The sequence below is a fragment of the Arthrobacter sp. SLBN-112 genome, from assembly GCF_006715225.1.
Classification (GTDB): domain Bacteria; phylum Actinomycetota; class Actinomycetes; order Actinomycetales; family Micrococcaceae; genus Arthrobacter.
In genome coordinates, this window is record NZ_VFMU01000001.1 from 3,722,481 (window position 1) to 3,780,151 (window position 57,671).

At 67.0% G+C, this 57,671-nt stretch carries 47 protein-coding genes and 2 tRNA genes (2 of these 49 cut by a window edge); 20 read left to right on the top strand and 29 right to left on the bottom strand.

Features of this window, described 5'->3' with window-relative positions; translation table 11 throughout:
* On the bottom strand, nucleotides 1-778 hold the 5' portion of the coding sequence (locus FBY33_RS17140) for an MBL fold metallo-hydrolase (protein ID WP_235010604.1). Its footprint begins 50 nt before the window's first position; the window shows 778 of its 828 coding nt (coding positions 1-778); the start codon lies at nucleotides 776-778; the stop codon falls past the left edge of the window.
* A gap of 368 nt (nucleotides 779-1,146) precedes the next feature.
* On the opposite strand from FBY33_RS17140, the gene FBY33_RS20760 reads away from it, so the two are divergent.
* Nucleotides 1,147-1,515: a hypothetical protein gene (locus FBY33_RS20760; RefSeq protein WP_235010605.1), complete on the top strand. Its 369-nt coding sequence runs from the start codon at nucleotides 1,147-1,149 to the stop codon at nucleotides 1,513-1,515.
* Nucleotides 1,516-1,598: 83 nt separating this feature from the next.
* Here the strand turns inward: FBY33_RS20760 and FBY33_RS17150 are convergent, their stop codons facing one another.
* The 10 genes from FBY33_RS17150 to ilvD form a co-directional block, all read right to left on the bottom strand.
* Complete coding sequence (locus tag FBY33_RS17150; RefSeq protein WP_142031569.1) at nucleotides 1,599-2,711, bottom strand: branched-chain amino acid aminotransferase; 1,113 nt, start codon at nucleotides 2,709-2,711, stop codon at nucleotides 1,599-1,601.
* Nucleotides 2,712-2,814: 103 nt separating this feature from the next.
* Nucleotides 2,815-3,867 carry a 3-isopropylmalate dehydrogenase gene (locus FBY33_RS17155; RefSeq protein ID WP_142031570.1) on the bottom strand — a complete coding sequence of 351 codons (1,053 nt, stop codon included), beginning with the start codon at nucleotides 3,865-3,867 and terminating at the stop codon, nucleotides 2,815-2,817.
* A 90-nt stretch (nucleotides 3,868-3,957) separates the two neighbouring features.
* Entirely contained in the window at nucleotides 3,958-5,514 is a 1,557-nt protein-coding gene (gene metG, locus FBY33_RS17160; protein ID WP_142031571.1) for a methionine--tRNA ligase, read from the bottom strand.
* Between the two features lie 34 nt (nucleotides 5,515-5,548).
* Entirely contained in the window at nucleotides 5,549-6,304 is a 756-nt protein-coding gene (locus FBY33_RS17165; RefSeq protein ID WP_056335262.1) for an ABC transporter ATP-binding protein, read from the bottom strand.
* The gene (locus FBY33_RS17170) at nucleotides 6,301-9,099 is read right to left on the bottom strand and encodes an ABC transporter permease (RefSeq protein ID WP_142031572.1); all 2,799 of its coding nucleotides are present in this window, start codon (nucleotides 9,097-9,099) and stop codon (nucleotides 6,301-6,303) included. Before FBY33_RS17170 ends, FBY33_RS17165 begins: the two co-directional genes overlap by 4 nt.
* Nucleotides 9,100-9,314: 215 nt before the next feature.
* Nucleotides 9,315-10,904 (bottom strand): phosphoglycerate dehydrogenase, encoded by a 1,590-nt coding sequence (gene serA, locus FBY33_RS17175; RefSeq protein ID WP_056335256.1) that lies wholly within the window; start codon nucleotides 10,902-10,904, stop codon nucleotides 9,315-9,317.
* 124 nt (nucleotides 10,905-11,028) lie between these two features.
* The gene (ilvC, locus tag FBY33_RS17180; protein WP_110540980.1) at nucleotides 11,029-12,054 is read right to left on the bottom strand and encodes a ketol-acid reductoisomerase; all 1,026 of its coding nucleotides are present in this window, start codon (nucleotides 12,052-12,054) and stop codon (nucleotides 11,029-11,031) included.
* An 83-nt stretch (nucleotides 12,055-12,137) separates the two neighbouring features.
* Entirely contained in the window at nucleotides 12,138-12,650 is a 513-nt protein-coding gene (ilvN, locus tag FBY33_RS17185) for an acetolactate synthase small subunit (RefSeq protein ID WP_018768340.1), read from the bottom strand.
* Between the two features lie 2 nt (nucleotides 12,651-12,652).
* Entirely contained in the window at nucleotides 12,653-14,560 is a 1,908-nt protein-coding gene (locus FBY33_RS17190; RefSeq protein WP_142031573.1) for an acetolactate synthase large subunit, read from the bottom strand.
* Nucleotides 14,561-14,945: 385 nt separating this feature from the next.
* Nucleotides 14,946-16,664 (bottom strand): dihydroxy-acid dehydratase, encoded by a 1,719-nt coding sequence (gene ilvD / locus FBY33_RS17195; protein ID WP_142031574.1) that lies wholly within the window; start codon nucleotides 16,662-16,664, stop codon nucleotides 14,946-14,948.
* Between the two features lie 260 nt (nucleotides 16,665-16,924).
* Between ilvD and FBY33_RS17200 the strand changes: the two genes are divergently transcribed.
* From FBY33_RS17200 to FBY33_RS17210, 3 genes are all read left to right on the top strand, one after another.
* The gene (locus FBY33_RS17200; RefSeq protein WP_142031575.1) at nucleotides 16,925-18,016 is read left to right on the top strand and encodes a sunset domain-containing protein; all 1,092 of its coding nucleotides are present in this window, start codon (nucleotides 16,925-16,927) and stop codon (nucleotides 18,014-18,016) included.
* A gap of 46 nt (nucleotides 18,017-18,062) precedes the next feature.
* Nucleotides 18,063-19,178 (top strand): PQQ-dependent sugar dehydrogenase, encoded by a 1,116-nt coding sequence (locus tag FBY33_RS17205; RefSeq protein WP_442858338.1) that lies wholly within the window; start codon nucleotides 18,063-18,065, stop codon nucleotides 19,176-19,178.
* A gap of 114 nt (nucleotides 19,179-19,292) precedes the next feature.
* A tRNA-Lys gene (locus FBY33_RS17210) sits at nucleotides 19,293-19,368 on the top strand.
* Nucleotides 19,369-19,703: 335 nt separating this feature from the next.
* On the opposite strand, the gene FBY33_RS17215 is transcribed toward FBY33_RS17210, so the two are convergent.
* The gene (locus FBY33_RS17215) at nucleotides 19,704-20,162 is read right to left on the bottom strand and encodes a MarR family winged helix-turn-helix transcriptional regulator (protein WP_142033003.1); all 459 of its coding nucleotides are present in this window, start codon (nucleotides 20,160-20,162) and stop codon (nucleotides 19,704-19,706) included.
* Between the two features lie 96 nt (nucleotides 20,163-20,258).
* On the opposite strand from FBY33_RS17215, the gene bcp reads away from it, so the two are divergent.
* The 8 genes from bcp (at nucleotide 20,259) to FBY33_RS17255 (ending at nucleotide 30,264) form a co-directional block, all read left to right on the top strand.
* Nucleotides 20,259-20,732 carry a thioredoxin-dependent thiol peroxidase gene (gene bcp, locus FBY33_RS17220; RefSeq protein WP_142031577.1) on the top strand — a complete coding sequence of 158 codons (474 nt, stop codon included), beginning with the start codon at nucleotides 20,259-20,261 and terminating at the stop codon, nucleotides 20,730-20,732.
* A gap of 121 nt (nucleotides 20,733-20,853) precedes the next feature.
* Nucleotides 20,854-20,935, top strand: a tRNA-Leu gene (locus FBY33_RS17225).
* Between the two features lie 231 nt (nucleotides 20,936-21,166).
* Nucleotides 21,167-21,871, top strand: coding sequence for a fasciclin domain-containing protein (locus FBY33_RS17230; RefSeq protein WP_142031578.1), 705 nt, complete (start codon nucleotides 21,167-21,169; stop codon nucleotides 21,869-21,871).
* Nucleotides 21,872-22,032: 161 nt separating this feature from the next.
* The gene (locus FBY33_RS17235) at nucleotides 22,033-23,700 is read left to right on the top strand and encodes an ABC transporter substrate-binding protein (protein ID WP_200831417.1); all 1,668 of its coding nucleotides are present in this window, start codon (nucleotides 22,033-22,035) and stop codon (nucleotides 23,698-23,700) included.
* 79 nt (nucleotides 23,701-23,779) lie between these two features.
* Nucleotides 23,780-25,282: a malate:quinone oxidoreductase gene (locus FBY33_RS17240; protein ID WP_142031579.1), complete on the top strand. Its 1,503-nt coding sequence runs from the start codon at nucleotides 23,780-23,782 to the stop codon at nucleotides 25,280-25,282.
* 69 nt (nucleotides 25,283-25,351) lie between these two features.
* On the top strand, nucleotides 25,352-28,582 hold the full coding sequence (locus FBY33_RS17245; RefSeq protein WP_142031580.1) for an efflux RND transporter permease subunit: 3,231 nt from the start codon (nucleotides 25,352-25,354) through the stop codon (nucleotides 28,580-28,582).
* Between the two features lie 105 nt (nucleotides 28,583-28,687).
* Nucleotides 28,688-29,797, top strand: coding sequence for an LLM class flavin-dependent oxidoreductase (locus FBY33_RS17250; protein WP_142031581.1), 1,110 nt, complete (start codon nucleotides 28,688-28,690; stop codon nucleotides 29,795-29,797).
* Nucleotides 29,797-30,264, top strand: a complete 468-nt coding sequence (locus FBY33_RS17255; protein WP_142031582.1) for a MarR family winged helix-turn-helix transcriptional regulator — start codon at nucleotides 29,797-29,799, stop codon at nucleotides 30,262-30,264. Before FBY33_RS17250 ends, FBY33_RS17255 begins: the two co-directional genes overlap by 1 nt.
* 75 nt (nucleotides 30,265-30,339) lie before the next feature.
* Here the strand turns inward: FBY33_RS17255 and FBY33_RS17260 are convergent, their stop codons facing one another.
* Together FBY33_RS17260 and FBY33_RS17265 are read right to left on the bottom strand one after the other, a co-directional pair.
* A complete protein-coding gene (locus tag FBY33_RS17260; RefSeq protein ID WP_142031583.1) occupies nucleotides 30,340-31,146 on the bottom strand; it encodes a transglutaminase-like domain-containing protein in 807 nt (268 codons plus the stop codon).
* A gap of 69 nt (nucleotides 31,147-31,215) precedes the next feature.
* Nucleotides 31,216-32,043, bottom strand: a complete 828-nt coding sequence (locus tag FBY33_RS17265; protein ID WP_142031584.1) for a hypothetical protein — start codon at nucleotides 32,041-32,043, stop codon at nucleotides 31,216-31,218.
* A 194-nt stretch (nucleotides 32,044-32,237) separates the two neighbouring features.
* Here FBY33_RS17265 and FBY33_RS17270 point away from each other — a divergent pair, with 194 nt between their 5' ends.
* Together FBY33_RS17270 and FBY33_RS17275 are read left to right on the top strand one after the other, a co-directional pair.
* On the top strand, nucleotides 32,238-32,900 hold the full coding sequence (locus FBY33_RS17270; protein ID WP_142031585.1) for a DUF1684 domain-containing protein: 663 nt from the start codon (nucleotides 32,238-32,240) through the stop codon (nucleotides 32,898-32,900).
* Between the two features lie 86 nt (nucleotides 32,901-32,986).
* Nucleotides 32,987-33,475, top strand: a complete 489-nt coding sequence (locus tag FBY33_RS17275; RefSeq protein ID WP_142031586.1) for a GtrA family protein — start codon at nucleotides 32,987-32,989, stop codon at nucleotides 33,473-33,475.
* A 17-nt stretch (nucleotides 33,476-33,492) separates the two neighbouring features.
* On the opposite strand, the gene FBY33_RS17280 is transcribed toward FBY33_RS17275, so the two are convergent.
* From FBY33_RS17280 to FBY33_RS17300, 5 genes are read right to left on the bottom strand one after another with little or no spacing between them, the layout of a single operon-like run.
* Entirely contained in the window at nucleotides 33,493-34,659 is a 1,167-nt protein-coding gene (locus FBY33_RS17280; RefSeq protein ID WP_142031587.1) for a cysteine desulfurase family protein, read from the bottom strand.
* Between the two features lie 7 nt (nucleotides 34,660-34,666).
* A complete protein-coding gene (nadC, locus tag FBY33_RS17285; RefSeq protein WP_142031588.1) occupies nucleotides 34,667-35,584 on the bottom strand; it encodes a carboxylating nicotinate-nucleotide diphosphorylase in 918 nt (305 codons plus the stop codon).
* On the bottom strand, nucleotides 35,577-37,310 hold the full coding sequence (locus FBY33_RS17290; RefSeq protein WP_142031589.1) for an L-aspartate oxidase: 1,734 nt from the start codon (nucleotides 37,308-37,310) through the stop codon (nucleotides 35,577-35,579). Before FBY33_RS17290 ends, nadC begins: the two co-directional genes overlap by 8 nt.
* Nucleotides 37,310-38,614 (bottom strand): quinolinate synthase NadA, encoded by a 1,305-nt coding sequence (nadA, locus tag FBY33_RS17295; protein WP_142031590.1) that lies wholly within the window; start codon nucleotides 38,612-38,614, stop codon nucleotides 37,310-37,312. The genes FBY33_RS17290 and nadA overlap by 1 nt, the downstream gene beginning before the upstream one ends.
* A complete protein-coding gene (locus tag FBY33_RS17300; protein ID WP_142031591.1) occupies nucleotides 38,611-39,321 on the bottom strand; it encodes an NUDIX hydrolase in 711 nt (236 codons plus the stop codon). Before FBY33_RS17300 ends, nadA begins: the two co-directional genes overlap by 4 nt.
* Nucleotides 39,322-39,626: 305 nt before the next feature.
* On the opposite strand from FBY33_RS17300, the gene FBY33_RS17305 reads away from it, so the two are divergent.
* The 3 genes from FBY33_RS17305 (at nucleotide 39,627) to FBY33_RS17315 (ending at nucleotide 42,747) form a co-directional block, all read left to right on the top strand.
* Nucleotides 39,627-41,024 carry an amino acid permease gene (locus FBY33_RS17305; RefSeq protein ID WP_142031592.1) on the top strand — a complete coding sequence of 466 codons (1,398 nt, stop codon included), beginning with the start codon at nucleotides 39,627-39,629 and terminating at the stop codon, nucleotides 41,022-41,024.
* Nucleotides 41,025-41,105: 81 nt separating this feature from the next.
* On the top strand, nucleotides 41,106-41,933 hold the full coding sequence (locus FBY33_RS17310; RefSeq protein ID WP_142031593.1) for an alpha/beta fold hydrolase: 828 nt from the start codon (nucleotides 41,106-41,108) through the stop codon (nucleotides 41,931-41,933).
* A gap of 166 nt (nucleotides 41,934-42,099) precedes the next feature.
* Nucleotides 42,100-42,747: a phosphoribosyltransferase gene (locus FBY33_RS17315; protein ID WP_142031594.1), complete on the top strand. Its 648-nt coding sequence runs from the start codon at nucleotides 42,100-42,102 to the stop codon at nucleotides 42,745-42,747.
* Nucleotides 42,748-42,820: 73 nt separating this feature from the next.
* Here FBY33_RS17315 and FBY33_RS17320 read toward each other — a convergent pair whose 3' ends face one another.
* A complete protein-coding gene (locus tag FBY33_RS17320; protein WP_142031595.1) occupies nucleotides 42,821-44,155 on the bottom strand; it encodes an MFS transporter in 1,335 nt (444 codons plus the stop codon).
* A 253-nt stretch (nucleotides 44,156-44,408) separates the two neighbouring features.
* Between FBY33_RS17320 and FBY33_RS17325 the strand changes: the two genes are divergently transcribed.
* Nucleotides 44,409-45,140, top strand: coding sequence for an IclR family transcriptional regulator (locus tag FBY33_RS17325; RefSeq protein WP_142031596.1), 732 nt, complete (start codon nucleotides 44,409-44,411; stop codon nucleotides 45,138-45,140).
* A 36-nt stretch (nucleotides 45,141-45,176) separates the two neighbouring features.
* Here the strand turns inward: FBY33_RS17325 and FBY33_RS17330 are convergent, their stop codons facing one another.
* From FBY33_RS17330 to FBY33_RS17345, 4 genes are all read right to left on the bottom strand, one after another.
* Nucleotides 45,177-46,514 carry an MFS transporter gene (locus FBY33_RS17330; RefSeq protein ID WP_142031597.1) on the bottom strand — a complete coding sequence of 446 codons (1,338 nt, stop codon included), beginning with the start codon at nucleotides 46,512-46,514 and terminating at the stop codon, nucleotides 45,177-45,179.
* An 82-nt stretch (nucleotides 46,515-46,596) separates the two neighbouring features.
* A complete protein-coding gene (locus tag FBY33_RS17335; RefSeq protein WP_142031598.1) occupies nucleotides 46,597-49,710 on the bottom strand; it encodes an AAA family ATPase in 3,114 nt (1,037 codons plus the stop codon).
* Complete coding sequence (locus FBY33_RS17340; protein ID WP_142031599.1) at nucleotides 49,707-50,885, bottom strand: exonuclease SbcCD subunit D; 1,179 nt, start codon at nucleotides 50,883-50,885, stop codon at nucleotides 49,707-49,709. Before FBY33_RS17340 ends, FBY33_RS17335 begins: the two co-directional genes overlap by 4 nt.
* A 57-nt stretch (nucleotides 50,886-50,942) precedes the next feature.
* Nucleotides 50,943-51,875, bottom strand: coding sequence for an MIP/aquaporin family protein (locus FBY33_RS17345; RefSeq protein ID WP_142031600.1), 933 nt, complete (start codon nucleotides 51,873-51,875; stop codon nucleotides 50,943-50,945).
* Between the two features lie 229 nt (nucleotides 51,876-52,104).
* Here FBY33_RS17345 and FBY33_RS17350 point away from each other — a divergent pair, with 229 nt between their 5' ends.
* Nucleotides 52,105-53,190 carry an ADP-ribosylglycohydrolase family protein gene (locus FBY33_RS17350; protein ID WP_142031601.1) on the top strand — a complete coding sequence of 362 codons (1,086 nt, stop codon included), beginning with the start codon at nucleotides 52,105-52,107 and terminating at the stop codon, nucleotides 53,188-53,190.
* Here FBY33_RS17350 and FBY33_RS17355 read toward each other — a convergent pair.
* Together FBY33_RS17355 and FBY33_RS17360 are read right to left on the bottom strand one after the other, a co-directional pair.
* The gene (locus FBY33_RS17355) at nucleotides 53,171-53,650 is read right to left on the bottom strand and encodes a DUF4395 domain-containing protein (protein ID WP_142031602.1); all 480 of its coding nucleotides are present in this window, start codon (nucleotides 53,648-53,650) and stop codon (nucleotides 53,171-53,173) included. The genes FBY33_RS17350 and FBY33_RS17355 overlap by 20 nt on opposite strands.
* A gap of 81 nt (nucleotides 53,651-53,731) precedes the next feature.
* Nucleotides 53,732-54,790, bottom strand: coding sequence for an exonuclease domain-containing protein (locus tag FBY33_RS17360; protein WP_142031603.1), 1,059 nt, complete (start codon nucleotides 54,788-54,790; stop codon nucleotides 53,732-53,734).
* Nucleotides 54,791-54,872: 82 nt separating this feature from the next.
* On the opposite strand from FBY33_RS17360, the gene FBY33_RS17365 reads away from it, so the two are divergent.
* Nucleotides 54,873-55,667, top strand: a complete 795-nt coding sequence (locus FBY33_RS17365; protein ID WP_142033006.1) for a VTT domain-containing protein — start codon at nucleotides 54,873-54,875, stop codon at nucleotides 55,665-55,667.
* Nucleotides 55,668-55,756: 89 nt separating this feature from the next.
* On the opposite strand, the gene rdgB is transcribed toward FBY33_RS17365, so the two are convergent.
* The 3 genes in view from rdgB to FBY33_RS17380 are tightly spaced (at most 27 nt apart) and all read right to left on the bottom strand, a layout consistent with a single transcriptional unit that may run on beyond the window.
* Nucleotides 55,757-56,416 carry an RdgB/HAM1 family non-canonical purine NTP pyrophosphatase gene (gene rdgB, locus FBY33_RS17370; protein ID WP_142031604.1) on the bottom strand — a complete coding sequence of 220 codons (660 nt, stop codon included), beginning with the start codon at nucleotides 56,414-56,416 and terminating at the stop codon, nucleotides 55,757-55,759.
* Nucleotides 56,413-57,171, bottom strand: a complete 759-nt coding sequence (gene rph, locus FBY33_RS17375; RefSeq protein ID WP_056335156.1) for a ribonuclease PH — start codon at nucleotides 57,169-57,171, stop codon at nucleotides 56,413-56,415. Before rph ends, rdgB begins: the two co-directional genes overlap by 4 nt.
* Nucleotides 57,172-57,198: 27 nt before the next feature.
* Nucleotides 57,199-57,671 carry the 3' portion of an MBL fold metallo-hydrolase gene (locus tag FBY33_RS17380; RefSeq protein ID WP_142031605.1) on the bottom strand. 325 nt of this gene lie beyond the right edge of the window, so only the last 473 of its 798 coding nucleotides appear in the window; the start codon falls outside the window, past its right edge — the gene reads right to left on this strand; its stop codon occupies nucleotides 57,199-57,201.

Here is a 57,671-nt window from a genome sequence, read left to right on the forward strand (position 1 = left end):
GCAGGTAGTGCAGCTGGGCGGCCACGGACAGCTCGGCGGCGCGCCGGACGGAAGGACCGACGTCGGAATAGACGGCGTCAGCCACCTCCCCCACGGCTGCATCCTGGCCCAGCCGGTCCAGTGCGGCGCGGATCTGGGCCAGCCGTTCCTCCCGGTGCATCCGGTAGTCCCGGGCGATGGCTTCAAGGGAAGGCAGGACCGGGCCGTGGGCCGGGAGGACGGTTGCCGGTCCCAGAGCCTCGAGGCGGTCCAGCGATGCGAGGTAGTCGCCCAGCGTGCCGTCCGGATAGTCCAGGACAGTGGTGCCCAGGCCCAGGACAGTATCGCCGGTCAGCACCGATCCGTGGTCCCCATCCGCCGCCAGGTGGAAACAGACGGAGTCGGAAGTATGGCCCGGCGTGGCCAGGACACCGATCTCCAGCCCCGCGGCCCGGATGACCTCGCCATGGACCAGCGGTTCTCCCCCGCCGTGGCAGTGGTTGGGATCGGCGGCACGGACCGGCGCACCCGTCAGCTCGTGCAGCCGGGCAGCACCCGCCGTATGGTCCGCGTGCCGGTGGGTCACCAGGATCAGTTCGACGACGCCGGCACCGGCCAGTGCATAGAGGTGCGTATCGTCCCGGGGGCCCGGGTCCACAATCACCAGGGACGAATGGCCGGGGTTTTGCAGGAGGTAAGTGTTGGTGCCCTCCAGGCTCATGGGGCCGGGGTTGGGAGCCAGGATGAACTGCGTGAGGGGGGAGCTGCGCTGCGGGCGGGGGCCGGATTCGAAGGTCACTGCCCCATCCTTGCATCCGAGGCCCTTCCTGCCCCAGCCCCTGCAGGATGCGCTCCATGGAATGGAACCGCGGAATAGAACGCCGGCGGCCGCGGGTTGGCACCTGTGACAACCCATCGCCCCAGGAAGCCGGATACCACCAATGAGCAACCGCAACCCTTGCAGACCTTCTCGCCCAGGCGGACGCTGACGGCCACGACCACTCGGCAACCGAAAAAGCCACCGGCCTCCTGCACATCCACAACCACGCGACGGGCGCCATCACCTGGTTTTCCACGTGGAAGAAGTTCCGCGAAACCGCCGACTGGCGGGAGGAAGTCGACGCTTTCGCCGAGGACCTGACCTCCGGTTCACAGGCCGTGGAGAAAGTGGCAGCCCGGTCCGCGGCCAGGGAGCTGGATTCACTCCTGGAACGGGCGGCCGAAGCAAGTGATGCGAATGTTTTTGTGCAGAAAAACCTGACCAGGCACCTTACGCGGACCTGGGCTTTGGCCGATGCCGTCGCACACGTCACAGGGAAGGATCTGCCCACGGGCGGCACAACGCCGTCCATCTTCGCCGGCTACCCCTACGACGTCTATGCCCAGGACGGCGCAGTTTTCGCCACCACGCTCTGGAACGACATCATCGACGCCCGCCGAAACCGGGCTTTGGCTGAGGAAGCGGCCCGCAAGGCGCTCAAGCCGGTGTCGCGCAAAGCCATGAAGAACGCCGCCCGGAAGGCGGCCCGCCGCTGACCAATTCGCCGTCGACTGGAACGCAGACGGCGCCTGCCGGACCTAAATCCGGCAGGCGCCGTCGTACGTTGGAAAAAGCCGGGCTATGCCAGGCGGGTCAGCCAGCCGTGGGTGTCCGGCTCAGCGCCGGTCTGGATGCCCAGGAGCCTTTCGCGGATGGCCATGGTGGCCTCCCCCGCCTTGGCGTCCTCGGAACCGATGAACTCGGTGGCATCCTTGAGCACGCCGATGGGGGTGATGACGGCCGCGGTGCCGCACGCGAAGACTTCGGCGATGTCGCCGGAGGCAACCCCGTCCCGCCATTCGTCCAGGGTGATCTTGCGTTCGGACACCTTGCGGCCCATGTCCTTGGCCACCTGGATCACGGACATCCGGGTGACGCCTTCCAGGATGGTGCCGGTGAGCGCGGGCGTCACCAGCGAGCCGTCCTTCATGACGAAGAACACGTTCATGCCGCCGAGTTCTTCCACGGCGTTGTCGTTGGCCTGGTCCAGGAACAGGACCTGCTTGCACCCGTTGGCCTCGGCCTCCTGCTGTGCGATCAGCGAGGCCGCGTAGTTTCCGCCGCACTTGGCGTCCCCGGTGCCGCCGCGCCCGGCGCGGGCGTACTGCCGCGAGATCCAGATGGAGACAGGCTTCAGCTCGCCGCCGAAGTAGTTGCCGGCAGGCGAGGCGATCACGCGGAAGGACACCTCACGGGCGGCGCGGACGCCAAGGAATGCCTCCGTTGCGATCATGAAGGGCCGCAGGTACAGGGCTTCGCCGTCGCCGGAGGGGACCCATTCCCTGTCCACGGCCACGAGTTCGCGGATGGCGCCAAGGAAGTACTCCGCCGGCAGTTCCGGAAGTGCCAGCCGGCGGGCGGACTTGTTCAGGCGCGCCGCGTTGGCCTCCGGCCGGAAGGTCCAGATGGAGCCGTCGGCGTGACGGTAGGCCTTAAGCCCCTCGAAAATCTCCTGGCCGTAGTGGAACACGGCGGCGGAGGGGTCCAGGACGATCGGACCGTAGGGTTCGATCCTGGGATCGTGCCAGCCGCCGTTGCCGTCCGCATCCACGCTGTAGTCGACGATGGCGGTGTGGTCGGTGAAGTAGTTGCCGAATCCCGGGTTTGCCAGGATGGCTGCACGCTCTTCGGCAGACTTCGGGTTGGCCGAAGGCTGCCGGGTGAATTCGACGCCATGGGCGGTCTGGGTCATGGTTCCTCCACGATCGGCCGCCCCTGGTTCAGCGCTGAACGGCGGGGCGGCATTTGGTGATTCGAGACAAGCTTACGCCCGATGCCGGAGGCCCCGGCGCGGGCTAGAGGCGTGCGGCGATGGCGTCGCCGACGGCACTGGTGCTGCGTGCGGTTCCGTCGCGCTTTTCGACGTCGGCAACCACCGCGGCTTCGATCCTGCGGGCGGCGTCCATGTAGCCCAGGTGGTCCAGCAGGAGGACCGCGGAGAGGATCGCCGCGGTGGGGTCTGCCTTGCCCTGGCCGGCGATGTCCGGCGCGGAACCATGGACCGGTTCGAACATGGACGGTGCGGTGCGGTCCATGTTGATGTTGCCGGAGGCGGCCAGGCCGATGCCGCCGGTGATGGCCGCGGCGAGGTCGGTGATGATGTCGCCAAAGAGGTTGTCGGTCACGATGACATCGAATCGGGACGGATCCGTGACCATGAAGATTGTGGCGGCGTCCACGTGCAGGTAATCGTGGGTGACCTCTGGGAATTCCTGCGCCACGGCCTCGACGGTCCGCTTCCACAGGTGTCCGGCGAAGACCAGGACGTTGTGCTTGTGGACCAGGGTGACATGCTTGCGCTCCCGCGCGCTGGCACGGCGGAAGGCGTCGCGGACCACGCGCTCCACGCCATGGGCAGTGTTCAGCGAGACTTCGGTGGCAACCTCGTGCGGGGTTCCTGCGCGCAGGGTGCCGCCGTTGCCTACGTAGGGACCTTCGGTTCCTTCGCGCACCACGATGAAGTCGATGGTGCCGGGGTTGGCAAGCGGGCTGCCAACGGTGCCGTAGAGCCGCGAAGGCCGCAGGTTGACGTAGTGGTCCAGGCTGAACCGGAGCTTGAGAAGCAGTTCACGCTCGATGATTCCGGAGGGGATGCGGGTGTCCCCGGGCGCTGCCCCCACTGCACCGAAGAGGATGGCGTCGCGGGTCTTCAGGTCAGCCAGAACGTGGTCCGGGAGCGTTTCGCCAGTGCGAAGCCAGTGCTCGGCACCGAGTTCGTAATGCGTGGGCTTGAGCTCCACACCCTCCGCCGCGACGGCCTTTTCCAGGACTTTGAGGGCTTCGGCAATGACCTCGGGGCCGATGCCGTCGCCGGGAATTACTGCAAGATCGATGGAGGATGCGCTCATGCTTTCAGGGTAGCCAAGGCATCCATATGCTGGTCAAACCGTCTCAGCTTTTGGACAGGAGCGCACCCTCCGTCTGTTTCCGCGCTGGACCTACTCCGCAGGTTCCTCGAACTTGGGGAAAACGGGACTGGGAGCGGGCAGCGCGGTTCCCGGAACGACAGGAGTGCCGATTGCGCTGAACTGGCGGGCATCGCCTTCTGCCTGTCCCAGTGCGTCCAGGAGCCTGGCCGTGGCGTTGGGCATGACCGGCTGGGCCAGGATGGCCACGATCCGCAGCACCTCCAGGGTTACGTACAGCACGGTGTTCATGCGTTCGACGTCGGTCTTCCGCAGGACCCAGGGCGCCTGCTCGGCGAAGTAGGCGTTGGTGTGGTGCAGTACTGCCCAGATGGCTTCCAGGGCGCGGCTGAATTCCTGCTTGTCGAAGGCGGCGCGGGCGGCCTCGAGCAACCCGTTCGCCTGCGCCAGGATGGCGGTGTCCGCCGCAGTGAACTCCCCCGGGGCGGGCACGGCCGCGCCGCAGTTCTTGGCCACCATGGACAGGGAGCGCTGGGCCAGGTTGCCGAAGTTGTTGGCCAGGTCTGAGTTCATGCGGCCCACGATGGCCTCGTGGTTGTAGCTGCCGTCTGCCCCGAACGGCACCTCGCGCAGGAAGAAGAACCGCACCTGGTCCAGGCCGTAGCGGGCCACGAAGTCCGCCGGTGCCACCACGTTGCCCAGGGACTTGGACATCTTGACCCCGTTGTTGTGCAGGAACCCGTGGATCATGACCCGCTTGGGCAGCTCAAGGCCGGCGCTCATCAGGAAGGCGGGCCAGTAGATGGCGTGGAACCGGGAGATGTCCTTGCCGATGATGTGGACGTCCGCAGGCCAGTACTTCCGGAACTGCTCCGATTCGGTGTCAGGGTAGCCGACGCCGGTGAGGTAGTTGGTGAGCGCATCCACCCACACGTACATGACGTGCTTGTCGTTCCCGGGAACAGGGACGCCCCAGTCGAAGGTGGTCCGGCTGATGGACAGGTCCTCGAGGCCGCGCTTGACGAAGCTGATGACCTCGTTGAACCGGTACTGCGGGGCACCGAATTCGGGGTGGGACTCGTAGAGGGCCAGCAGCTTGTCCTGGTAGGCGGACAGCCGGAAGAAGTAGCTCTCCTCGGCCGTCCACGTCACCTCGGTGTCCGTCTCTTTCGAGTAGCGCACGCCGTCGTCCTTGACCACGGTGTCGTCCTCGCCGTAGAAGGCCTCGTCCCGTACGGAGTACCAGCCCTCGTACTTGGACAGGTAGATGTCGCCGTTGGCTTCCATCTTCTTCCAGATGGCCTGGGACGCCGCGTAGTGGTCCTCGTCCGTGGTGCGGATGAAGCGGTCGTAGCTGATGCCCAGGGCAGCATGCGCGGCCTTGTAGACCTCGGCATTCCGGTTCACCAGGTCCTTGGGGGTGATGCCTTCCTTTTCGGCGGTCTGGGCTATCTTCATGCCGTGTTCGTCCGTGCCGGTCAGGAACATCACGTCATAGCCGTCCAGGCGCTTGAAGCGCGCCATGGCGTCGGTGGCAATGTACTCGTAGGCGTGCCCGATGTGCGGCACGCCGTTGGGGTAGGTGATGGCCGTGGTGATGTAGAACGGCGTTTTCTCTGAAGCTGTCACGGTCGGACGGTTACCTTCGGTACGGAGGAGTGGGCTAGATCAGTTCTGTCAGGGTATCGCTGAGCCGGACCAGTTCGTGGTCGTGCGAGGCCACCAGCACGGCGATGCCGTCATTGGTGGTGTCCTTGAGGATGCTGATGATGCGGTTGGCGGAGGCGCGGTCCAGGCTGGCGGTGGGCTCATCCACCACCAGGACACGGGTGCCCAGGATCAGGGCGCGGGCGATCGCCACGCGCTGGCGTTCACCGCCGGACAGCTGCGCGGGACGGTGCCGCATGCGCCGGCCCAGGCCCACCAGGTCAAGGAGGTCTTTGGCCATGTCGCGCCGCTGGTCCACCTCGCCGTCGGGAACAGCGGGCAGGAGGACATTCTCGAGCGCGCTCATGCCGTCGATCAGGGCGCCGCCCTGGTCGACATAGCCGATCAGGGCACGACGGCGGTCGGCGATTTCGTCGTCGCCCATGCTTTCGAGGGAATCACCTTCCCAGAAGACACGGCCCGACGTCGGCAGGGTCAGTCCGGCGCCGACGGTCAGGATGCTGGTCTTGCCGGAGCCGCTTCGGCCGGCCACACAGTGCATCTCGCCGGCGTGCAGGGTCAGGTCGAAGCCTTCCACCACGCTCACGGCCTCGGCGCCGCCTTTTCCACCGCCATAGCGGATGGTGATGTCGCGCATCTCCAGCGGGGTGGCGTGGTCCGCCGACTTGACGATGGTGTTGGCCCGGGTCTGCAGGGGGACCTCATTGGAGCCGCTCCTGCGGCTGCGCTGGAGGTTCGTCGGGTTTGTCATTGGACCACTTTCGTTGCAATCGGTATCCAGCAAATAACAGCCACCAGGCCGGCCACGGCGGCCCAGATGGCCGCGTAGGGCGCCAGCAGCAGGCCGATGCCCAGGGCGCCCAGCACGCCCAGCGGCAGGGCCACGGTTCCCACCAGTGCGTTTTCAAACAAACGCACCTGGCGGAGCATGTCCGGGTTCCAGCCCATCGCCTGGAGGATGCCAAGGTACTGCCGCTTGGCATTGAGTTCGAAGCGGCCCGTCACCAGGGTCAGCACCAGTCCCACGGCCACGCCGGCAAGCGCCAGCAGGATGCTCGGCAGGGTCACGCTGGCCGCGGCCAGTCCGCTCAGGGCACTGGCACCTGCAGCCCGCGGGATGTCGATCAGCAGGGCGATCAGCCCGCCGACGGCGGCACCGAAGACGCCCACCGCCACCGCCAGGGACAGCGTGTTGAACTTGTTGGTGCTCAGCTGCCGGTTGGCGAAGGTAAGCGGCGAGTCCACCGGTATGAGCCGCTCGTCGTGCTGCGGCTCCTGGTCGATTTCGTCGCGGTGGCGCAGCTGCTGCGCCGCAAAGAGGGCCGCGCCGCAGTAAAGGACCAGGACGGCTACACACACCAGTGCGGTGGCAAGGCTCCAGCTCAGCAGGCTCAGCACGATGCCGGCGGCCGCGAGCAGCACCGCCCCGACGCCGAATTCCTCAAGCACCCAGCTGCGGATCCGCCGCTGGGTCCAGCCCATGGCCCGCAGGGTGCCGGCCTCGCTGCGGCGTTTCCGGATGTAGCTCACGGTGGAGGCACCGGTCAGCAGGGCCGCGCCGCACAACGTCAGGAACAGCAGCGTGACGTTGGTGCCGGACAGTGCTCCGGCCACCGCTTCCGCAGCGTTCTGCCGGACCCACGACTGCTGGACAGTGCCCAGCGCGGACTCTTTGCCGGCTCCATCCTTGGAGTAGCCGGGAACGAAAATGCTGGTGTCCTCGCGGGCCGAGCCGGCCACCACGGTGGCGTCCAGGCCCATGTCCCGGATCTGGGTGGCGAGCTTCTCCACCTCGGGCTGGGCGTCCTTCCAGCTGCCCGGCGCCTTGGCGCGGACGCGCACGGCGTCAATGACGGCAGCGTTCTGCTTGTAGCCGCGGGCTGCCGCCAGGCCGTAGTAGTCGGTGATGGCGCCGGCGGACTGGCTGGCCAGCCCGGTTGCGCTCAAGGAAGGTTTGAGGTCTGCCGCGGGAACGTCCTTGCCGGCGGCATCCTTGACCAAAGTGAAGGGCGTGGGGTCGTAGCCGCCCAGCGGGAGCTTGTTGACATCACCCGAGGCTGCCTCCACAGCGGCGGGATCGAACGTGCCGTACACCATGGGCAGCGGAGTTGCGGCCTGCTGCTGGCCGGTGGACAGGTTTTCCCGGTACGACCGCTCGTCCACCGGGTTCCGCTGGGTTTGGTCAACCGGCGCGCCGTTGGCAGCCTTCTCAGGAAGGCGGTTGACGGTGACCCATTCGCCGGGCACGGCGGTCTTGTCCACTGCGCCGTTGGCGGCGGTGCTGCCGTCCGTGTATTTGGGGGCGCCGGCGAAATCGGTGCTCCACTTGGCCGGGGTGTAAAGGCCCGGGTTGAAGTTTCCGTTGCTGCCCAGCAGGGAGGAGTGGTCCGTGGAGCCCGGCCAGGACAAAACGAAGGGGTCCTTGGACACGAAAGGCAGGTAGTCCTTGCCCAGGGACTTCGAAACGGTGCCGACGTCCTTGACTACCTTGCCGGCGTCGTCAATTTCCTCGATCTTGACGTTGTACTTCAAGTCCAGGGACGTGCCGGAGCGCACGATCAGCGGGACGGCCTGCGAGCCGCTGGTCAGCTGGCCCGTGCGCTTGGCCTGCTGGTACTGGGTCATCAGCGGAGCCCAGTACTTGAGCTTGACGCCCAGGAAGTCAGGTCCTTCCTTGAGCTGGTCCATGCTGATGCCGTTGGTGAAGAGCCCCTCCAGGTAGCGGCCCACGGCGCCTGCGTCACGGGCATCGGCGGGCGGGGCCTTCTCCAGCGGGGCCAGGAAGTCGCCGGCCGTGCCGAGCAGGGCCCTTTCGGCTGCAGGGTCTACCGCCACCACGGATTCGGTGACTTCGGGGGCCAGCGGCAGTGACACGGAAAGGTTGAAGAGGTTGTGCTCGGAGCCGCCGGCGGGAGCGGGGAACTTGATGCCGGTCTCCCCTGCCGCCGGGGCAATGCGGATGCTGCTGCCGCCCTGCGCCTTTTCCTCCACGAGCCGGGCCTTGCCCAGCGTGCCTTCGGCGGTGGTCTTGAAGAGGGTCTGCTCTGAGCTGCCGTCAGAGCTTACGGCGCTGGCAGTCAGCCGGTACTTCTTGGCGGCGTCGGTCAGGACGGATTCAGCGGCCGGCCACTTGTCCGGCGCGGTGGCACCCGCTGCCTGGTCCGCGGTGGCGGTGCCGGCCAGCCCGGCGTTGTAGCCGAGGTAGTCCATGGCGTCCAGCCGGGGCGTCTCCAGGTTCTGGGTGACACGCGAAACCAGGCTGATGGGGGCCGCCACGGAGGTGCCGGACAGCTTCCGGATGGAGTCCAGCTGGTCGAAACCGATGCCGCCGGCGCCGTTGGCGATCTCGGGCTGCAGGAGGGCACCGGAGGGCGCTTTCGCCTGGACCAGGATGTCGTAGAGCCCCCTCGAATGTTCATCAACCGTCCGGTTGAGCGCAGCCTGCGACTGGCTTTGGACGAGGACCGACAAGCACATGGCTGCGATCAAGATGGCCGCGGTCAACAGCAGCACCCTGCTTCTGATGAACCTCTGGACGGCGTTCATGGAACTCCCTGAAACCTGGATTGCGTGCGCACACTTCCATCCGCCCGAGGACGTGGACTATGACGGACGGATGTGCAAAAGGTATTGGCCGGCCTGCCGGCTCCGGTCCTGAATCAGGACCAAGCCATTGTAAGCAGACCGGCCAATCATACGTGGCTCCGCCTGGACGGGGCCCTGCGGAGGTGCGGCTACGGCGTTTCGGCCGGTGTGTCGCGTTAGTCTTCCAGGTCCACTTCCCGGACCATTTCGGCGCCGATGCCGGCCTTGATGGCGTCGAGCACCTGCTGGGGAACGGAGCTGTCGATGGTCAGCAGCGCCAGGACCTGGCCGCCCTCGTTGGAGCGGGCCACCTGCATGCCGGCGATGTTGATGTTGTTCATGCCCAGGATGTGGCCGATAGTGCCGATCACGCCGGGGCGGTCGGTGTAGGCAACCACCACCAGGTGCTCGCTGATGGGGATTTCCACCTCGAAGCCGTTGATGCCCACCAGCTTCTCGATCTGCTTGGGGCCGGTCAGGGTGCCGGCCACGGAGATCTGGCTGCCGTCGCTGAGGGCGCCGCGCAGGGTCAGGACGTTGCGGTAGGACTCGGTCTCCGGCGTGGTGATCAGGCGGACGTTGATGCCGCGCTGCTCGGCGATGACCGGGGCGTTGACGTAGGACACCTGCTCTGTCACGACGTCGGCGAAGATGCCCTTCAGCGCCGCCAGCTCCAGCACCTTGACGTCCAGGGACGAGATCTCGCCGGCCACCTCGACGTCGAACTGGGTCAGGGATGCGTGGGTCAGTGCCGTGAAGATGCGGCCCAGCTTCTCGATCAGCGGGATACCCGGGCGGACATCGGGGGCAATGACGCCGCCGGCAACGTTGACGGCGTCCGGCACCAGCTCGCCGGCAAGGGCCAGGCGGACCGACTTTGCCACGGAGACGCCGGCCTTTTCCTGCGCTTCATCCGTTGATGCGCCCAGGTGCGGGGTTACCACCACGTTGTCCAGCTTGAAGAACGGCAGGTCGGTGCTGGGCTCCTTGGCGAAGACGTCAACGCCGGCACCGGCGATTTCACCGTCCTGGAGGGCGGTGAAGAGGGCTTCCTCGTCCACCAGGCCGCCGCGGGCCACGTTGACCACGTAGGCGGTCTTCTTCATCTTCCTGAACGCGTCAGCGCCCAGCATGCCCACCGTCTCGGGTGTCTTGGGCATGTGGATGGTGATGAAATCGGACTGGGCCAGGAGTTCATCCAGGGTGACCAGCTGCACGCCCAGCTGCGCGGCGCGGGCGGAGGTGATGTAGGGATCGTAGGCCAGGATCTTGGTGTCGAAGCCCTTCAGGCGTGCTGCCACCAGGGCGCCGATGCGGCCCAGGCCGATGATGCCGATCTTCTTTTCGAACAGCTCGATGCCGGTGTACTTGGAGCGCTTCCATTCGCCGTCCTTGAGGGCGGCGCTGGCCTGCGGGATGTGGCGGGCCAGGCTCAGGATGTGGCCCACGGTGAGTTCGGCGGCGGACACGATGTTGGACGTGGGCGCGTTAACCACCATGACGCCGGCCTGCGTGGCGGCCTTGATGTCCACATTGTCCAGCCCCACGCCGGCGCGGGCGATGACCTTCAGGTTCTTGGCCGCAGCGATGGCTTCGGCATCAACCTGGGTGGCGGAGCGGACCAGGATGGCGTCTACGTCACTGATCGCCGAGAGCAGCTGGGAACGGTCGGCGCCGTCGGTCTGGCGGATCTCAAAGTCCGGGCCAAGGGCCTCGACGGTGGCGGGGGAAAGTTCTTCGGCGAGCAGTACTACGGGTTTTGACACGGCTGATCCTCTGCGTTGCAGTCCTGGGGATGGAACAAGTCTAGGCCGACGGAAAGGCCGGGCTCACATTGTTAAGTGTGAACCCGGCCTCACCGTTGCGGTCTGCGTGGTTGGGCTGGCAGCCTTAGCGGGCTGCGGAGCCTTCCACGTAGTCGACGTCCTGCTGCTGCCAGGAGAACAGGGAGCGCAGTTCGCGGCCAACAGCCTCAATGGGGTGCTGTTCTGCCTTGGCGCGCAGTTCCTTGAACTCCACGCCGCCGTTGTCCTGGTCCTCGATGAAGCGCTTGGCGAATGCACCGGACTGGATGTCGGCCAGGACGGCCTTCATGTTTTCCTTCACCTCCGGGGTGATTACGCGGGGGCCGGAGACGTAGTCGCCGTATTCCGCGGTGTCGGAGACGCTCCAGCGCTGCTTGGCGATGCCGCCTTCCCACATGAGGTCGACGATGAGCTTGAGCTCGTGCAGCACCTCGAAGTAGGCGATCTGCGGCTGGTAGCCGGCCTCGGTGAGGGTCTCGAAGCCATACTGAACCAGCTGGGAGACGCCGCCGCACAGCACGGCCTGCTCGCCGAAGAGGTCGGTTTCGGTCTCTTCGGTGAAGGTGGTCTTGATGACGCCGGCGCGGGTGCCGCCGATGGCCTTGGCGTAGGACTTGGCCAGCTCCCAGGCGTTGCCGGACGCGTCCTGCTCGACGGCGATGATGTCCGGGATGCCGCGGCCGGCCTCGAACTCTCGGCGAACGGTGTGGCCCGGAGCCTTCGGGGCCACCAGGATGACGTCAACGCCTTCCGGAGCCTGGATGTAGCCGAAGCGGATGTTGAAGCCGTGGGCGAAGGCCAGCGCCTTGCCGGGGGTCAGCTTGTCCTTGATGGAGTCGTTGTAGATCGAGCGCTGGTGCTGGTCCGGCGCCAGAATCATGATGACGTCGGCCCATTCGGCGGCGTCGGCAACGTTCTTGACCGTGAAGCCTGCATCCTGCGCCTTGGCGGTCGACTTGGAGCCGTCCTTCAGGGCGATGACGACCTCGACGCCGGAATCGCGCAGGTTGAGCGCGTGGGCGTGGCCCTGGGAACCGTAGCCAACAATGGCAACCTTGCGGCCCTGGATGATCGAAAGGTCGGCGTCGTCGTCGTAGAACATTTCAGTCACTTGCGTAACTCCTCTTGAGTGGTTGTAGATAGTGGTCTTGCGGTGCTGCGGTTACGGGCGCCAGTCCCGTCTCAGGCAGGTGCCTAAGCGGAGCGGAGCGCCCGGTCACTCATGGAGCGGGATCCCCGTCCAACGGCCAGGGTGCCGGACTGCACAATTTCGCGGATGCCGAAGGGCTCCAGCACTGAGAGCAGGGCTGTGAGCTTTTCGGGGTGGCCGGTGGCCTCAATGACGACGGAGTCGGTGGAGACGTCAACCACTGAGGCGCGGAACAGGTCTGCGGCCTGGGTCACCTGCAGGCGTGTTGCGGCATCCGCACGTACTTTGACCAGGATGTGGTCGCGCTGTACGGAAGATTCTGGGGTCAGCTCAACGATCTTGATCACGTTGATGAGTTTGTTGAGCTGCTTGGTGACCTGCTCTATGAGGTCGCCGTCAGCGTCGACCACCACGGTCATGCGGGATACGCCCGGCACTTCGGTGGGGCCAACGGCCAGGGAGTTGATGTTGAAGGCGCGGCGGGCGAAGAGGCTGGCCACGCGCGTCAGGACGCCGGGCTTGTCCTCAACCAGGACGGAGAGTGTGTGGCGGCTCATGCTCAGTCTTCCTCTTCCCATTCCGGGGTCATGTTGCGGGCAACCTGGATCTGGTCGTTGCTCACGCCGGCGGGCACCATTGGCCACACCATGGAGTTGGGGCTCACCACGAAGTCGATGACCACGGGGCGGTCGTTGATCTCGAGGGCCTTCTGGATGGTGGCGTCGATGTCCTCTTCGCGTTCGCAACGGAACGAGGCGCAGCCGTAGGCCTCCCCCAGCTTGACGAAGTCCGGGATGCGGACTGTGTCATGGCCGGTGTTGAGGTCGGTGTTGGAGTAGCGGCCCTCGTAGAAGAGGGTCTGCCACTGGCGCACCATTCCCAGCGAGGAGTTGTTGATGACAGCCACCTTGATGGGGATGTTGTTGATGGCGCAGGTAGCCAGTTCCTGGTTGGTCATCTGGAAGCAGCCGTCGCCGTCGATGGCCCAGACCACCCGGTCCGGTTCGCCCACCTTCGCGCCCATGGCCGCCGGGACGGCATACCCCATGGTGCCGGCGCCGCCGGAGTTCAGCCAGGCGTGGGGGCGTTCGTACTTGATGAACTGGGCGGCCCACATCTGGTGCTGGCCAACGCCGGCCACGTAGACGCCTTCGGGCCCGGTGAGGGCGCCGATCCGCTGGATGACCTTCTGGGGGGCGATGAGGCCGTCGTCCGGCTCCGTCCAGCCCAGCGGGTAGGTTTCCTTGAGGTTGTTCAGGAACGCCCACCAGGTGGTGAGGTCGGGGGTGCCTGAGGCCTCGAACTGGCCGCGCACGGCTTCGGTGAGTTCGGGGATGATCTCCTTGACGGATCCAACGATGGGCACGTCAGCGGTGCGGTTCTTGGAGATTTCGGCGGGGTCAATGTCCGCGTGGATGACCTTGGCGTTGGGCGCGAAGGTCTTCAGCACGCCGGTGACGCGGTCATCGAAGCGGGCGCCGAGGGTGATCAGCAGGTCGGACTGCTGCAGCGCGGTGACGGCGGAAACGGTGCCGTGCATGCCCGGCATGCCCATGTGTTGCGGATGGGAGTCCGGGAAGGCGCCCTTGGCCATCAGGGTTGTCACAACGGGCGCACCCGTTGCTTCGGCGAGGGCCAGCAGTTCGGCTGAGGCGTGTGCTTTGACCACGCCGCCGCCCACGTACAGCACGGGTTTGCGGGAAGCTGCGATCAGCTTGGCGGCCTCGCGCACCTGCTTGTTGTGGCCCCGGGTGACCGGCCGGTAGCCGGGCAGGTCGATCTTCGGCGGCCAGGAGAACGTCATCTGGCCCACCTGGGCATCCTTGGCAACGTCCACCAACACCGGCCCGGGACGGCCGGTGGAAGCCAGGTGGAAGGCTTCGGCCATCACGTGGGGGATGTCGTTGGGGTCGGTCACCAGGAAGGAGTGCTTGGTGATGGGCATGGTGATGCCCACGATGTCGGCTTCCTGGAAGGCGTCGGTGCCGATGACGCCGCTGGATACCTGGCCGGTGATGGCCACCAGGGGCACGGAGTCCATGTGGGCATCCATGATGGCGGTAACGAGGTTGGTGGCCCCGGGGCCGGAGGTGGCGATGCAGACGCCAACCCGCCCGGTGACCATGGCGTAGCCTTGCGCGGCGTGGCCGGCTCCCTGTTCGTGACGGACCAGCACGTGGTTCATGCTGGAGGCCATCAAGGGGTCGTAGGTGGGCAGGATCGCGCCACCGGGCAAACCGAAAATATCGTCGACGCCGAGTTCTTCGAGCGAGCGGACGATTGCTTGCGAGCCGGTCATCACCGTCGGGGGTACGACGTTGTTCGGCCCAAGGACAGGAGAGACGGCAGCAAGGTCGGCGACGACGGCGGCGTGGTCAGCCGTCCGGTCGGCGCGTTCCGGAGCCTTGGCGGCTCCAGCGGACTTGGTGGCCATCAGCGAGGGGCTGATGGGCGATCCTTTGCTCATCGGACTCTTCCTTGTGGATCTTCTGTGGTTTGTGGCTGGAGGAAATAAAAAAACCCCTCAGCCGGGTGGCTCTGTGAGGGGTTTCGCGCGTGACGGTTCGTTACCAGTGGAGGCTAATGTGCCACGCGCTTGGTAAGGACGACGACGACTGCTTCTGCAGCGGCGCAGCTGGTAACGAAAGTCATGCGTTCAGTTTTCCCTCTGGTGAACAGGGTGTCAACGAGGGTGACCCCAGTCTCACCATGTGGACAACGCTGTCCACAAACTGATCTCCTCGTCAAGAGACCTTGCCTCAGCAACGCACCCAAACCCGGCAGGGCTTAATAAGGCTGATGCCGAGGGCCCCAAGCGATGCGGCGGCCGCGCCGCATCGCTTGGGAAGGCATCAGCCGGTGTAGGCGCCCTGGCTGGCGCTGTGCACCAGCTTGGCGTACTTGGCGAGCACGCCCTTGGTGTAACGGGCCGGCAGCGGCTGCCACCCCACTTTCCGGGCTTCAAGTTCGGCTTCCTCCACCAGCAGGTCGAAGCTGCGGGCGGCGATGTCCACCCGGATCCGGTCGCCGTCCTTCACGAAGGCGATGGGCCCGCCGTCGACCGCTTCCGGTGCAACGTGGCCGATGCACAGCCCGGTGGTGCCGCCGGAGAACCGGCCGTCGGTGAGCAGCAGGACGTCCTTGCCCAGGCCTGCCCCCTTGATGGCACCGGTGATTGCGAGCATTTCGCGCATGCCCGGACCTCCCTTGGGCCCCTCATAGCGGATGACCACGACATCGCCCGCTTTGATGGCTCCGTTGTCCAGCGCGTCCAGCGCACCCTGTTCGCGCTCGAACACGCGGGCCGTTCCTTCGAAGACATCGGCGTCGAACCCCGCGCTCTTGACCACGGCACCTTCCGGAGCCATGGTGCCGTGCAGGATGGTGATGCCGCCGGTCTTGTGGATGGGGTTGTCCAGCGCGCGGAGGATCTTACCGTCCACGTCCGGAGGGTTGATGGCCTCGAGGTTTTCGGCAACGGTCTTGCCGGTGACGGTGAGGCAGTCACCGTGCAGCAGGCCGGCGTCGAGCAGGGCCTTCATAATCACCGGCACGCCGCCGATCCTGTCCACGTCCGTCATGACGTACCGGCCGAACGGCTTGAGGTCGCCGAGGTGCGGGATCTTGTCGCCGATGCGGTTGAAGTCATCAAGGGTCAGTTCCACCTCGGCTTCGCGGGCGATGGCCAGCAGGTGCAGGACTGCGTTGGTGGAGCCGCCGAAGGCCATGGTGACGGCGATGGCGTTCTCGAAGGCCTTCCTGGTCATGATGTCGCGGGCGGTGATGCCTTGGCGCAGCAGGTTGACCACCGCTTCGCCGGACTTGCGGGCGAATTCGTCACGACGGCGGTCTGCCGAGGGCGGGGCGGCGGAGCCGGGGAGAGACATGCCGAGGGCCTCGCCGATGCAGGCCATGGTGTTGGCCGTGTACATGCCGCCGCAGGCGCCTTCGCCGGGGCAGATGGCCTTTTCGATGCGGGTGAGGTCCTCCATGCTCATCTTGCCGGCCGCGCACGCGCCGACCGCTTCGAAGGCGTCAATGAGGGTGACTTCCTTTTCCGAGCCGTCCTCGAGCTTGACCCAGCCGGGCATGATGGAGCCCGCGTAGAGGAACACGCTGGCCAGGTCCAGGCGGGCGGCGGCCATGAGCATGCCGGGGAGGGACTTGTCACAGCCTGCCAGCAGGACCGAACCGTCGATGCGCTCGGCCTGCATCACGGTCTCGACGGAGTCGGCGATGACTTCGCGGGAGACCAGGGAAAAGTGCATGCCTTCATGGCCCATGGAAATACCGTCGGACACGGAGATGGTGCCGAACTGCATGGGGAAACCGCCACCGGCATGGACGCCTTCCTTGGCACCCTGCGCGAGCCGGTTCAGGGAGAGGTTGCAGGGAGTGATTTCATTCCAGGAACTTGCCACGCCCACCTGCGGCTTCGCGAAGTCGTCATCCCCCATGCCGACGGCCCGGAACATGCCGCGTGCGGGGGCCGCGTGGATCCCGTCGGTCACAACACGGCTGCGGGGCTTGATGTCAGGCGTGCTCTCGGTTGCGGTCTGGGCGTCACTCATAGGGGAAAGTCTAGGGCTCGGACCGTCGCGGAAACGACCGCCGGACCAGGGTTAGGGCAAAAAAGCATGAAATACCTGCCAAATAATGGACTTCCATCTCATTATTTGAGACGCAGACTTGGGCCGGGCCGCCGCCGGCCACGCAGAACAGCTTCCGGGCAGCGCAGTCCCCCGCGTCGCGCGGCATCTCTGGACAGCAGTGGTGACCCGACGTAGCGTCAGGGACAGGACACCCAGCCACCTGGACCGAAGGGCCTGCCATGGACATTGTTTTCTGGATCATTCTCATAGTTGTCATCGTCGTCATCACCTGGTGGCTGCTGAACCGCAACAAGGCAGCCGGCCCCACCGGCGGATCATCAGCAGGGACCAGGACAGACGGAGCGCTTGAGGGCGGCAGCGCCGCAGCGTCCGCCCAGGCGGCAGGCACCACCGGTATCCCCACGGCGGCGGGGTTCGGAAAGCCCGCCGAACCGGCCGCCCCTGCCACTGCTGAGGAACCGGCGGATTCGTCGTCCACCGCATCCAGCACCGGCACGTCCCGCAGCAGCACTACAGGCAGCGGCACTTCAGGCAGCGGCGCCGCGGCCGGGCAGCATCATCACCAGGACCCATCACACGGCCAATCGCAGAACCAGGCTGCGGACCATGCTGCGGACCAGGCCGAATGGGAAACCCAATGGTCCGAGGCCGGATCCGGGCCAGGCTCCTCGGTAGTGGGTTCAGCCGGAACTCCTGCGGATCAGGCTGACCGGAGCGGTGCCTCCGCCGGGATGACTTCCGGTCAGGCTTCCCCGCCGGACGCCCGCCCGGTCCACCATGATGAATACACGACCCCCCACGCCCCCACGCTTCCCGGCGCTGAAACAGCAGCCGTGGAGGGCACGGACGACGCCGGCACGCCGCCTGTCGTGCCGGCCGGCGGACACGCTTCCCAACACCGGGCCGATTCCTCCGAATCAGAACACCGGCAGGAGCCGGCAGTACCTGCAGCTGCCGGTGGCAGCCAGGGGGAAGCCGCCGCGGCCGAAACGCTGGACCGCACCCAGTCCTCGGCCCTTGTGGAGAACGGCGCGGACCACCACCAGCCATCCGGGCAGGCGCAGGGCATGGACTCCGCTACGCCTTCCGGGCACCTGGCAGCAGATGAGCCATATGGGGCAGGTTCGGCAGCGGCGGGCCCCGACGGAAGCGGACCGGCGGACTACACGGTCAAAGGCGACGCCGCCGCGATGGTCTACTACGAAGAAGGACATCCCGACTATGAGCAGACCCGGGCGGAAGTCTGGTTTGAATCTGCTGCGCACGCGGAGGCCGCCGGGTTCCGGGCCCCGCGTCGCAAACGGCTTTAGCAGGGGGAAGGCCCGGCGCAGCGCGGCGAGCCTTCCCTGCCTGGCCGTGTGCCTTGTTCTGGCCGCGTGCACGGGAAGTTCCGGGCCGCCCGAACCGGCCACAGGCACGGCCAGCAAGGGCACCGCGGCGGGAACCGCCGTCGTGGTCCCTCCGCCGCCCACCGTCTCTGCCGCCGTTTCTTCCCCTGCCCCGGCCCCTCCCCCTGTTCCCACGGTGCAGGAACGGCTGGAACTACAACTGGACATCCCGTGGGCCGCCGTGTTCCTTCCGGACGGCACTGCCATCATCTCCGAGCGCGAAACAGCGCTGCTGAAGGCCGTACGGGGTGGAAAAGCCACCACGCTCGGCAAAGTCCCGGACGTGGTGCCCGCCGGCGAAGGGGGCCTGCTGGGCCTGGCGCTGTCCCCGCATTTTGACGCGGACCACGTGCTCTATGCCTACCTGACGGCCCGTGAGGACAACCGGGTGGTCCGGCTTACCGTCGAGGGCGATGCCGACGGTTCCCTGACGCTCGGCCAGCCCCAGGTGGTGTTGTCAGGAATACCAAAGGCCACCACCCATAACGGCGGCAGGATCCGCTTTGGCCCGGACGGCTTCCTCTATGTGGGCACCGGCGACGCCCAGCGCCGTGAACAGCCCCAGGACCCGAATGCGCTGGGTGGAAAAATTCTCCGGCTCACCCCCGACGGGGGCCCCGCCCCCGGCAACCCGTTCGGCAACGCCGTTTACAGCCTGGGGCACCGGAACGTCCAGGGCCTGGCCTGGGACGGATCAGGCCGGCTGTGGGCCAGCGAGTTCGGCCCGGACGTGGACGACGAGCTGAACCTGATCTCGCCGGGCGCCAATTACGGCTGGCCGCTGGTTACCGGCGCTCCCCACCGCGCCGAGTTCCAGGATGCCAAGGTGGTGTGGCCCTCCACCCGAGACTCTTCACCCAGCGGACTGGAAATCGCCGGAAGCGTTGCCTATCTGGGTGCACTCCGGGGCGAGCGCTTATGGGCGGTCCCGCTCCAAGGTACGGCGGCAGCTGATCCTGTGGCCTATTTCACAGGCGAGTACGGCAGGATCCGTGACGTAATCCGCACTCCGCAGGGCGGCCTATGGCTGCTGACGAACAACGAAAACCCTGATTTCGTGCTGGTTTTGCGCCCCGTCCAGTGATCCAGGCGCCGCCGCCGGCGCCGATTTCACTTGCACCAAAAGTTCGTGTAGAGTTTCATGTCGTTGCGGAGATCAACGGGAAAGAAAAAGCCCCGGGATGGAAGCAAACAAGATGCACCTCTAGCTCAATTGGCAGAGCAATTGACTCTTAATCAATGGGTTCCGGGTTCAAGTCCCGGGGGGTGCACCACTGGGAAAACAGCCTCCGGCTTGTGGAAACACAAACCGGGGGCTGTTTTGTTTTGCCCCCATAAATTTCCCCGCCAAGCGGACCTAACCCCTGATCGTTCCGCGGGGAATGGTCCTTCTACGGGGGAAATCTGCGACTGTGACCGCTGCCCCGCGCACAGGGCTTCATCGATTGCTCCGTACCTGCCGTTTTAAGGACTCAAAACGGCAGGTACGGAGCAATCGATGGGGGCGGGGAAAGGTCCGACGGCGGGCCGGCGGCTGGGCACAAAAAAGCGCGGCCCGGCTTTTCCAAGCCGGAGCCGCGCTTTCCTTAAGCGGTCTGCGATGCCACAGCTACTTGGCGGCGTTGTCCACCAGGGCAGCGGCGTTGCCGGGCGTCGTGGAGAACTGGCTGGCGAGTTCACGCACCACAGCCTTGAGTTCCTGCCGCAGCAGTTCGGGGTCGATCGACGCCGATGCCAGCACGGAGCGCTCCATCTCCACAGCCTGGGCCACGGCGTCCTTGCCCTGTTCGGTGAGCGACACCACATGGCTCCTGCGGTCCGAGGTGCTGCGCACCCGGACGATATGGCCGTGGGACTCAAGCCGGCTGAGCGTCTTGCCCATGGTCTGGGCCTGGACACGGACATACTGGGCAAGCTGCGCCTGGGTCATGGGTCCTTGCGCGGCAAGGACCTCGATGGCGATAACACCGGCGTGGGTTAGTCCGATGGCGCCAAGTTTTTCGTTCCATGAGTGTTCAACGAGGCGCGCAGCAGTGGACAGGAGGCGCCCTGTGGGCCAGTGATCCATATCAGGCATAGCAGCAAGTATAGCCAAGTGCCGATTAGCACTCGTCCCACCTGCTTACTAGGCTGTTGTGTCCCGCCCGCAACAAGGAGAAAAACAATGGCTGAAAGACTCGTTACCGGCGACAAAGCACCCGCTTTCACCCTGCAGGATTCAACGGGCAAGGACGTCAGCCTGGCTCCCCGGCCCGGCCGCTCCACCATTGTCTATTTCTACCCGGCCGCCTCCACACCCGGCTGCACCAAGGAGGCCTGCGACTTCCGGGACAGCCTCGCCTCCCTGCAGGCCTCCGGCTACGACGTCCTGGGCATCTCCCCCGACCCCGTTGAGAAACTGGCCAAGTTCGCTGCGAACGAATCGCTGACGTTCCCGCTGCTCTCCGACGCGGACCACGCAGTGGCCGAGGCTTACGGTGCCTGGGGCGAAAAGAAAAACTACGGCAAGACGTACCAGGGCCTCATCCGGTCCACTGTGGTGGTGGACCCGTCCGGCACCGTTTCCCTTGCCCAGTACAACGTCCGGGCCACCGGCCACGTTGCCAAACTGCGGCGGGACCTCAACCTGGACAACTGAGCCGTCCGGCGCCCGCCCCAGGCTCTCTGCACAGGACCCTCCCGGGCAGGCACCCGGGGCGACGCTACAATGGACACTGGCATCCGCCGTCGAACCTTAAAGGTTCGCGGCAGGACGCCGCGCGCGAGTGGTGAAATTGGCAGACACGCAGGATTTAGGTTCCTGTGCCTTCGGGCGTGGGGGTTCAAGTCCCCCCTTGCGCACCTGATGGATCCCCCGGCTTCGGCCGGGGGATCTTTGCGTTAAGCAGGAGCCGGTCCCATGCCGGATTCGTGCCTCGATTCGAAAAACTCCAAAGATCACCCATCCGCCGCCGCCCAGCGGCCGAATAGCCATTGAGACACCAGCCAAGGGCAGGTGCTTACACCAAGGCAAGGTGCAGGCCGCGGACACCGTCCAAAAGCGGCAGGCAAAACGATCCAAGGAGAACTGAAATGCAGACCTTCAAGCGCACCACTTTCACCGTCGCCGGCGTTGCAGCGGCAGCTCTGCTCAGCCTCACCGCATGTGGCGGTACCGGCAGCACCTCCGGATCATCGGCGTCGTCGGCGCCCATGTCATCCTCCCCCAGCTCCAGCATGGCGTCACCGTCCAGCTCCGCCATGGCCTCACCGTCCGCAAGCTCTTCGGCAGCCACCATGGACCCGGCGGCAAACCTGGTTGGCCCCGGCTGCGCCGCCTACGCCCAGCAGGTTCCCAGCGGTGCAGGCTCGGTGGAGGGCATGGCCCTTGATCCGGTGGCCGTGGCCGCCTCCAACAACCCGATCCTGACCACGCTCACGGCCGCTGTTTCCGGCAAGCTGAACCCCAAGGTTGACCTGGTTGACACCCTCAACGGCGGCGAGTTCACCGTGTTCGCACCGGTGGACGACGCCTTCAAGAAGATCGACGCCGCCACCATCGAGACCCTGAAGACGGACGACGCCCTGCTGAGCAAGATCCTGACCTACCACGTGGTTCCCGGCCAGATCACCCCTGACAAGATCGCCGGCACGCACGCCACGGTCCAGGGTGGCTCCGTCACGGTGACCGGCAGCGGCGACAACCTCATGGTGGACAACGCCAACGTGGTTTGCGGCGGCGTCAAGACCAAGAACGCAACGGTTTACCTGGTCGACTCGGTCCTCATGCCCAAGTAAGCACTCCCCCTGCCCCCCAACCAGGCCGGGCCCGCTCTGCAAAGGGCGGGTCCGGCCTTGGCGCGTCCCGCGTGTACCTGGGGTTGGCCCCAGGTCCTGTCCTCTAGACTGGTCCCGGCCCGCAAGCGGCGGAGCCGGCAGCATCCAGAGGTGATAAACGAGTGCCCAGCAGTACATCGCGGCGGACGGTCATCAAGGCCGGCGCCGTCCTCATTGCGCTGGGCGTGACGTCATGCACGGGAACGCCGTCCCCTTCCCCCACGTCCGGAACGCCAAGTTCCACGCCCGCTGAACCGGATGCCACGTTCAATTTCGGCACCGCTGCCCAGCCCCTGGGACTGGACCCCGCCCTGTCCAGCGATGTGGAGTCCCAGCGCATCACCCGCCAGATCCTTGAAGGCCTGGTGGGCGTTGACCAGACCACCGGCAAGCCCACGCCGCTGCTGGCCACGGAATGGAACGAGTCCAACGAAGGCAGGACCTACACCTTCAAGCTCCGCACAGGGGTGACCTTCCAGGACGGCACCCCCTTCAACGCCGACGCCGTCTGCACCAACTTCAACCGTTGGTTCGCCTTTCCGGCGGAGTTGCGGAAACAGGCGCCCGGCAGCTCGTTCAAGGGCGTGTTCAAGGCGCACTCGGACGAGCCTGGGCTGTCCATCTTCAAAAGCTGCACAACGGTGTCGGCCGACACCGTCCAGATTGACCTGACGCAGCGCTTCACGGCGTTCCTCCAGGCATTGACCCTGCCGGCCTTCGCCATTGCGTCCCCTGCAGCCCTTGCCGCCGGCAGGGCCGACGTCCTTGACCAGAACCGGGGCGGCCAGGCGATGTCCGCATTCGCCACCAACCCGGTAGGCACCGGACCCTTCACCCTGGCCGCATGGGGCAACGACAACGTCACCCTGTCCAGCAACAAGAGCTACTGGGGCGAGCGCGGCCAGATCGCCACCATCAACTTCCTGGCCTACAACCATCCCCAGACCCGCCTCCAGGCGCTGCTGGACGGAAAGATCGACGGTTATGACGCCGTCACCGTGGGGAATTTCGATCAGCTGGTCAAGCGCGGGAAACAGATTGTGCAGCGCGACCCCTTCTCGGTGATGTACGTCGGCATGAACCAGGACATCCCGGTGCTCCAAAACCAGAAGGTCCGGCAGGCGGTGGAGCTGGCAATCGACAAGGAAACCCTGATCCGGAAGTTCTTCATCGACAACACCGCCAAGGCCACGCAGTTTGTCCCGCCCAAGATCAGCGGCTTCAACAACGATGCGCCGGCACTCGGACACGATCCCTTGAAGGCCAAGGATTACCTCAAGGAGGGTGGCTACGCCGGCGAGGAACTGAAGTTCTACTACCCCATGAACGTCACCCGCCCCTACCTGCCCACGCCGGAGAAGGTTTACGCGGAGCTCAGCCGCCAGCTGACCGCAGTCGGCTTCAACATCCGGCCCGTCCCTGTTGACTGGTCCGACGGCTACCTGCAGAAGGTCCAGTCCGCCGGCGACCATGCGCTCCACATCCTGGGCTGGAACGGCTCCTACTCGGATGCGGACAACTTCGTCAGCCCGCTCTTCGGGGAGAAGAACGGCGAGTTCGGCTACCAGGATCCCCAGGTCTTCTCAAAGATCAACCGGGCACGTGGGCTGCCCGACGGCAAGGAGCGCGATGAGCTCTATCACACCATCAACGCCCAGATCGCGGCGACCGTGCCGGCTGTTCCCATCGCCTTTCCCATCTCCGCGCTTGCCCTGTCAGACCGCGTGCTGAGCTACCCCGCCTCCCCGGTCTTAAACGAAGTTTTCACGAAGGTCCAGCTAAAGCCTTGACGGCCCGGGTCAATTTCAGTATGCGGGCTGCGCGGGGATATTCTGTGACAGCCAGAGCCGCTGCAATCGGAGACTGATCGTGACCTTCATTTCCAAGACCCCACACGCCGACGTTGTCCTGATAGGCGGCGGCATCATGAGCGCCACGCTGGGGGCATTCCTCAAGCAGCTGGAGCCGGACTGGACCATCTCCCTGTTCGAACGGCTGGACCAGCCGGGCCTCGAAAGCTCAGATCCCTGGAACAACGCAGGAACGGGCCACGCCGCCCTCTGCGAGCTCAACTACTCCCCCGCAGCCAAAGACGGCTCAGTCAACCCCGCCAAGGCACTGCTCATCAACGAACAGTTCCAGCTCTCCCGCCAGTTCTGGTCCCACCTGGTGGACAACAACCTGATCGGTTCGCCCAAGGGCTTCATCAACACCGTCCCGCACATGAGCTTCGTGATCGGCGAGGACCACACCCGGTTCCTGAAGACCCGCCACGAGGCACTGAAGCCGCACACGCTGTTCCGCAGCATGGAGTACTCCGAGGACCACGCCCAGATTGCCAAGTGGGCGCCGCTGATCGTCAAGGGCCGCGACCCCCAGCAGCGCATCGCCGCCACCCGCGCCGCCGAGGGAACCGACGTCGACTTCGGGGCACTCACCCGCGAGCTGACCACCTATCTGGGGCACAACGGCGTCGAAATCAACTACAACCACGACGTCACCGGAATCTCCCGGGCGTCCGACGGCGGCTGGGACCTGACGCTGAAGCACCCCAAGTCCGGCGAGCACGGCAAGATCCACGCCAAGTTCGTCTTTGTGGGGGCCGGCGGCGGTGCCCTGCACCTGCTGCAGGCCTCCGGCATCCCGGAGAGCAAGGGCTACGGCGGCTTCCCTGTCTCCGGCCAGTTCTTCCGCTGCACGGACGAGGCCATCGCTGCCCAGCACAGCGCCAAGGTCTACGGCCAGGCGTCCGTGGGCGCCCCGCCCATGTCCGTTCCGCACCTGGACACCCGCTACGTCAACGGGAAGCGCTCGCTCCTGTTCGGCCCGTACGCCGGATTCTCCACGAACTTCCTGAAGAACGGCTCCTACCTGGACCTGCCGCTGTCCATCCGCCCCGGCAACATCATCCCGATGCTGGCAGTGGCCAAGGACAACATGGACCTCACCGCCTACCTGGTCAAGGAAGTGGTGAAGAAGCATGACCAGAAGGTGGAGGCGCTGCGCGAGTACTATCCGGAGGCAAAGGGCGGGGACTGGGAACTCATTACCGCCGGCCAGCGTGTACAGATCATCAAGAAAGACCCGCAAAAGGGCGGCATCCTTCAGTTTGGAACCGAAGTGATCGCCGGCCGCGACGGCTCCATCGGTGCGCTCCTGGGCGCTTCGCCCGGAGCCTCAACCGCTGTCCCCATCATGATCGAGCTCCTGCAGAAGACGTTCCCCCGGAACTTCAAGGGCTGGCAGGCCAAGCTCAAGGACATGATGCCCGGCTACGGGGTGAAGCTGGATGAGAATCCGGACCTTGCCGCGGAGCTGGAACGGGCAACGGCCAAGTCCCTCCAGCTGGAGAGCGTTTCCGCCAGCCACTGACCCTGCCGGGGCCAGCGGCTGGCACCCCCAGGGCATGTACCAGTCACTTAGACCCCCAGGAGACCACCCATGTTCCGGCTGGCGCACCTTTCCCTGGCGAACCGGGCCCTGATCGCCCTGATCACCGTCTTCGCCTCGGTCTTCGGCGTGATCACCATGTCATCGCTGAAGCAGGAGCTCATTCCTTCCATTGAGTTCCCGCAGATCACGGTGCTCAGCTCCATGCCGGGTGCGTCACCCGAAGTGGTGGACAAGCAGGTCAGCGGCCCGCTGGAGAAGGCGCTGAACGGCGTGGAGGGGCTGGAATCCACCTCCTCCACGTCCCGCACCGGCGTCTCCCAGATCACCATGGTGTTCACCTACGGGTCGAACCTGGACCGGGCCAGGAACCAGATTGACCGGGCCATCTCCAACGCCAAGCGGACCCTGCCCAGTGACGTCCAGCCGCAGGCCATCGCGGGGAGCATCAGCGACTTCCCCATCGTTTTCCTCGCCGTCTCCTCGGACAAGCCGCTCAGCGAGCTGAACGCCGACCTGCAGCGCCTGAGCGTCCCCCGGCTGCAGAAGATCGACGGCGTCCGCAGCGCCGATGTCACAGGGGGCGCGTCCCAGCATATCGAGATCCTCCCGAAGCCCGACGCCATGACGGCAGCGGGGACAAGTGTCACCTCCATCCGGGACGCCCTGTCCAACAACGGCGCGCTGGTCCCTGCGGGCACCCTGCAGGACCAGGGCAAGACCCTGTCACTCCAGATCGGCAGCCCGGTGGACTCCCTGGACGCCATCAAGGCACTGCCGCTGGCAGGTGCCAAAAACGGTGCAACCATCGGTACTGTCGCGGATGTTTCGCTCAAGGATGATGAACGCACCTCGATCACCCGCACCAACGGCGCCGAGACGCTGGCTATCTCCGTGACCAAGAAACCCGAAGGCGACACGGTGGGCATCTCGCACGCGGTGCGGGACTCCCTGAAGGACCTGGAATCCGAACTGGGATCCAACGCCAGGTTCACCCCTGTCTTCGACCAGGCACCGTTCATCGAAAAGTCCATCAAGGACCTCACCACGGAAGGCCTGCTGGGGCTGGGGTTCGCCGTCGCCATTATCCTGCTCTTCCTGATGTCCGCCCGGTCCACGCTGGTCACGGCGGTATCCATTCCGCTGTCCCTGCTGATCACGTTCATCGGCCTGTCGGCCACCGGCTACTCACTGAATATCCTGACGCTCGGCGCGCTCACCATCGCGATCGGGCGCGTGGTGGACGACTCCATCGTCGTCATCGAGAACATCAAGCGGCACCTGAGTTACGGCGAGGAAAAGTCGACGGCGATCCTCACCGCCATCCGGGAGGTAGCCGGCGCCATCACCGCCTCCACCCTGACCACGGTGGCCGTGTTCCTGCCGATCGCCTTCGTCGGCGAACTGGCCGGCGAACTCTTCCGGCCCTTCGCCTTGACGGTGACCATGGCACTGCTGGCATCGCTGCTGGTGTCCCTGACCATAGTCCCCGTGCTCGCCTACTGGTTCCTCAGGAACCCCAAGGGTTCGGCGGGCGCGGCGGCCGCCGGCTCCCCCGAGGCCCGGCGGATCGCCGATGAGGCGAAAGCGAAGGCCCACGACGCCGAACAGCGCAGCCGCCTGCAGCGCGGCTACCTGCCGATCCTCCGGTCCACCCAGAAACATCCGGTCATTACCCTCATGGCTGCGGTGCTGGTGCTGGGTGCCACCGGCGCCATGACACCGCTGCTGGCCACGAACCTCCTGGGCAATTCTGGACAGAACAGCCTGACCGTGCGCCAGGTACTGCCGGCGGGCACCAGCCTGGCCGACACCAGCGCCGCGGCCATCCGCCTCGAAGAGGCGTTGCGCGGGATCGACGGCATCAAGGACGTCCAGGTGACCTCCGGCAACGCCCAGGCCGGTTTTGCCGCACTCACGTCGACCGGCTCCTCCAACTCCACTTTCACGGTGGTGACGGACGAAAAGGCCAACCAGGCACGCCTGCAGGAGACTGTGCGCGCGGAGCTTGCGAAGGTCCCCGACTCGGGCAAGGTATCCGTGGGCACCCAGCAGGGCGGCTTTGGCACCTCATCCACCGTAGACATCACGCTGAAGGCTGCTGACAGCGCCGACCTGCAGGCTGCCAGCGACACCATGGTGGCGGCCATGGCCGGCGTGCCCGGCACCAGTGAGGTGGCCAGCAACCTGGCCGCCAGCAACCCAGTGGTCCAGGTCCGGGTGGACAGGGCCAAAGCCGCCGCCGCGGGCCTGAACGAGGAACAGGTGGGCGGGGTGCTGGCATCCACCATCAGCCCCATCCCTGCCGGCACGGTACGGATCGACACCAACGATTTCCCCGTCCGCATCGGCCAGGGCACCAAGTTCACCAGCATTGGCGCCGTCCGGAACATTCCGCTGCCGGCGGGAGGCCGGCCGGTGACGCTGGGAAGCATCGCTTCCGTGGAGCAGGTGGACGTCCCCGTCTCCATCACCGCCAGCAACGGTGAGCGCACCGCCAAGGTGTCCATCACGCCGTCGGGCTCCAACCTGGGCGCGGTGAACGCGGAAGTCCAAAAGCGCCTGGCCGATGTCCAGCTTCCGGCCGGCGTCACGGCGGAAATCGGCGGCGCCACCACGCAGCAGGCAGAATCGTTCCGGCAACTTGGCCTGGCGCTGCTGGCGGCCATCGCCATCGTCTACGTGATCATGGTGGCCACCTTCAAGTCCCTCATCCAGCCGCTGATCCTGCTGGTCTCGGTTCCCTTCGCGGCCACCGGCGCCGTGGCCCTGCTGCTGCTCACCGGAGTGCCCCTGGGCCTGCCGTCGCTCATCGGCATGCTGATGCTGGTGGGCATCGTGGTCACCAACGCCATCGTGCTGATCGACCTGATCAACCAGTACCGGCAGCCGCGTGACGGCCGGCCGGGCATGAACGTGGCGGACGCCATCACGAACGGTGCACGCCAGCGCCTCCGGCCCATCCTGATGACGGCACTTGCCACGGTCTTTGCCCTGACGCCCATGGCCCTGGGCCTCACGGGCGGCGGCGGGTTCATCTCACAGCCGCTGGCCGTGGTGGTGATCGGCGGCCTGGTGTCCTCCACCGCGCTGACCTTGGTCCTGGTTCCGGTGCTGTACCGCCTGGTGGAGGGGCGGCGCGAGAAGAAGGCGCTGCTGCGCGACCTCAAGGCCCGCCCGGAGTTTGGTCCTGCCGCGGACGTGGACGCGGAGTTCCGCGACTGGACCACCGGCCAGGTTCCGAAGGTCAGCGGGCGGCGCGCCGCTCCCGGCGCCGAATAAAACAGCGGAATATTTTCAGCCGTACTGCGTTGTATCCGGCGATAGATGCAAATGCATCTATATTGGCCTATACTGGAGCCAAGCCCAGCAACGGAAAGGCACGCCATGCAGATCGGTGTTTTCAGCGTCAGCGACATCACCACGGACCCCACCACGGGCCGCACCCCCACCGAGCACGAGCGCATCAAGGCCTCGGTGGCCATCGCCAAAAAGGTCGAGGAAATCGGTATGGATGTCTACGCCCTGGGCGAGCACCACAACCGGCCCTTCTTCTCCTCCTCCCCCACCACCACCCTCGCGTACATTGCGGCCCAGACCGAACGGATCATCCTCTCCACGGCCACCACGCTGATCACCACCAATGACCCGGTGAAGATCGCCGAGGACTTCGCCATGCTCCAGCACCTCTCCGACGGGCGCGTGGACCTGGTCCTGGGCCGCGGCAACACCGCCCCGGTGTACCCGTGGTTCGGGAAGAACATCCAGGACGGCGTGGAGCTGGCCATCGAGAACTACAGCCTCCTGCGCAAGCTGTGGGATGAGGACACCGTCAACTGGTCCGGCAAGTTCCGCACCCCGCTGCAGAACTTCACCTCCACACCCCGCCCGCTCGACGGCGTGGCTCCCTTCGTGTGGCACGGCTCCATCCGCACCCCGCAGATCGCCGAGGTGGCCGCGTACTTTGGTGACGGCTTCTTCGCCAACAACATCTTCTGGCCCAAAGAGCACTACCAGCAGCTGATCGGCCTCTACCGCGAGCGGTACGAACACTACGGCCACGGCAAGGCGGACCAGGCAATCGTTGGACTCGGCGGCCAGTTCTTCATGCGGAAGAACTCCCAGGACGCAGTGAACGAGTTCCGCCCGTACTTCGACAACGCCCCCGTGTACGGCCACGGACCGTCCCTGGAGGACTTCACCTCCCAGACCCCGCTGACTGTGGGCAGCCCGCAGGAAATCATCGAAAAGACCCTGACGTTCCGTGAGCACTTCGGCGACTATCAGCGCCAACTGTTCCTGATCGACCATGCCGGGCTGCCGCTGAAGACCGTCCTGGAGCAGCTGGACCTGTTCGGCGAGGAGGTCCTGCCTGTCCTCCGCAGCGAGTACGCGGCCCTCAAGCCGGCCCACATCCCCGAACCGCCCACCCATGCCGGCCGCGTGGCCGCCCTGCTCGCATCGCAGGACGCCGACAAATCCGCTGCGGAGGCGTGATGGCTGCGGGAGGATCGGAATCGCCGGTGCGGCTGGCCGCCGAAACATGGGAGTCACTGTTCCGGGCCCAGGTTGCCGTAATGCGAAGGCTGCAGTCCGGGCGGGCGTTCCGGAAGCTGGCGGTGAATGAATACGACGTCCTGTTCACGCTCTCCCGGTGCCCGTCCGGCTGGCTGCGGCTCAACGAGCTCAACGACAATGTGCTGTTGAGCCAGTCCAGCCTGAGCAGGCTGGTCGAGCGGCTCGAAAAGCGCGGGCTCGTTGCCCGGATGCCGGCCCCCGAGGACGGCCGCGGCATCCTGCTGAAGCTGACTGACGAGGGACGGGAGCTGCAGAAGGAGATCGGCCGCGAGCACGTCCGGGACATCTCTGCGCTGGTGGGTCCTGCGCTGACGGCCGCGGAGCAGAAGGAACTGATGCGGCTCACGGACAAGCTGCGGAGCTCGCTGGGTCCCCTTCCCAAGTAGCAGGCGGCTGCCCGGCACGGGGAGAGAGCCAGACCCTTAGAGCCGGCCGGCGGAAGAGCCAGCCGGGCCGGGAAGTCAGCCCAGCGCCACCAGCCGGGCGGGATCCTCGACCGGGAGGTCCCCGTTGACCACGGCGGTGACGCGCAGCTGGTTCAGCACCAGGCTCCCGCCCACTGTGGACAGGAAGGCCGTGTCTGAGGAGTCCCGCCCGGCGGTGATGCGCAGCATCGACTCCCGGGGAGCAAGCCCGGTGGGGTCGATGATATGCCAGGCTCCCTGCACGTAGGCTTCGACCACGGCATGAAAATCCATGGGGCTCAGGCCCGGTGCGTACACAGCCGCCAGCCGGGCCGGGATGTCCTTGGAGCGGAGCAGGGCGATGGCCAGGTGCGCAAAGTCCCGGCAGACGCCGCGCCTGCTGAGGAGGGTCTCCACCGCGCCGTCCGTGCCGCGGGAGGAGCCGCTGATATACCGCAGCTCGCCGTTCACCCAGTTGCGGACGGCCTGCACCAGGTCCGCCCCCTTGACCCCTTCGAACTCGGCGTAGGCCGTAGGCAGGAGCCGGTCCGACTCTGCGTAGCGGCTGGGACGGACGTAGCGGATGCGGTCGGCCAGGGTGGCGTCTTCGGGGACAGCGCGGCCGGCCACCGTTGCCGTGTATTCCACGGCGACGTCGGTGGGTTCGGCGAACTCCATGTAGTGGAACCGGCCGCCGTGGTGGTCCGAAACCTCGGTCAGTGGAACCTCTGCCCCGCCGGCCGTGACGGAGAGGGCTTCCTCAAAGGATGAGTAGCCGCTGTTCCTTGCCACGGCAATGGCCATGGCCACCTTGGTGTTGGCGATGGTCCTGAAGGCCAGGCGTGCGGAAACAGAGCGTTCCATGTCTCTCCGGGGGTGTTGGGGGCGGAAGGCAAGTCGACCGCACCGCACTTGTGAGTGCCGGCAGCGGGACTAGTTTTTGACCTTCAGCGACATTAGCATCCGCTGCACGTTGGCGAAGTCAGGACTTTCGTTGACGTACTGCGCAGCCTGGCCAAGGGTGTCGAAGGCCTTCGCCGGCGCCACTTTCTCATCCGGGGCATAGGCCTTGAGGTCCACCAGGTCCCCGAACGAGTAGTCCCCCTTGCCGGCCGGACCCCGCACCACATTGCGCAGCCCGCACGCCTGCCCGTCCGTTCCACCCACCAGGTTGGTGATCCCGTACGAACCGAAGTAGCGGTAGCCCTGGATCACCCGGTAGACCATGCGCGGCGGGATGGTCCCCTCCCCGCCCTGGGCGGAAAGCTCAACGGGTACGCTGCTGATCACCGTGTAGGGGTGCCGGGCGTTTTCCGGGCAATCAGGGGACGACGGCGGCAGTCCGGTGCGGAGCGCGGCAACAAAAGTTCCGTCGGGCTTCTTCACTTCCACCTTCAGTCCGCCGGGAAGCACGCCGTCCTCCGGCGCCACGGACTGGGCGATCCAGTCCGCCGGCAGGTCGAAGCTGACGGTTTTTGCGGGGTCGGAGAACGTCTTCCAGGAAGCCGCGGTGGCAACACCCCGGGGTTCCCCGGAGGGTGCGGAGGCGGAGGCCTGGACACTGCCGGAAGTATCGGGCGAGGCCGATGCCGTGCCCGACGTTGGGCCGGGCGCGGCAGATCCGGAGGTTGCCGCCGCCGATGGTGCGGGTTGCGCCGTCCATCCCGGGCCGGCCGGGGATCCCGAGCACCCGGCCAGCAGGAACACTGCCGCCGCCAGGGAAGTCCGGGAAAGGGCGGTCACTGCTGCCTTGCCTGTCATGGAAGCCAGCCTAGTGGCGCCACGGCTGCTGCCCGGGCTGCCGCAATGGTGTTTCATGCGCGCCGGAACGGGTGTTTCCTGCGCCTGCCGCGACGGCCCCCTCCCGGCCCTCCACCGTCCCTGACGGTGGGCACCCAGCCCGGCGTGTCGGCGTCGGGCACTTACCACCCCGGCCTGGGACTAGGCTGGACGTTATGGCGGAAGAGCAGCACGGCGCAGCCGAAGACAACCCGGCGGATATCTCCGCCCTGGACATCGCCGACTGGCGGCTGAGGACCTTTGCGCTCTATGACAACGTCCGCCGGTTCGCGGTGGAGAGCCCGTCGGAGGCGCACTCGTACTGGCGCCACCAGCGTGACCTGATGTTCGGCACCCACCCGGCGTCCGCGCTCACCGCCACGGACAAGGCGCGCTTCTCGGGGCTGAAGACTGCCGATTACGATCCCATCTACCGGTTCCACGTCCCCCTGACGAAAGAGGGCGCCGGCCGGGAGATGAACGTCGAAACCGCCACCGACGGGGTGGTCCACTTTGTCCGGCTGGGGACGTTCGACCTGCCGGAAATGGGCCAACTCGGGGTATGGAAACTGCACGGGTATGGCGGTGGCATCTTCGTTCCGTTCCGCGATGCCACGGCCGGACAGCCCGGCGGAACCTATGGGGCCGGCCGCTACCTGCTGGACACCATCAAGGGCGCCTTCCACGGCGTCAACGGCACGGGCCCCGGTGCCACGTTCGTCCTGGATTTCAATTTTGCCTACAACCCGTCCTGCGCCTACAACGAGGCCTGGGCCTGCCCGCTGCCCGGGCCCTCCAATCGGCTGGCAGTGGAAATCCCCGTGGGCGAGCTGTACTGACGCATGGCGGTCCGTCCCGGGCGCTTTGCCCGCATCCCCTTCCTCCTGCCTGCCCACGGCACTGAACGTGCAGCCGGGGCCGCCGGATGACGGAGCAACCGTCCGCAGCCGCTGTGCAGGAAATTACCCCCCGGCGCCTTCCGGCCACCCGGCACTACCGGGGGATCCTGCGCTTTCCGGTCATCCGGCAGTTGATCCGCTTCTCCGGTGTTGGCGTCATCTGCACCGCGGCATCGCTTGGCCTCTACGCGCTGCTGCGGCCGTGGCTCGGCGCCCAGCTGGCCAACGCGGTGGCGCTGGTCCTCACGTCCCTGCTGAACACGGCGTTGAACCGGCGGCTGACCTTCAAGATCGCCGGGCAGCAGCGCCGTACCCGTGACCACTTCAACGGCCTGGTGGTGATTGCCGTGGCGCTGGTGATCACCGGCAGCAGCCTGGGCGTGCTGCATTGGCTCAATCCGGATGCCACCGTGGGGGATGAACTGCTGGCCACCACGTTGTCCGGCTTCCTGGCCACGGCGGTGCGCTTCAGCATGCTGCGGCACTGGATTTTCCGCCGCGCGCGCCACCGCTGACCCGGCTGCCCGATCCGTTACCGGGCCTGGCCTGCGCCGAGGTTCCTGACGCTGGCGACGGCGGACCTTACCGCGTCCGCAGCCAGGTCCAGGTCCTCCCGGGTCACTGACGCGTCGAAACTGAACCGGACGGCGGTCTGCGCCACTTCGGCGGAAATTCCCAGCGCGGTGAGCACGGGCGACGGCGCATCCGAGCCGGCAGCGCAGGCGGAACCGCTGGAGCAGACCACACCCTGCCGTTCCAGCTCCAGGAGCAGGGACTCGCCGCTGGTTCCGGGGAAGCAAAAGGACGCAACGGACGGCAGCCGTTCGGTGGGGTGGCCGGTCAGGGCGGCGTCCGGCACCGCGGCCATCACTGCACCGATGAACCCGTCCCGCAGGGCGGCCACCCTTGCCTGCTGCTCCGGCTGCCGGTCCCTGGCCAGCGTGAGGGCGGTGGCCAGGCCCACCGCGCCGGCCACGTTTTCCGTTCCCGAGCGCCGGCCGCGTTCCTGGCCGCCGCCGTGGATGACCGGTTCCAGCCGGGTGCGGCTGCGGACGAAAAGCATGCCGCAGCCTTTGGGTGCGCCCAGCTTGTGCCCGGAGATGCTCATGGCATCAACGCCCAGGGCCTTGGTATCCAGCGGCAGCCAGCCGGCGGCCTGGACGGCGTCGGTATGGAACGGGATTCCGTGGCGGTGGGCCAGTTCCGCGAGCGCGGCGATGGGCTGGATGGTGCCCACCTCGTTGTTGGCGTACATGATGCTGACCAGCGCGGTCTCCGGACGCAGCATGCCGGCCAGGGCACCGGGCGTCACCCGGCCGGTGGCATCCACCGGCACCACATCCACCACAAAGCCGTGGAAGCGCTCGAGGTAGCGCGCGGATTCCTCCACGGCAGGGTGTTCGACGGCGCTGATTAACACCCGGTTCAACTCCGGGTTGGCGGCCTGCCGGGCCAGGGCAATGCCTTTGACGGCCAGGTTGTCCGCTTCCGTTCCTCCGGAGGTGAACACCACCTCGCCCTGCCGGCAGCCGAGGACACCGGCAACCGCAGCCCGCGCCCCCGCGAGCGCCGCGGCTGCCGCCTCACCGAGGGTGTGGTGGCTGGAAGGGTTCCCGAATGCGCCGGTGAGGAAGGGCCACATGGCGTCCAGCACTTCACGGCGGACGGCGGTGGTAGCAGCTGCGTCAAGGAAGATCACGGCAGGATCACCCGGTGGTCAGTTCGACGTCGAGGCCCAGGTCCAGCGCGGCCACGGTATGGGTCAGTGCTCCCACGGAGATGACGTCCACGCCTGTGCCGGCAATGGCCGCGACAGTGCCGGGGTTGACGTTGCCGCTGGCTTCCACGCGGGCGCGTCCGGCCACGAGGGCTACGCCGGCCTTCAGCTCCGCCACGGTGAAGTTGTCCAGCATGATGGTGTCCACGCCGGCTGCCAGCACGGGTTCGATCTGGTCCATGCTGTCCACCTCGACCTCAAAATGGGTGGTGTGCCCCAGCTGGGCTTTGGCGGCCAGCAGGAGCCCGGTGAGCTTTGCCGGGTCTCCGCCGGTCATCACGGCGAGGTGGTTGTCCTTGGCCAGCACCGCGTCGGAGAGGCTGTACCGGTGGTTGGAGCCGCCCCCGCACCGTACCGCGAAACGCTCTAGGACGCGCAGGCCGGGCGTGGTCTTGCGGGTGTCGGTGATGCGGGCCCGGGTTCCCTCTGCCAGCCGGACGAATTCTGCGGTCTTCGTGGCGATGGCGGACATCCGCTGGACCAGGTTAAGGGCCACGCGCTCCGCCATCAGCACCGAGCGGGCGCTGCCGCTGACCCGCGCAAGGTGCGTGCCGGCGTCGAACGTTTCCCCGTCTGCCACGAGCAGCTCCACCTGGGTGGTGGGGTCCACGAGCTGCATCGCGTCGCGGAACACGGTTGCGCCGCTGAGCACGCCGGGGACCCGGGCATTGAGGACGGCTGCGGCGCGCGCCTGGGCGGGAATGAGCAGCTGTGAGGTGATGTCGCCGGAGGGAGCATCCTCGGCGAAGGCCCGTTCCAGGATCTCCCTGACGGGTGCTGCCGGGAGGGTGAGGTCCAGTGCCGGGCGCACGGTGGCTGCGTGGTCGATCACGGCGGGTTCAGTCATGGAGCAGGCTCGCTTTCGGGCGCGGAGGGTAAGGGGCTTCGGTGTGGACGGGCTCGTCGCTGCGGTAGTGCGCCCCGAGGGACTCAGGTCGGCGCCGGGCTCCGGCGACCAGCAGCTGCGCAGCCAACAGGAGGTTCCCGTCCTCATGCACCACAGGGTCGGAAGAGGAAGAGCTGGCATGGGGACGGACGACGGCGGCCCAGTGGTCAAGCGTGGCAGCCGCCTCAAGCAACAGCTCCCCAGAGCGCAGCACCCCGGCGTGCGAGGTCATGAGTCGACGAAGAGCGTCCCGCGAGAAGTGCCCAGGTGTATCGAGGGGTTCACGACTCAGGTGCGTTCTCCACACGCTGGGCTTCGGCTGCGGGGCGATGGATGCGTCGGGCAGCTTCGGAGGTCTGGCCGCCGAGCTTGCGAGGCGATCGCCGGTGCGAGGCGCGAGTGCAGGCGCCGAGGGACTTGCGGAGCTGCCCTCCAGGAAAGATTCAACAGCGCGGCGGCCGAAGACGAGTCCCTCAAGGAGGGAGTTGCTGGCCAGCCGGTTAGCCCCGTGGACCCCGGTGCACGCGACTTCGCCGGCGGCGTAGAGGCCGGGGACGGTGGTGCGTCCGTGGGTGTCGGTCCGTACCCCGCCCATCCAGTAGTGCGCGGCGGGTGCGACGGGGACCAGTTCGCGAGTCCAGTCGATGCCGGCGTCGAGGGTCTTGCGGGTGAGGGTGGGGAACCGTTGCTGCAGGAAGCCGTGGCCCCTGGCCTGCTCGATGGCGCGCGCGTCGAGGTAGACATGGCCGTTGGGGTCCCCGAGTTTGGCGAGGTGGAGGGCGATGCTGCGGGAGACGACGTCCCGGGGTGCCAGTTCGGCGTCGGGGTGGTAGGCCTTCATGAAGCGGCGGCCGTTGGAGTCGAGGAGGACGGCGCCTTCGCCGCGGACGGCTTCGGAGATCAGCAGCGGGCCGTCCAGCCGGGCCGGGTGGGCGGTGGCGGAGCTGACCAGGCACGTGGGGTGGAACTGGAAGAATTCGAGGTCTGCGGTGGCTGCGCCGGCGCGAACGGCGAGCGCCAGCCCGTCGGCGGTAGCCACGGCAGGGTTGGTGGTCTGGGCGAACAGCTGGCCGGCTCCCCCCGTTGCGAGCAGGACGGCGTCAGCGTCGAGGCTGAGGTGCCGGCCGTCCTGGAGGTACTCGACCCCCGCCACGCGCCCTTGAGCGGTGGTCAGGGCTGTGATCCGGGCGTGCGTGAGGAGCGTGAGCTTTCCTTCGTCCCGCCGGGACAGGACAGCCTGGATCAGCGCGCCGGCGACGCGGGCGCCCGTGGCGTCTCCTCCCGCATGCAGGATGCGGGCGGCACTGTGGGCTGCTTCAAGCCCAAGGGCAGGACCGTCGTCGTGCGTTGCGTCCCCCTGCGCTTCCCGGTGGCCTGCGTCAAAGGCGACCCCGTAGCGCTGGAGGCCGGCGATGTCCTGCCGCGCCTGCGTGCACATGAGCCGGACGGCAGCCTCGTTGCAGTGCCCCGCCCCCGCCCGGAGGGTGTCCGCGATGTGCGCGGCAACGGTGTCCCCCGGGGCGGGCTGGGCCAGTACCGCTGAGATGCCGCCCTGCGCGTACCAGGTGTTGCTGTGCTCCAGGGCGCCCTTGGTCAGCAGCACCACGTCGGCGCCGGCCTCTGTGCCAAGCAGTGCAGCATAGAGTCCTGCGATGCCGCTTCCCACAACGGCGAGCCGGCGGCTCATCAGGGCCTCGCAGCGAGCATGCGCTCGAGCGCTGTCCTGGCGTTGGCCTGCACGTCGTCGTCCACGGTGATGCGGTTGACGATGCGGCCGGCCACCAGTTCCTCCAGGACCCAGGCCAGGTAGCCGGGGTGGATGCGGTACATCGTGGAGCACGGGCAGATTACGGGGTCCAGGCAGAAGATGGTGTGCTGCGGGTATTCGGCGGCAAGCCGGTTCACCATGTTGATTTCCGTGCCGATGGCGAAGGTGGTGGGCTCCGTGGCTGCCGCGATGGCCTTCTTGATGAAGTCGGTGGAGCCGGCGGAATCAGCGGAGTCCACCACTTCCATGGGGCACTCCGGGTGCACGATGACCTGCACGCCGGGGAAGTCCGCGCGGGCCTTCTCGATCTGGGCCACGTTGAAGCGCTTGTGCACGGAGCAGAATCCGTGCCAGAGGATGACGCGGGAGTCCAGCAGGGCCTGTTCGTCGTTGCCGCCGAGTTCCTTGCGCGGGTTCCACATTGGCATCTGCTCGAGGGGCACACCCATGGCCTTGGCGGTGTTGCGGCCCAGGTGCTGGTCGGGGAAGAACAGCACCCGCTGGCCGCGCTGGAAGGCCCACTCCAGGACGGTCCTGGCATTGGAGGAGGTGCAGACGATGCCGCCGTGTTCGCCGCAGAAAGCCTTCAGGGCCGCGGAGGAGTTCATGTAGGTGACGGGGATGACCGGAACCCGGCCCTCGGCGTCGGGCTCGGTGCCGAAGATCTCCGCCAACTGCTCCCAGCATTCCTCCACGGAGTCCGTGTCCGCCATGTCTGCCATGGAGCAGCCGGCGGCGAGGTTGGGCAGGATGACCGCCTGCTCCGGGGTGGAAAGAATGTCCGCGGTTTCGGCCATGAAGTGGACGCCGCAGAAGATGATGGCCTCTGCCTCCGGCCTGGTCAGCGCCGCGTTGGCGAGCTGGAAGGAGTCCCCCACGAAGTCCGCGTACTGGATCACTTCGTCGCGCTGGTAGAAGTGGCCCAGGATGACGGCGCGTTCGCCCAGGGTGGCTTTGGCGGCCTTGATCCGTTCCCCGAACTCGGCGTCGCCGGCAAGTTTGTACTCCTCGGGGAGCTGGCCCTGGCGGGGGGTGGTGGCGGGGGCAGGGTCGGCGCTGGACGCGCCCGGGCCATAGGCGGGGACACCGGCGAGCGCCTCGGCCAGGTCGTAGTCCCACGGGCCCTTGGCCAGCGCCGGGCTGCAGGTGCTGCGTTCAGCTGCTGCGCCTTTTTCGGCCTGTTCGCGCGTGATCAGCTGGATTGCCGTGTTGACGCTGCTCATGGTGTGCTCCTGTTGTCTGGGTCAAGGCCTGGCCGGCCGGTGTAGCGGTAGAGGCGTGGTGGACGGTGTTTGCCGCCCTGGAGGTATTCCCCGGTTTCTTCAATTTCCGGGGTGGATTTGAGTTGCCGGCGGAAGTTGGCCGGATCCAGTTGGCGGTCAAGGACGGCCTCGTAGACTTCGCGGACCTGGGCCAGGGTGAAGTACTCGCCCAGCAGGTGGTACGCCACCGAGCCGTAGGCCAGCTTGTTGCGCAGGCGCCAGAGGGCGTAGTCAACGATGGCATTGTGGTCGAAGGCCAGTTCGCCGAGCCGGTCCGCGCGGAACCACCTAACGTTCTCGGACTCGTCAGCCAGGGCGGCTTCCGTTGGCTGGACCAGGGCCCAGTACACAATCGAGACCACCCGTTGGGTGGGTGAGCGGTGCAGGCCGCCGAAGGCGTACAGCTGCTCGAGGTAGCGGGGCGCGAGGCCCGTGGTCTCCCGCAGGTTCCGCGCCGCGGCGTCTTGGAGGGATTCCTCATGGCTGAGGGGCCCGCCGGGCAATGCCCACATCCCTTTGAAGGGCTCGCGGATGCGGCGTACCAAGGGCAGCCAGAGCGTGGGACGGCCCGAGGATTCACTCGGCCGCAGGGCGAAAATTACCGTGGAAATGGCGAGCGACGGCGGTGCGGCCTGCCGCTCGGAAACATTTGCCGAGCTGTAGTACACGTCCACCGCCTTCCGTCGCGCCCATCGTGCCCGCCCCGGCGGCCCTTCTGAGTTATGGTCAACTTGACCAAAACTAATTCTACGGCGCGCGGCGCCGGAAAGGGAAATGTTTCTGCGACCTCGTGGCTAGCTGCGGCAGGCACGGCCAATGAGACCGTTCCCGCTGCAGTGCCACATCCCACCGCCGGGGTCCCCTTCCTGTTTTTGGCCCGCTCCCGGAAGCGGTAAATTCAAGAGGTCCCAAAAGGATCCCCGGACCATTCGGACCGGACCATCGAACCAGCCCCCAGAAGGTGCACTGCCCCATGACGATGAAGTCTGACCGGACCGCGTCCGCCACACTCCCGCCGAAGACCAAAGCCGTCCACAGCATGAAACCGCGCCAACTCACCATGATGGGGCTCGGCAGTGCCATCGGCGCGGGCCTGTTCCTGGGATCGGGCGCCGGGGTCCAGGCAGCCGGGCCGGCAGTTCTCATCTCCTACCTGGTGGCCGGGACACTGATCATCCTGGTGATGTGGGCGCTGGGCGAGATGGCGGCCGCAAACCCGACCAGCGGCGCCTTTTCCGTCTACGCGGAGCGGGCCCTTGGCCGTACCGCCGGCGCTACCATCGGATGGCTGTGGTGGCTGCAGCTGGTGGTGGTGATCGCCGCCGAGGCACTGGGTGCCGCCGGATTGCTGTTCTCCATCTGGCCCGTGGTCCCCGTCTGGGCGCTGGCACTGCTGTTCATGGTGGTGTTCACCGGTATCAACCTGGCCGGTGTCCGGAACTTCGGCGAATTCGAGTTCTGGTTTGCCATCCTCAAGGTCGCCGTCATCGTGCTCTTCCTGGCCGTCGGTGCCGCTTTGCTCCTTGGCCTGCTGCCCGGCGTCGCGTCCCCCGGCGCCGGCAACCTCACCGGGAACTTCGCTCCCCAGGGCCTGGGCGGGGTTGCTTCGGCTCTGTTTGTGGTGATCTTCGCCTTCGGCGGGACGGAAATCGTCTCGGTGGCCGCGGCCGAAACCGAGGATCCGGAGCGCAGCGTGGGAAAGGCCATCCGCACCGTGGTGTGGCGCATCCTGGTGTTCTACATAGGCTCCGTCTTCGTCATCGCCGCCGTCCTCCCCGCCACGTCCGGGAGCCTTGCCTCACCCTTCGCCGGCGTCCTGGACGCTGCCAGGATCCCCGGCGCCTCCACCGCCATTACCCTGGTTGCCGTCGTCGCCCTCCTCTCGGCACTGAACGCCAACCTCTATGGCGCCTCCCGCATGGCCTACTCCCTGGCGCAGCGGGGTGAAGCGCCGCGTGTCCTGACCCGCCTCAACCGTGCGGCCGTTCCTCTGCCCGCGGTGGCGGTTTCTGTGGCCTTCGGCTTCATTGCCACGGTCCTGGAACTGTTGTTTCCGGAACGGATTTTGCCTGCCCTGTTCCAGCTGGTGGGCTCAACGTGCCTGGTGGTCTGGGGCAGCGCGCTGGTCTCCCAATTGATCCTGCGCCGGCGGGCTGACCGGGACGGAATCCCGCTTCCCCTGCGGATGAAGGGCTTCCCCTCCCTCACCATCCTGGGCCTGGTCCTCCTGGGCCTGATATTCGCCGTCGGCTTCAGCGCGGAGAGCAGCCGTGTGCAGCTGTTCAGCACCTTCGCACTCATTGCCGGCATCGCCCTGGCGTGTGCCGCCGGGGCCCGCCTCACCAGCAGGAACCGGGCCGCCAGCAGGTAGAGTGGTGCGTACCTTTCCAAGGAAGACGCACCGACGCGCCGGGCCCGCCCAGGCGCCGAACCTGATTGGGGAACTGACACCATGAGCGGCAGGCACACCGGACAGCAGCACGCCCATACCGTTGAAGGGACCGATCCCCAGCTGTTCGTGGCAGTCCATGACCCCGCAACCGATGCCGGCCTGCGGCCTGTCCTGCTGCTGCACGGCTTTTCCTCCTCGTCCAAGCTCAACTGGGAGGACACCGGCTGGGTGTCGGCCCTGCTTGACGCCGGCCGCCGGATCATCACCGTGGACCTTCCCGGCCATGGCCGCAGCGGTGCGCCGGAGGACCGCGACTCCTATTCCCCCAGCAGGATCAGGGCGGACCTGCTCCAGGCAGCGTTCGACGCCGGCGTACGCCCCCTGCAGGAAGGCGATCCTTCCAGCGGGCTGGACGTGGTGGGCTACTCGCTGGGATCGCGGCTCGCCTGGGAGTTCGCCGCAACCCAGCCCGAACTGGTGCACCGGCTGGTGCTTGGCGGGCCCAACGATTCCGATCCTTTGGCCGCGTTCGACCTCCGGGCTGCCCAGGATTACCTGGCGGACGGCACGCCGATCCAGGACGAATCGACCGCCCAGCTCCTGAAGATGGCATTGCTGCTGCCGAGCAACAACATTTTCGCGCTGCTGTCCCTGGTGGAAGCCATCAAGGCAGAGCCCTACGACCCCGCTGAAGCAGTCCCGCACGTTCCCATGCTGCTGGTAGCCGGGGACAAGGACGAGCGCGCCGGCATCCTGCCCAAGCTCGCCGAACTGGCCCGGGGCGCCGGTTCCATGTCCGAACAGCTGGTCCTCCCGGGCCGGAACCACACCAACGCCATCACCAGCAGGGCCTTCAAACAGGCCGCCATCTCATTCCTGGCCGTTTAGGCGCCGGTCCGGCCAGGCATCATCCGTCCAGCCTGGGCCGGTTCAGGCCCCCCTCCGGGCGCCATCCGTCGGGGGCTCCGCAAAAAACGCCGGCCGCTGCCGCCAACGGGCGGGGCAGCCGGCAGTACGCTGGGGGCAGTCAGGCCACAGTTGCCGGGAGGGGTACATGGGGACGCGCTTCGAAGACCGCACCGACGCCGGCCAACACCTGGCGGCTGCGCTTGGCCGCTTCCGGGAACGTCCGGACACCGTGGTCCTGGGCCTGGCACGCGGGGGCATCCCCGTCGCCGCGGCGGCAGCCAAAGTCCTCCACCTGCCCCTGGGCACCGTCCTGGTGCGGAAGCTGGGGATCCCGGGGCACGACGAAACTGCCTACGGAGCGCTGGCCTGGGCGCACGGGCGGACCGTCCGCTTGCTCAACAAGCCCCTGCTGGAGCGCGTCCTTGAACACGGCGTGCAGCAGGAATTACTGGACGATGTTGAGAAGCGCGAACGGGAGGAACTGCTCCGCCGGGTGGAGCTGTACCCGGGAAGCAACACCGACGTGGCGGGCAGGACGGTTCTCTTGGTGGATGACGGACTGGCCACGGGAGCCACGATGCGTGCCGCCGTCGAGGCCGTGCGGGAAGGCGGCGCGGCTGCCGTGGTGGCGGCAGCGCCCGTCGGATCGATCGACGCCGAAGCCTCGCTGGAGCGGGTGTGCGATGCCGTGGTGTGCCTGCACCTGCCTGGCAAGTTCCGGGCCGTGGGGAGCTACTACCGGCATTTCGGGCAACTGGGCGACGACGACGCGGTCAGGCTGCTGGCGCGCTAAGGGATCCGTCAACAACGGCAGGCCCGGACCTTGCGGTCCGGGCCTGCTGTGCTTGCGTCCTGCGGGCTGATGGTCAGTGGTTGCTGCTGACTCCGAGCGGGCGGCCCTTGGTTTCCTTGGCCAGGACAACGCCCACCGCCGAAATCACGCAGAGGACCATGATGTAGATGCCGATGGAACCGGTCCACTTGGTCGACTGCAGCAGGGTCTCAGCAATGGTGGCGGCGAAGGCCCCGCCCAGGATGGCACCAAAGGCGTATCCGATGGAGATGCCCGAGTAGCGGACTTCTGCAGGGAACATTTCGGCATACATGGCGGACATGGGTCCGTAGGACAGGCCCAGGCCAATGGTCAGGACGAACAGTGCAACACCGTAAAGCAGGATGTTCTTGGTGTCGATGAGCGCGAACATCGGAATCATCCAGGCGAAGACGATGGCGTAGCCGGTCAGGAAGGTCTTCACGCGCCCGATCCGGTCCGAGAGCCAGCCACCCACCAGGGTGAAGATCAGCCAGCCAAAGGACGCCAGCGTGGTGGCCAGGAGGATCTGGGGGGTGGGCATCTTTAGGGTCTTGGTCGCGTAGGAGATGAAGAATGCGATCAGCAGGTAGCCTGCGGCATTGTTGCCGATGAAGATCATGGTGGAGTACAGGACGGGCAGCTTGTGGTTCCGGATCAGCTCGCCCAGCGGCGCCTTGCTTTCCTTCTTCCGCAGGGCCATCTCCTGGAAGACCGGGCTCTCGGCCACTGCGCGGCGGATCAGGTAGCCCACCACGATCAGGACGATGGACAGCAGGAACGGCACCCGCCAGCCCCAGGCGGCGAAGTCTTCCTTGGACATGCTGGTATTCAGGAAGAACAGCAGCCCGGTGGCCAGGATCATGCCCACGGGTACGCCGATCTGCGGGTAGGCACCGAACAGGCCACGGCGGCCGATCGGCGCATGCTCCACGGCCATCAGGGCGGCACCGCCCCATTCACCGCCGGCTGAGAAGCCCTGGATGACGCGCAGCAGGATCAGGAGCACGGGAGCCCACGCGCCGATCTGCGCATACGTGGGGAGCATGCCGATCAGGGCTGTCGCGGCGCCCATCATGACCAGGGTGAAGACCAGCATCGCCTTCCGTCCCAGGCGGTCGCCCAGATGGCCGGCGATGACGGCGCCAAGGGGGCGGAACAGGAAGCTGATGCCGATGAGGGCAAAGGAGAGGATCTGCGCCAGGCCCGGGTTGGAATCGTTCAGCGGCGCCAGGAACAGCGGTGACAACAGCGTTGCGGTCAGCTGGGCAAAGATGAAGAAGTCGTACCACTCGATGGTGGTTCCGACGAGGGTGCCGGCGAGGACCTTGCGTTCCTCCCGCCGGCTGCTGGGACCGGCGGGGGTATCCACCTTGGAAGGTGTGGTCATTGAAACTCCATTGTTCATTGGGCAGCAGTGCCGCCCGGACGCCTTCAGAATTACCGACAGAACGGTCAGTTAGTTAGTAGAGTACTACGGATTTGTGATGCGGGACACGGGGTGGGGAAATTTCTACCCGGTATTTCAGAAGAACTAGATGTTCTATATTCGAACGCTCAGTTCGTATAGAGGACAATACCTCGCACTAGCTGATGAGACAAGAGTCACGGCATGCTGTGCGTTGCCACCTAGGATGGATTTCATGACACCTCCAGCAGCCGCAGCCCGGACGGTGGCGCCGCAGGCTTCGCCGTCCCAGACCCTTTCGCGCGGCATCCGCGCCCTTGAGATCCTGGCCGCTGCCCCGGGTCCGCTGACCATCGCTGAACTGGCCGACGCGATGGGCGTCCACCGGTCGGTGGCCTACCGGATCCTGCGTACCCTGGAAGACCATTCCCTCCTGGTGCGTGATGACGCCGGACGCGTCCAGCCCGGCCCCGGCCTGGCAGTCCTGGCACGCGGCGTGTCACGCAACCTGCAGAGCGCCGCCCTGCCGGAGCTCACCCAGCTGGCAAACTCGTTGGACATGACGGCGTTCGTGGCGGTGTGGGACCACCATGACTGCATTACCCTGGTCACGGTTGAGCCCCGGCATTCGGGGGCCACCGTGGCCCAGCACCCAGGTACGCGGCACCCCATTAACGCCGGCGCGCCCGGCATCGCCATCCAGTCCGCCCTTTCCGAGGCGGAGTGGGACCGGTTGGAAACGGGCATCCCATACCGGCCGGAGGCGGCGGAAGCGCGGCGGAAGGGCTACTCGGCCAGCCACGATGAGGTCATCGCCGGGGTCTCCTCACTGGCAGCCCCTGTCCGGGTGCCTGGTGGGCGTCCGGCAGCACTCGCCGTCGTCTATATCCGTTCCGCCCATGATCCCGAAGCGGTGGGGGCGGCCATCGCCGAAAGCGCGGCCAGGATAGAGCGGCAACTGGCCTGACAGCGAAGGAGGCCGGCGGGCCGGGGAGGTGGCCTGTCAGCCCCGCCGGTGGATGATGACGGCGGCTCCCGCACCAAGCAGCGCCAGCGCCGCCGCAGCGCAGACCGGGACAAGGAACGCGGCCGAGGACCCGTGATGCTGGGCCAGCTGTCCGCCGACAGAGGAACCGATGGCCGTTCCGGCGACAATGCCGCTGGCCAGTCCGGTCATGACCGTGCCAAGCCGGCCGGCCGGAGCCAGCTTTCCGCCCACCGCGAAGACGGTGACCATGACCGGACCCACCGGTAGCCCGAGAGCCAGCAGGACCGCCGCCATCGAGGGCAGTGATGCCGGCAGCAGCAGCAGGACCGCAAGCCCCGCCATCAGGACCGCGCAAAGCACCCAGCGCAGTGCCAGGCCGGCACGCCGCGGCCAGTAGGCAACCGAGAGCGCCGCCGCTGCGGAACTGAGGCCCATGACGGCATACAGCAGGCCGGCTATTTCGGCGCCGGCGAGCCGGGCGGAGAAGGCGCTGAGGGCGGCCTGGGTGGAACCAAAGAAAGTCCCCATGCAGACCATGGCAACAACAGGCAGGGCCACTGCCCAGGGCAGCTTGGCGGCAGGTGCAGCACCCTTGCCCTTCCTGCCGCCCCGGCGCCGAGTGGCAGGCACGGCGTGATGCGTGGGGTGGATTGCGAAGGCAGGGACAAGCGTAATGGTCATGGCCGCCGCCAATGCCAGCGGAAGCCAGGGCGCCACGAGGCTGGCCAGGATGCCCACCAGGGCCGGTCCAAGGACAAATGTCACTTCGTCGGCCGTGCTCTCGTAGGAAAGGGCGGTATCCAAGTCACGGGCAGCGCCGGCAGGCGGTGCCGAGGGGCCTGTGGTGTCCGTTGTCAACGCCATCCATCTGACCCGGGCCAGGGGGCCCACTTGGGGGCAGGTGGCTCCGGCAGCAAAGGCAGCCGCCAGGACGGCCGGCGGGAAATCCCCCGCCCCGGTGGCGTTTGCGGCGAGGACCAGGGCCAGTACTGCCACGGTGTTGAGCACCGCCGACAGCAGCAGGACGGGGCGCTGCCCCCGCCTGTCTGCCAGGGATCCAAGCACCGGAGCTCCCAGTGCAGAGCCAATGCCCACGGCTCCCGCTGCAGCGCCACCGGCGGCAAACGAGCCGCTCACCGAGGTGACCAGGGTAAGGGTGCCCATGGCCAGCATGGCCAGGGGAAGCCGCGCAAAGAGTCCAAGCGGGATGAAGCTTCTGCCGGCAAGCTGCGGCAGCCGGGAGAACCGTCCCCTTGCTGCCCGTTCCGCCGGGGCCGGGCCAGCGCCTTCCCGCCCTGTGACGGCGGGGGAAGGAGTGTTGCGGGTGGTTGAAGGAGTAGTTTGAGGTGTCAATTCCGGGCTCGTTCAGTAGGTGCGCATCGTCCCTCCTCCCGATGCGCGCAACCCGGTAACGGGCTCCATTATATCGGCCGGGTCAGAGGAGGGCGTCCAGGCTTTCGGAGATCCGCAGCGTGGAGCCGTTCCGGCTCTTGAGCACCTGCAACTGGGTACCGATGCGCTGTTTCATCTCCGCAACATGGCTGACCAGACCCACCACCCTGCCGCCGTCGCGGAGCCCTTCAATGGCATCCATGACCTGCTCCAGGGATTGTTCGTCCAGGCTTCCGAAGCCCTCATCCACGAACAGGGTCTCGATTTCCACCCCTCCGGCCTCCTGCTGGACCACGTCCGCGAGCCCCAAGGCCAACGAGAGCGATGCCATGAAGGACTCACCCCCGGACAGGGTGGCGGTGTCCCGCCGGAATCCCGTCCACTGGTCCACCACTTCAAGGCCCAGCCCCGACTTGGCGCCGCGGGCCGCCTTGGCGTCGGTGTGCTGAAGCAGGTAGCGGCCGTCACTCATGGCCACCAGGCGCTCCGACGCGGCGAGGGCCACCTGTTCCAGCCGGGCGGCCAGGACATAGCTGTTCAGGCTCATCCGGTACGTGTTTTCGCCCCGGCCGGCCGCCGCGTCAGCCAATCCGGCCAGCATTTGTGCCCGCTCTGCCGGCTCCCGGGACGAACGGACCAGGTCATGGTATTCGGCGGTGATGGATTCCAGGGATTCCAGGCAGTGTGTTGCGAGGCCGGCGGCCAGGTCCGCTTCCCGCGCGGCGTTCTGGGCAGCAGCGGCCTCAAGGCGCAGCGCTGCCAGCTGTTCCTCGTCCGCCAGGAAGCCGTCCGCGGCCTCTGCCAGGGCGAGCACGATGTCCTCGGACTCGAACAGTCCGGCCACGCGCGCCGCTTCATCCTGGGCTGCACGGATGGCAGCCTCCAGGGCTGCCGCTTCAGCCGCTCCGAGGAGCTGGCCGCGGACATCGCTGGCCGTGGCAAAGCCCGCAGCCGGCAGTGCCAGCTCCAAATGTTCCTGCACTTCGGCGGACCGAAGGCGCGCCGCATCCAGCCGCACCTGCGCTTCAACGGCCTTGTCCAGGACCGCCACGGCCTCCTCGAGCGCGCGCAGCCGACGGTTCAGGCTGCGGTGGTGGCCCCGCAGGCCGGCGAGCGCCTTGTCCAGCGCTGCGGCCTGTTCCGCCACGTCGGCAAGGGACACGGCGGTCTGCGACAGCTCTGCCTCCGTTTCAGACAGCGTGGCAAGCGCCTGCCCGATGTTGGCGTCCAGCGCTTCCAACCGTTGCCGCCTGTCCTGCAGCTCGTCCGCGGCCTGCTCTGCATCAGCCGCAGCAGCCAGTGCGGCATCGGCACCGGAACGTGCCTCCTCCACCGGAGTGGTCCCGCCCTGGCCGGCAAGGACGGCCACTGCCTGCTCCGCCTCGGCAAGATCAGCGGCAACCAGGGCGTGAGCTGCCTCTGCGGCCTCGTAGGCGCCGTGGGCCTCCTCCTCGGCCTGCGCAAGGCCCCGGCCCGCATTGCCACCGTCTGCAGGACGGGGATGCTTCCCGCTTCCGCAGACGGGACAGGGCTCCCCGCCCACCAGCTTGGCAGCCAACTCCGATGCCGCGTTGGCCAGACGCATCTCCCGCAGGTCCAGCCACTGGCGTTTGGCCTCCAGCAGTATCTCCCGCGAATCGTCGTGGCGGATCCTGGCCAGGTCCCTGCGCCGGACAGCTTTTTCATACCTCCGGACGACGTCCAGCAGCTCGGCAGCCGCTGCAGCTTCCTTCCGGCGCAGGGCCGCCTCGATGGAACGGGATTCCAGCTGGTCCATGCCCTCGGCCAGCGTTGCCCGCTGCTCCTGCAGCTCGTCCGCCCGCCTGCCCAGGGTTCCGATGGCCAGCCGGAGCTCTTCCTCCCGGCCGGCCAGGGTGCGGTGCCGGGCCTGAAGGTCCTGGAGCCTGTCCTCGTCCGGCAGCCGCGCTTCGACGACGGCCAGCAGTGACCGCAGGCGGCTAAGTTCGTCCGCTGCCCCGGAGAGGCTTCCACGGGTGGCCCCCGTTTCCGGGTCTGGTGTATCCGGGCCGGCCGGATCCGGGCCACCTGTTTCCCATCCACGTGTTTCCAGGCGCAGCTGGGCCAGCTCGCCGTCGTCCCCGGCTGCCATGCGGAGCAACGTCATGGCAGATTCGGCAGCGGCAGCCGCGCTGCGGACCTTGGCAGCGGCCGCATCCACGGCCTGCAGTTGCCCCTGGAGGACCTCGGCCTGGCGGTGCCGGGCGAGGCGGCTGGAGAGCTCTTCCTGGCGTGCGGCGCCTTCCTCCACGGCGTTTCGCCGTGCCGTGGCCGCCTGCAGTTTCCGGTGCCGCTCATGCCGCGCGGCTTCCCGGTCCACAGCGCTGCGTCGGTCCTGGCTGACGGCCGCAGCAGCGGCGGCATGCCCGGTGAGTTCCGTCAGCCGGCCGGCAACGGAAGCCTTGAGCCAGTCAAGGCGGGCGGGAATGTCGTCCTCCGGCGGAGCCCCGGCGTCCGGAAGCTGGAGCGGAGCGGCCTCGGTGGCGGCACGCGAGGCGAGAAGGGCGAGCTGCCCGGAGAGCGTGGCCACGTCCTCCCGGGCAGCGGCGGCCTGCCGCGACAATTCCTGCTCCACCGCTTCGAAGCGCTGGGTGCCAAAAAGCTTCTGCAGCAGGTCCAGGCGGTCGGCAGCCTTGGAGCGGAGGAAGGCCGCGAAATCACCCTGCGGCAGCATTACCACCCGGGTGAACTGCTCGCGGTCCATGCCCAGCAGGGCCGTGATTTCCGCGCCCGCTTCGTCGTTGCGGGCCGACTTTTCCACCCAATCGCCGTCCACGCGCTCACGGAGCAGCGTCTTGGCCTGCTGGACCGTAAAGCCGTTTTTGCCCCGCGCGCTGGGCTTGTCCCACGCCGGGGAGCGGGTCACCTCGAAACGGCGGCCCTGGGACGAGAATTCGCACGTCACGGCAGGTTCCTGCGCAGGTTCCGCGTGGTCGCTGCGCAACCGCTTGCCGTCCTGGCGGGCTCCGGGGACGGAACCGTACAGGGCAAAGCAGATGGCATCCAGCACGCTGGTCTTACCGGCACCGGTGGGCCCGTTTAGCAGGAACAGGCCGTGGGCGCCGAGGCGGTCAAAGTCGATGTTCTCGGTCCCGGCGAAGGGACCGAAGCCGCAAATGCGCAGGTGGTGGATCCTCACCGTGACGCCTCCAGCAGCCTGACGTTCTCCAACGCGCCGGCGAGCGCGTTCTTTTCTGCCCGGTCCGCGCTGCGTCCCCGCACGTGTTCCAGGAATCCGCAGCACAGGGCGAGGTCGTCCGGCGCGCCGGCAAGCCTGCTGCTGTAGCTGGTCCGGGACGTGGCAGCCGCACCCTGCGGGTCGAAAGCCAGGACCAGGGTGTCCGGAAACCTGGCGCGGAGCCGTTCCATGGCACGGGCGGGACGCTGGGGATCGGTCAATGTGATTTGGCAATAGGCAGTTTCAGCCCATGCGTGGCCGGGGTCCGCCAGGAGGTCCTCCAGGGTTCCGCGCAGCACTGCCAGGGGACGCGGGGCCTCCCACAGGACCTCCGTAACGGACGTGACACCCTCCGGACCAATATCCACCAGCCAGGCACCCTTTTGGTGGGTGGCCTCAGAGAAGGAATAGGCCAAAGGTGAACCGGAATACCGGACGGAACCGGACAGCTGCTGCCGCCCGTGCAGGTGGCCCAGTGCGGTGTAGCTGAAACCATCGAACAGGTCCAGCGGCACCGCGCCCACGCCGCCGATACTGAGGTCCCGTTCGCTGTCCGAACTGATGCCGCCGCTGGCGAAGGTGTGGGCCAGGACCACCGAGTGGATGGTGGCGGAAGCCGCGCGCCAGGCAATGTCCTCGCGGATCAGGCCGGTGGCTGCCCGGGTGACCTCGAAGTGGCTCGCCGTTTCAGCACCCAACTGTTCGGCAACCAGCCTGGGCTCAAGCCAGGGGATGCCGTAAAGCGCCAGGACGGCTTCCTTTCCCGCATCATCCGTGCCCAGCGGCAGGAGCAGCGGGGCGGCGAGGTCCTCCACCCTGGTGCGCAGGTGCACTCCACCGCGTTCGAGCAGGCGGGAGGCGAAACCCAGGCGGATGGCGGAGTCATGGTTCCCGCTGGTGAGCACCACTTTGGCGCCCGCGGAAGTCAGGCGGACCAGTGCGTCGTCGAGCAGGTGGACCACGTCCACGCCCGGCAGCGCCCGGTCATAGACGTCGCCGGCGATCAGGACAACGTCCACGCCGTCCCGCTGGACCGCAGCGACCAGTTGGTCAACGAAAGCGCGCTGGGCGTCCAGCATGCCAACGCCGTGGAAGGAACGGCCCAGGTGCCAGTCCGAGGTGTGAAGTAACCGCATATCCCTAAGCTATCGGCAACCACTGACACTCAAAGAAACCGCCGCGGCCGGCGCCGGTCAGGACCGTTTGCCTTCGAAGAATTCCTGGGCTTCACTCGCGCCGCCTGCCTTTTCCCGGCCGACGGCCGCTGCGGGAACGACACCGTCCGCTCCGTCACTTTCCAGGCCCCCGTTATCGGCGTCGTCGTCAACCTCGCCGTCGGATGCGTCGATGTCCCCGCCATCCCTAACGGGAGCAGCGGACACATCAAGGCCGGTGATGCGGAACACCAGCCCGGCGATGGCGGCGCCGGCCAGCGGCGCGACCAGGAATACCCACAGCTGCTCCACGGCCCAGCCGGAACTGAAGAGTGCGGACGCGAGCGCGCGGGCCGGGTTGTAGGGCAGGTTCCCCACCGACTGGCCCAGCTGCAGCAGGGCCGCGAAGGAAAGGCCGACGGCAACCGGCGCTGCGGTGCGGCTGCCGCCGGGGCGGCCGGCGCCAAGGAAGACAGCCACGATGATCGCGGCCCCCAGCAGTTCCAGGAGCACGGCTGCGGCGAGCGGCGCCTGGATGATGGAGTGTTGGCCGAAACCGGCGGTCACGGTATCGAAGGCGGTGCGGCTGTCGGCAATCCCGGGCAGGGTGCGCAGGATCCCGAACAGGGCAAGCGCGCCCACCAGGGCTCCCACTATCTGCGCGGCGGCGTATGCTGCGGCGGCGCCGGCCCGGATGCGTCCGGCCAGGAGGTGCCCCAGGGTGATGGCCGGATTGAAATGGCCGCCGGAGATGTGTCCGAACGCGAGCATTGCCGCGGTGATGGCCAGTCCGGCAGCAAGGGCGGCCGGCACAGGGCTGGACTGCGGAATGCTGAAGAGCGGCACGCCCAGCCCGGCCACGGCCAGGAACAGACTGCCGAAGGCCTCGGCCGCCAGGCGGGGCAGCAGGGCTGTCCGCTCGGCCGCCATGGCGGGATGCAGTGCCTCGCTGGCGGGGACGGGGGTGCTCATGATGGGACCTTCGCTTCCTTTGGCCTGGTGCTTGCGTTGCCTGGTGTCCGGATGCTGCTGGTTCCGGTGCTTCCACCGGCCGGCAGGTGCGCGCGGGGCAACCCGTGAAGTATTCCAGCCCAGGCTGTGCGTTTGCTGGACGGCCGCTGTCCGCGGCGCCTTGCCAGGGAGGGAAGGGACGCCTCGAGGGGCCGCACCGGAACCGGTATCGGGACGGTAAATTTGCTGCATGAGCACAGATCACGGCATTCCCGCGCCCACCCTCAAGTCCCGGATCCATGGCGCCCTGGTGGGCGGGGCGCTCGGCGACGCGCTGGGCTACGCCGTGGAGGCTGATTCCATCGAAGCAATCCGGCAGCGGTTCGGAGCGGAGGGCCTGACCGGGTTTGACGCCCTGTCCGGCCCCTGGCCCTTTTCCGACGACACACAGCTGACCCTGTACACCGTGGACGGACTCGTGGAGGCGTTGGAGTGGGCCAACTCGGGGGTGGGTGCGGACGTGAACGCCTGCCTCTGGCTGGCGTACCTGCGCTGGCTGGCCACCCAGGGCAAGGACGCCGGTCCGGCAGCGCCGGCACCCCAGCCCCGCTGGATCGACGGCAACGAGGTGCTCCGGCAGCGCCGGCATCCGGACCAGGACTGCATCACAGGCCTGGCCACCGGCGAGATGGGTACGTCCATCCGGCCCGTCAACCCCGAAGCGAAAGGCGCCGGCACAGTGATGCGCTCGGCGCCGTTCGGGCTGGTTCCGCACATTGCGCCCGACGCCGTCTACAAGTTGAGTGCCGACGCCGCCTCCCTCACGCACGGACATCCTTCCGCCCGCCAGGGTGCCGGCATCTTCAGCCTCCTGATCCACAAGCTGGTGTCGGGTGAGGCGCTCCGGGATGCCGCTGCCGCAGTCACCGCGCACGCAGCCACCCTCCCGGATGTGGCACCGGAACTCCCTGACCGGCTCGAGGCCGCCCTCCGCCTCGCCGACAAAGCCATTGTTGCCCCGGAGGAACTTGTCCAGGTGCTCGGCGAAGGCTGGACGGGCGGGGAGGCCCTCGCCGTCGCGCTTTATGCAGTCCTTGCCACGTTGCCGGCTGACGGCGCAGAGGCGCAGCCGGCCCGGCATTTCCGGGCCGCTGTGGCGCTGGCTGTGAACCACGGCGGCCCCAGCGACACCACCGGTTCGCTGGCGGGAAACATCCTGGGAGCCCTGTACGGGGAGGACTGCCTGCCGGCGCAGTGGCTCGGGGCCCTGGAGGCACCGGAGGTGGTCCGCGGAATGGCCGACCAGTTGGTGAAGGTTACGACCGGCGAAGGCTGATGTTGTTGCAGGCCTCGCAGACGTCCTCAGGGATCAGTCCGCGGCGCTGCAGGAAGCCGAAAATGGTGCACCCCAGGCAGAATCCGGCGAACGCCTCCAGCGACGCCGCGACCACCAGGATCCCCAGGAGCGCCCAGGCTGCGGGGGCTGCGCCTGCGGCGAACAGCAGCAGGGCGGCGGTGGATACGGCAGCGCCGATCCCCTGGGCAAAGCGCTTGGGCGGCCCGGGCACCAGCTTTACCTTTCCCAGCGCCGGGGTGATGACCTTGACCGAGAGCAACGCCAGGGGTGAAATCCTGGGACCAAAGAGCAGCCGCAGCCAGAACCCGATGCTGATGGCCAGCAGCCCGAGCCCGGAACCTGTCACGGCGGTGACGGCGGCGAGCAGCACCACCAGGGCGGCCGTGACACGGGCGGCATACTCGTTCACGGGATTGGGGAAAGTAAAGAGGGAGGCCATGACGAAAGGGTAGGAGCCTGCCGCAGCGCGGCCAAGCTGTGTTGCGCCGCATGACAGTGCGCCACTCCAGTACCGGCCGGATCAGGCGCTGACGGCCGCCGCGCCGTCCCACGCTTGCCCTGCACCGGCGTGCGCGGCCTGCGGGACGTCCCCGCCTCCCACCATCTGCAGGAACTCACCCTCGGACAGCACTTCGATGGCCTGTCCCCGCTCATGGAGCTCCAGGACGCGGCGCGCCTTGCCGGTGAGCCTGCCGGAACGCAGGTCCGAGGCTACGAACCCGTCCCCCACCACCAGGACCGTGGTACGTCCGGTGACCCGGCTCTCCGTCCGGGCCCCGCACCTTGCCGAGCGGAGCTTGGCTTCCGGGCGGCCGATGGAGAGCTGCCCGGTGAATACCACCGTCTGCGCGTACAGGGGATGGCCGGGCTCGGCGTCCAGGTTCGGTTCCGGATTCGGCCCTTCCTCGGGCCAGCCGGACTGGAACCGCTGCACCAGTGCCGCACCGTTGCCGGAAGCACCCGCCATGGCCGCCAGGCTTGCCTTTGACAGCTCGCCGGAGGCGGGATCGAAGGCCTGCTGGTGGGGCATGGCCAGCCCCAGGGAGAGGAAGAGTTCGGCGATGCTGTTGGCGCCGTTGCGCACGGCGATGTCGATGAGGATCCCGGCGCAGGCCCGGGCATCCTCGGCAGCGTCGTGGTGGTTGACCAGCGGCACGCCCGCTTCCTCGGCGGCGAAGGGAAGGGAATTGGAGACGAGCGAGTAGCAGCGCCGCGACAGCATGACGGTGCAGACATAGTCATAGGCGGGACCGGGCAGGCCTGACACCTCCAGCGCAGACCGGATCACGCCCAGGTCAAAGGCGGCGTTGTGCGCTGCCAGCACGTCATCACCGATGAAGGCGCCAATTTCCGGGAACAGCTCGCCGAAGCGGGGGGTTCCGGCAACGTCCGCGGGGGTGATGCCGTGGATCCGGACGTTGTGGTGGTCGAAATGGTCATAACCGGCCGGCGGGCGCATCAGCCAGGAGGCTTCTGCGACGATCCTGCCGCCCCGCACCTTGGTCAGTCCCACGGAGCACGGGGAGCCGCGGAAGCCGTTGGCCGTTTCGAAGTCGATCGCCGTAAAGTCCAAACCCACGGCCCCTACCTTACCGCCGCAATCGTCCCAGCCGGGAAGGCACAGGCCCGTCAAGTACCCTTGAGGGGTGAACTTTCCTGTGATGAACGACCTCGCTGTGTCCATGCTGGGCGGTGCGGGACCGGTGCAGCCGAAAATGGCTTCCTTCCTGCCCGATTGGCTGAACCCCCAGGTCTTCCTGGCCGATCCCGCGCTCGCTCCCTGGGTGGTCCTGCTGGTGTGCGGCATCGTCTTCGCCGAAACCGGGTTGCTGGTGGGCTTCTTCCTCCCCGGGGACTCTATGCTGTTCACCGCGGGCCTGCTGGTGGCCACGGACACCATCAAATTCAACATCTGGCTTTTGGCCCTGCTGATCGTGGTTTCGGCGATCATCGGCAACCAGACCGGCTACCTCATTGGTTCCAAGGCCGGCCCCGCCATCTTCAACAAGCCAAACTCCCGGCTCTTCAAGCGCGAAAACGTCGAAAATGCGCATGCCTTCTTTGAAAAGCACGGCGGCAAGGCCCTGATCCTGGCCCGTTTCGTGCCCATCATCCGCACCTTTGTCCCCGTCATCGTTGGCGTCGCGCAGATGAGCAGGAAGAAGTTCTTCATCTACAACGTCATCGGCGCGGTGCTGTGGGGCGGCGGCGTGACGCTGCTCGGCTACCTGCTGGGCGACAAGGTTCCGTGGGTCCGGGACAACCTGGACATCATCTTCATCGCCATCGTGCTTGTCTCGGTGATTCCCATCGGCATCGAGGTCCTGCGCGGCCTGTCCGCCAAGCGCCAGGCGCAGGCCTACGGCACCGATCCCGTCGATGAGTTCATCGAAGAGCACGAGCCGGAAGAGGAACAGAAGACCCCCCGCAACATCCGCGGCGGCCGCCCGGAGTAGCAGCCGTCCCGCCTCCACATTGCGAAAGAAGGTGCCCACCCCGCCGGGGTGGGCACCTTCTTTTCGCTGGTTGCCTTGCCGGCGGGCTCCTAGCCGTCTGCCTCCAGGGCTGCCACAATCGACGGCAGCAGTGCCCGGAAGGCCTTGCCGCGGTGGCTGATGGCATTCTTTTCCTCGGCGGAGAGTTCGGCGCAGCTCCGGTCCTCACCGGCCGGCTGCAGCACGGGATCATAACCAAACCCGCCTGTCCCCCGGGGTTCACGCAGGAGGATGCCCTCCAGCTGCCCGTACTCCACCACTTCGAGTCCCGGGCTTTCCGCGCCGGCCGGCATGGCCAGTGCGGCAGCGCAGACAAACGCGGCGCCGCGGTGCTCGTCCGGTACGTCGGAGAGCTGGTTCAGCAGCAGGTCCAGGTTGGCGGCGTCGTCGCCGTGGCGTCCTGCCCAGCGGGCGGAGAAGATCCCCGGGGCCCCGCCCATGACGTCCACGGCCAGCCCGGAATCGTCGGCGATGGCCACCAGTCCGGTGGCGCCGGCCACGGCGCGTGCCTTCAGCAGCGAGTTCTCGGCGAACGTCACGCCGGTTTCGGCGACGTCCGGCGCACCTGCCGCCGCGGCGTCCACCACCTGGGTGTCGACGTCGAGCCCTGGTACCTGCCCGCGCAGCAGCTCACGGAGTTCGCGGAGTTTGCCTTTGTTGTGCGTGGCGAGAACCAGCCGTGGAGCGGTGCCCGCAGGGGTTCCGCTCACAGGGATTCCGCGAGGGTTTCACGCTGGATGGCAGCGAGCTGGGCCGTGCCCAGCAGGGCCAGGTCGAGGAGCTGATCCAGTTCCGCCCGGTCGAAGGGAGCGCCCTCCGCGGTGCCCTGCACCTCCACGAACTTGCCGGAGCCGGTAACCACCACGTTCATGTCGGTCTCGGCCCGGACGTCCTCCACGTAGGGCAGGTCCAGCATGGGAACGCCGTCGATGATCCCCACCGACACGGCGGCAATGGTGTCCACCAGCGGCTCGGCGGTGCGGGCAATCAGCTTGTTGTCCCGGGCAAACCGGATCGCGTCGGCGAGTGCCACGTAGGCTCCGGTGATGGCTGCGGTGCGGGTGCCGCCGTCGGCCTGGAGGACGTCGCAGTCCAGGACGATGGTGTTCTCCCCCAGGGCCTTGGTGTCGATGATGGAGCGCAGCGAACGACCGATCAGGCGCGAAATCTCGTGGGTGCGGCCGCCGATCTTTCCCTTGACGGATTCGCGGTCGGACCTGGTGTTGGTGGCGCGCGGCAGCATGGCGTACTCCGCCGTGACCCAGCCGCGGCCCTCGCCCTTGAGCCAGCGCGGGACACCGGGGGTCAGCGAGGCCGTGCACAGCACCCTGGTGTTGCCGAACTCGATCAGTGCCGATCCCTCAGCCTGGTTGGACCATCCGCGGGTGATGCTGATGGGCCGGAGCTGGTCGGGGGCACGGCCGTCGGCACGCACAATGGGCACTGCAGTTGCTTCAGATGTCATGCCCCCAGCTTATCGAGTGCCGCGCAGCTAGATGGTGTAGTGCACGCCCGCCACTGCAACGGCCACGTCGCCTGGGAACACGGGACGGGCTTCGGCCATGACGGTGGTTTGTGAGGTCCATACCGGGATATGCGTCAGCAGGAGCCGCCGTGCACCGGCCGCCGCTGCAGCCTCCCCCGCCCGTTTGCCGGTCAGGTGGACATCCTTGATGTCGGCGTCACGGCCCTCTTCGAAGGCTGCCTCGCACAGGAACAGGTCTGCGTCCTTGGCGGCTTCCTCAAGCCCGGCGCACGAGTCGGTGTCGCCGGAGTAGGTCAGGACCCGGGACACCGGGGTGCCGTCCTTACCGGGCTCCACCACCTCCACCCGCAGGGCGTAGGCCTCCTCGATGGGATGGTTGACGGCGAAGGGGGTCACGGTGAAGGGCCCCACGGTCACGGGTTCGCGTTCGGTCCAGTTGGTGAAGTCGAATTCCTCGTGCATGCCGGGGTCCAGGTCCA

Coding starts and splice junctions, on each gene's coding strand:
- ilvD (WP_142031574.1), bottom strand. CDS start 16,664: ATGAGTGACGCCCAGACCGCAACCGAGAGCACGCCTGACATCAAGCCC.
- FBY33_RS17270 (WP_142031585.1), top strand. CDS start 32,238: ATGGCGGAAGAGCAGCACGGCGCAGCCGAAGACAACCCGGCGGATATC.
- ilvN (WP_018768340.1), bottom strand. CDS start 12,650: ATGAGCCGCCACACACTCTCCGTCCTGGTTGAGGACAAGCCCGGCGTC.
- FBY33_RS17355 (WP_142031602.1), bottom strand. CDS start 53,650: ATGGCCTCCCTCTTTACTTTCCCCAATCCCGTGAACGAGTATGCCGCC.
- FBY33_RS17290 (WP_142031589.1), bottom strand. CDS start 37,310: ATGAGCCGCCGGCTCGCCGTTGTGGGAAGCGGCATCGCAGGACTCTAT.
- FBY33_RS17165 (WP_056335262.1), bottom strand. CDS start 6,304: ATGACAAACCCGACGAACCTCCAGCGCAGCCGCAGGAGCGGCTCCAAT.
- FBY33_RS17260 (WP_142031583.1), bottom strand. CDS start 31,146: ATGGAACGCTCTGTTTCCGCACGCCTGGCCTTCAGGACCATCGCCAAC.
- FBY33_RS17200 (WP_142031575.1), top strand. CDS start 16,925: ATGGACATTGTTTTCTGGATCATTCTCATAGTTGTCATCGTCGTCATC.
- bcp (WP_142031577.1), top strand. CDS start 20,259: ATGGCTGAAAGACTCGTTACCGGCGACAAAGCACCCGCTTTCACCCTG.
- FBY33_RS17315 (WP_142031594.1), top strand. CDS start 42,100: ATGGGGACGCGCTTCGAAGACCGCACCGACGCCGGCCAACACCTGGCG.
- FBY33_RS17150 (WP_142031569.1), bottom strand. CDS start 2,711: ATGACCCAGACCGCCCATGGCGTCGAATTCACCCGGCAGCCTTCGGCC.
- FBY33_RS17350 (WP_142031601.1), top strand. CDS start 52,105: ATGAGCACAGATCACGGCATTCCCGCGCCCACCCTCAAGTCCCGGATC.
- FBY33_RS17365 (WP_142033006.1), top strand. CDS start 54,873: ATGAACGACCTCGCTGTGTCCATGCTGGGCGGTGCGGGACCGGTGCAG.
- FBY33_RS17275 (WP_142031586.1), top strand. CDS start 32,987: ATGACGGAGCAACCGTCCGCAGCCGCTGTGCAGGAAATTACCCCCCGG.
- nadA (WP_142031590.1), bottom strand. CDS start 38,614: ATGAGCAGCGTCAACACGGCAATCCAGCTGATCACGCGCGAACAGGCC.
- FBY33_RS17215 (WP_142033003.1), bottom strand. CDS start 20,162: ATGGATCACTGGCCCACAGGGCGCCTCCTGTCCACTGCTGCGCGCCTC.
- FBY33_RS17345 (WP_142031600.1), bottom strand. CDS start 51,875: ATGAGCACCCCCGTCCCCGCCAGCGAGGCACTGCATCCCGCCATGGCG.
- FBY33_RS17325 (WP_142031596.1), top strand. CDS start 44,409: ATGACACCTCCAGCAGCCGCAGCCCGGACGGTGGCGCCGCAGGCTTCG.
- FBY33_RS17265 (WP_142031584.1), bottom strand. CDS start 32,043: ATGACAGGCAAGGCAGCAGTGACCGCCCTTTCCCGGACTTCCCTGGCG.
- FBY33_RS17340 (WP_142031599.1), bottom strand. CDS start 50,885: ATGCGGTTACTTCACACCTCGGACTGGCACCTGGGCCGTTCCTTCCAC.
- FBY33_RS17245 (WP_142031580.1), top strand. CDS start 25,352: ATGTTCCGGCTGGCGCACCTTTCCCTGGCGAACCGGGCCCTGATCGCC.
- FBY33_RS17255 (WP_142031582.1), top strand. CDS start 29,797: ATGGCTGCGGGAGGATCGGAATCGCCGGTGCGGCTGGCCGCCGAAACA.
- FBY33_RS17250 (WP_142031581.1), top strand. CDS start 28,688: ATGCAGATCGGTGTTTTCAGCGTCAGCGACATCACCACGGACCCCACC.
- FBY33_RS17320 (WP_142031595.1), bottom strand. CDS start 44,155: ATGACCACACCTTCCAAGGTGGATACCCCCGCCGGTCCCAGCAGCCGG.
- FBY33_RS17190 (WP_142031573.1), bottom strand. CDS start 14,560: ATGAGCAAAGGATCGCCCATCAGCCCCTCGCTGATGGCCACCAAGTCC.
- FBY33_RS17170 (WP_142031572.1), bottom strand. CDS start 9,099: ATGAACGCCGTCCAGAGGTTCATCAGAAGCAGGGTGCTGCTGTTGACC.
- nadC (WP_142031588.1), bottom strand. CDS start 35,584: ATGACTGAACCCGCCGTGATCGACCACGCAGCCACCGTGCGCCCGGCA.
- FBY33_RS17310 (WP_142031593.1), top strand. CDS start 41,106: ATGAGCGGCAGGCACACCGGACAGCAGCACGCCCATACCGTTGAAGGG.
- FBY33_RS17230 (WP_142031578.1), top strand. CDS start 21,167: ATGCAGACCTTCAAGCGCACCACTTTCACCGTCGCCGGCGTTGCAGCG.
- rph (WP_056335156.1), bottom strand. CDS start 57,171: ATGACATCTGAAGCAACTGCAGTGCCCATTGTGCGTGCCGACGGCCGT.
- FBY33_RS17155 (WP_142031570.1), bottom strand. CDS start 3,867: ATGAGCGCATCCTCCATCGATCTTGCAGTAATTCCCGGCGACGGCATC.
- FBY33_RS17305 (WP_142031592.1), top strand. CDS start 39,627: ATGACGATGAAGTCTGACCGGACCGCGTCCGCCACACTCCCGCCGAAG.